Below are 55647 nucleotides of genomic sequence, written 5' to 3'. Positions count from 1 at the left end.
GGCCTCGAAGAGTACTCCCACACGCTCAAGAGCCTCGACGACGCCCGTGGGATTCACGAAGCGATTCGGAGCGCCGCCCAGGAAGCGACCCAAAGCGAGCCCGCCCAGATTCTCGTCGGCGGAGCCGGACTGTCGGGAATCCAGACCGCAGGCGAGATCGCCGAGTACCGCGACCTCCACCGCGCGCCGCTCGACATCAAACTGGTCGAAGGCCTCGACGAGGTCTTTCCCGGCCAGGACCCCGAGGTCCAGGGCGCACTCAGAAAACGCCTGCTCGACCGCGATATCGAGATTCTCACCGGCGAGTTCATCTCGGAAGTCGACGAGGAGACGGTCTATCTCGGCGAAGACAGCGAACTCGACTACGACGTGCTGATCTGGACCGGCGGTATTACCGGTCAACGAGAGATCGCCGACGCAGATGTCGACAAAGACGAGCGGTCGAACCGCGTGTTTGCCGAGTCGGACTTCCAGACGAGTGACGAGCGCGTGTTCGCGATCGGTGACGCTGCCCTCGTCGATCAGGGCAACGACGACGTCGCCCCGCCGACTGCCCAGGCAGCCTGGACGGCCGCCGAGGTCGCAGGCGAGAACCTCGCCCGCGCTGTTCGCGGTGCACCACTGAAATCCTGGAAGCACAAAGACAAGGGAACAGTCATTTCGGTTGGCGACGAGGCGGTTGCCCACGACGTGATGGGTGTTCCGATCAACACGTTCGGCGGTCCGGCTGCCAAAGCCTTGAAAAAGGGGATCGCCTGCAACTGGATCGCGGACATCACGTCGGTCAAGCGCGCCGCGAGCGCGTGGAGCGACATGTAGAAGCGGGGAATAGACACATTCGGTAGTTTTTCGCGTTGCGACGCTCTGTTTGCGAGTTACCAAAGAAGCGAGCTGAGCGGGTCGACTAGTGGGCTGGCTCTTCGGCGGGCGCGAGCATATCGTCGATCTGCAGAATGAGAATGTTGTTCGTGTCGTCTTTCGCATCGAGCGTGCCGGTGATACGGAGCTTCGACAGCGGCGTCGGGCCCACAATGACTTCGTCACCCTCGTGGAAGTTTCGTACGGAGCCTTGGAGGTGGATCTCGGCTCGACAGAGTTCGGGGTGGTGGACGCTCGAAAGATCGATGCTTTCGACGTTTGCGTTCTCGACGACCTCGTCGTTGTGGAACAGCGGAACGGATGCTGCATCGTCCATCTCGTCGACGTCAAGCGCCTCGTACGCATTGGCGGTCGGTTTATAACCGCCTTTCGGGCCCGGAACCCCTTCGACGAGCTGGAGGGCTTTGAGACTCTGCATTTGGTTGCGAATCGTTCCTGGATTACGGTTTACTTCTTCGGCGATGTCTTCGCCTTTGACGGCGTCTTCGGTTTGGCGATGGATGTTCGTCAGCGCAGTCAGGATCGTTTTCTGACTCGGTGTGAGTTCGATTGATGACATATGAACTGCTAAGAGCGGATCGTTCATAAATCCGATGGAAAACTAGTAACAATTCGGTGCCAAACATGCCGTAGAACAGGGGTGTTCACTCGTTGCACCCGCGTTTGTACTGGGTGAGTTCGGACAGCCGAGCTATCGAGAACATCCCGATGGCTTGCGAGACCGAAATCTGGTACCGAGCGGTTTGGACGGGGTGAGTTGCCCCCACTGATAAATAGTCTCCGTCCAACGAGGACGATATGGCTCGAACGGTACGTGTTATCGGTGCACCAACCGACTACGGGGCGAACAGACGCGGCGTCGACATGGGGCCGTCGGCGATTCGGTACGCTGGACTGGCCGACCAGCTCGGATCTGCCGGTGTCGAGACCGTCGACGCGGGCGATATTCGAGCCCCGCACGCCGAAGAGTGTGACCGCAAAACACGGTCGGTTCGCCCAGGAGGCACCAACTTCTTCGAGCAAACCAAAGCCGTCTGCCGACAGCTCTCTGAAACCGTCGAATCAGCCCTCTCGGCCGACGAGCTTCCGGTGGTTCTCGGCGGCGATCACTCGGTTGCGATCGGCTCAGTGAGTGGATCGTCGACCGCGGGGCCGCTTGGGGCAATCTGGTTCGACGCACACGCGGATCTGAACACACCGTCGACGTCGACATCGGGCAACATTCACGGCATGCCGTTGGCGGCGATTCTCGGTATCGACGAGTTCGCCGACCACCCGTGGGCGAGAGCGCCGAACCTCCGCGAAGAGAACGTCGCACTGGTCGGGCTTCGGAGCCTCGATGCGGCCGAAAAGCAGCTGATCGAAGCGCGCGATCTCACGGTGTTCACCATGTCGGAGATCGACAGCCGCGGGTGTACGGCCGTCGTCGAAGACGCCATCGAGGTCGCGACCGACGGCGTCGACAGTATCCACGTGAGTCTCGATCTCGACTGGCTCGATCCGACCGAGGCCCCAGGTGTCGGCACGCCAGTTCGCGGCGGCGTCACCTACCGTGAAGCCCACTCGGCGATGGAACAGGTCGCTGCGAACACGACCGTCCGGTCGCTGGATCTCGTTGAGGTCAATCCGACGCTGGATCAGTACAACGAAACGGCCGAACTCGCGACGGAACTCGCTGCGAGCGCGCTCGGAAAACGGATTCTCTGAGCTGGTTATAAATAGCTTACCGAGACATCGAGTAGGCAGTGACTACTGTACACTACCGAACCGGTAGCCTGTCGACTAACTCCGCCCCACGGGTGATCATTCCGCCGCGACCTTCGCCCGCGGTGATGTTTCGAAACACGGCTTCGGGCTCTTTGTTCCAGATCCACTGCCACCGAGTGCGCGCCAGGAGCGCGAATTTGCGTGCGGCACTGAGTTGGGGCGTCTCCGAGAGCACGTCGTACTCGCGGTTGCGAATAAGTCGGTGGTGGTCGACGTAGAGCACGGCCGAAAGCAGCACCGCGAGCTGGCAGTCTTCGGGGAGATACTTGATGCCAGCGACGCCGGTGTGATACAGCCCTTCGGCCCGGCTCAGTTCGTCTTCCATCACGGCGGCCATCTTCGCGTCCATCTCGAAGTTCATCAGCTGGTCTTCGGTCACACCGTGGCGTTCGAGCGTCGACTGCGGCAGGTAGATCCGGTCGCGCTCGACAATGTCCTCTCGAACGTCCCGAAGGAAGTTCGTCAGCTGGAACGCCTCTCCGAGCGCGGTCGCGTGGGTGAGCGCCTGCGATGGGTTCTCCGGTTCCATCACCGCGGTCATCATCCGGCCGACCGCCGAGGCCGATCCATCCATGTAGGCTTCGAGTTCGGCGTACGTTTCGTAGCGGTCGGTTTCGATGTCCGAAACCATCGCGTCGATGAACGTGTCGACATCCGCATCGTCGATGTCGTGGGTTTCGCGAAGCTCGGCGAACGCCGCCAGCACAGGGTCGTCCGTGTCACGCTCGCCCAGTGCAGCGGCTCGGATCCGTTCGAGCTCGGCGCGTTGTTCGGCTGGCGAGCTCTCGCCCGCATCGTCGACTACCTCGTCAGCGACACGGAAAAACGCGTATAACACGTAGGTCGGTTCCCTGATCCGTTTTGGCAACAGTTGAGTGGCGACGTGGAACGTTTTTCCGGTGCGCTGTTGAATCGCTTTACTCCGGGCGATCTGTTCGTCTCCTACCATGGCTCTCCGAGAGCCGTAGGTCGTCTCGTCGGCCGATTCCGGCGGCACAGCATATAGCGTATATATGCACGCAATCGACATAACAGTTCGTACATGAAGGACGTACCACTGACGTTTGTGTAGAATTCAACCCGTCAGTAGAACGTATCCGAGCAGTCGTAGACCACGCCGTGAGTCGGACAGACGTACTTGCAGTGGCGGTGGTTCATCGACGCCCCACAGATCGGACAGGGTCGACCGGGCGGTACCTCTTCGTCCATACCATACCGACGCTGAGGGTCCACATTACTGTTCGCGTTCGTGACCGAACTCACCGGTCGTCGACTCGTGGGAGATAGATCCCCGCCGACGGCCGTAGCAGGCCGGTGTCGAACCGTTTGGCCCGAAGAATCACCACACCGAAGCCGACTGCGACCGCGACAGCCAGCCAGTTGCCGAACCAGACGTTAATGCCGCCCCAGAGAATGACGAAACTCACGACGTCGTCGAGCATGAACGCACACTGGTCAAGTCGGACCTGGAGAACCGCTCGGTCGAACGTCGCATCGAACACTCCGACCGCGACAGTCGCGCTCAACACCCATCCCGCGAAGTTCGACAGCGGCACGCCGTAGAACACGCCACCGTCGTCGTACTGCCAAAACCCCAACCCAACCGCCGCCGGATCGAGCACCACGTCCATCGCCACGACAGCGGGAATCACGACCGCGAGTCGAACCAGCCGCGAGTCGACGCGCTCGCCGAGCGACAACAGCGACAGCACGTAGGCGTTCATCACGATCGGAAGGAAAAAGACGGGCAGGGCAGCCGGGATCTCGCCGATCATCGGCCCGAGGCTGATTCCGTACTCGAACGCGCCGTAGGGCCACCCGGTCGACACGCCCAGATACTCGATCAGGTAGGTGTAGCCGACGACGAGGCCCAGCCCAGCGAACGCCCGCCGGTCGACCGCTGGCAGCACGCCAACGAACAGTGGTGCGGACATCACGACCGTCCCGAACAGGATCAGTGGCGGATTGAACCGAAGCAGTTCCGGAATGAACGACCAGCCTTCGGCGCTTCCCAGCAGCATGACCGCACCGACCAGTGGGAAGAAGACGGCGATCGTAAACCGGTTGCCGTCGACGAACGCGTCCAGCCAGGCGACGGTATCGGGCATCGTTCGTGGAAGTCCCGAGAGCGCAGACTGCAGGCTATCTGCTTCTCGAATCCTGGTGTGTTGGCTCGGTTCGGTTTCTGTCACGGACTCGCTCACGGAAGCACCTCCCAGACGGGAACGAGTTCCCACAGCGCGCCGAGCGTAATCAGCGTCCCGACCGCGGTGTTGAGTGCAGGAAACCACCAGTAGGCACGCCCTACCGCGACCGATCCGACTGCAACCCAGGCGACAAAACACGGGTAGACCGCCAGCAGTGCGCCGAGTCGAAGGTCGACCAGTCCGAACGCGAGCGCCGCCGCGAGCCAACAGCCCGCGACGTAGCCGTAGGTCTGGCGGTCGCCGAGGGCGGTCGCTGTCGTCCGAATCCCCGCGGCTCGATCCGGTTCGATGTCCGGAATCGCCGAAAACGTGTGCATGCCCATCGTCCAGAGCCACGCCCCGGCGACGGCGAGAACAGGCGGCTGTCGACCCGCGACCACCACGTAGGCGGCGATCCCTGGTAGTATATAAAGGCCGTTCGAGATTGAGTCCAGAAACGGCGTTGTTTTGAACCGCAGCGGCGGTGCGCTGTACTCGACGGCGAGCAGCAGAAAGCCGACGAGCCACGGCCATGCTGACGGTGGTGTCATGGCAATCGTTCCAACGCCGAGCAGACCACAGACGACCACTGCCGCAGTCACCAGCCGGTCGCCCTGCCATCGGACTTCCTTGTTGTCTTTTTTCGGGTTCTCGGTGTCGACTTCGGCGTCGAAGATGTCGTTGACCCCGTACAGCAGGACGTTGGCGGGAAGCAGGAAGTAGGCGAAAAGCGCGAGGCTGGTCGGCAAGAACAGTTCGTCGACCGTGTTGGCACCAACTGCAACGCCGACCACAATCGGGCCAGCGAGATAGAACCAGAACCGTGGTCGCGAGAGCACCAGCAGGTAGCCGAGGCGGTCGGCCAGTCCGATACTGTCTGAGCCAGCGGTCACGGTCGACATCACTCTCCCATCGCGTCGGCCGTTAGTTGCCCACTAATCAGACACATCGGGACGCCAATACCGGGCGTGGTGTACGACCCCGTAAAGTAGAGACCGTCTACTTTCGAGGATTTCCTGGAGGGACGGAACAGCGACGTTTGGCGGAGCGTGTGGGCCATCCCGAGCGCAGTGCCCTGCATCGAGTTGTAGCGGTCGGAAAAATCGTCGACACAGAATACCTCTTCGGCGACGATTCGGTCCCGAAGGTCGACGCCGGTATTCTCGGCGATATCGTCGAGCACCAGATCGCGGTAGGTCTCGCGTAACTCGGGGGAGTCGTCGAGTCCAGCGGCGATGGGTACGAGCGCGAAGAGGTTGCTGTGGCCCTTCGGGGCGACACTGTCGTCGGTTTTCGAGGGGACACAGAGGTAGTAGGCCGGATCGTCGGGCCACGCGGGATCGTCAAAGATCGTCTCGAAGTGGTCGCTCCAATTCGTGGGGAGGACGAGCGTATGGTGGGCCAGTTCGTCGACGTCACCTTCGACGCCCAGATACAACAAGAACGCAGAGGGTGCGTAGGTTCGGGAGTCCCAGTAGTCGGCGCTGTACTGGCGTTTTTCGGGCGGCAAGAGCTCCTGTTCGGTGTGGGCGTAGTCAGCGTTCGAGACCACACGGTCGCACAGGTACTCCTCGCCGTGGGCCGTGCGGACGGCAAAGGCTCCCTTTCGTCCGGCGATTTCGGTTACGGGTTGGTCGGTGACAAAGTCGACGCCCAACTCCTCGGCGAGTTCGACGATGCCGTCGACTACACTCCCCATCCCGCCGTCGGGGTAGTAGACACCCATGTTGAAGTCGACGTGGCTCATCAGGTTGTAGAGCGCGGGCGTGTTCGTGGGTGCCCCACCCAAAAAGACGAGCGTGTACTGCATGATCTGCTGGAGCTTTGGGTGCTCGAAGTAGCCCTCGACGTGGCCTTGCATTTTGCCGAGCAGGGACAGGCCCCACGAGTAGCGCAGCACGTCGAGGTCAATGTAGTCACGGAGTCGAGGACGGTCGGTGTAGACGAAATGTTCCATGCCGACCTCGTAGGTGTACTGGGATTTATCGAGGTATCGGCCGAGAGCCTCGCCCGCGCCGGGTTCGTAGCTCTCGAACAGTTCTTTGTTGGCCTCCACGTCGGGAAGCAGATCGACCTGGTCGCCGTCTTTGAAGAAAATTCGATAGTGGGGATCGAGCCGCGACAGTGAATAGTAGTCCTCCGGTCGTTTGCCGAAGTGACCGAAAAATCGCTCGAAGACATCGGGCATCAGATACCACGAGGGGCCCATATCGAAGGTGAAGCCGTCGACTTCGAGGCGGCTCGCGCGGCCGCCCAGTTGCTCGTTTTTCTCGACGACGGTCACGTTCGCGCCCGCGTCGGCGAGATAACACGCCGTCGACAAGCCACCGAAGCCGCTGCCGATGACGACGATATCCTCGCCTTGGACTGCCGAGAGATCGCCGACATACCGTCCTTCGTCGCCGCCGTGTCTGTCGCTGTCCTCGTTCGAGACGGTGACCATTTATACGTCAAATAGGCCGGACGTACGTATAAAAGAACGGACTTCAGCCCCGAGGGGCCGCCGTAGTTTTAGGGTCGATCCGGCCAATGTCGACGCATGGATGACCAGACGGTACTGATCACTGGTGGGACTCGTGGTATTGGACGCGCAGTCGCCGAGCAGTTCGCCGCGGCTGGCGCGCAGGTCGTGCTCTGTGGCCGGGACCTCGCGGGCGTCAACCGTACCGTTACTCGATTGAACAACGCGATCGGTAGTGAGCGAGTCTCCGGAATTCGTGCGGATGTTCGAGATACCAGTGACATCAGAAAATTGGTCGACCACGCGGTCGATCGCGGCGGCGAGGTCGACGTTCTCATCGCGAATGCCGCAGTCAATCACGGCACGCCCGGCGAGATGCCGCTCGACGAGGAGTCCGACAGCGTCTATTACGACACGATGGAGACGAACGTACGAGGGGTGTTTTCAACCGTCAAATACGTCGTGCCATCTCTCGCACCCGAAGGTCGTGTTCTGATTCCGTCAGGGAGTATCGCCCACACCGCAAAGCCCGGAATGGGTGTGTATGCCGTCTCGAAAGCCGCTGTCGAGGGGCTGGCCCGTGGCTTTGGGGCCGACCTTGAGCAGCCCGTTTGCGTCGTCGACCCCGGTCTCGTCGCGACCGACCTCACTGGCATCCAGAAAGCCCGCGATCCGAGCGACATCGCCCCGATGTACCAGTGGGTGGCCACCGAGGCCGACCCAGCCGAGATCGACGGCGAGCGTGTCGATCTAAAAACCTGGAAACGGTCGACGCGGTAGAGACCGACTACAAGGAAAAACAGTCACGACTCCGATCGGGTCCATCGTTTTATTGAGTCTGCCAGCGAATATGGTATTGAGTGCCACAGGCACGTGATTCCCCATGAATGACGCCGACGACTACTACCGAACACTCGTTGAAGACAGGAAGCGTCGCTCCCGGAGGCGACAACCTGTAGACTCGGTCGACCGCGCGGCCGCGGCTATCGGCGAACCGCTATCGCCGGCGGACGTCGACCACGTCTGAGCCACTTCTTTATATACTGCGTTCGACTCGCGTGAATCGCTCGGCTGGGTCGACAGCCATTTCACGAGCCACTTCCGGGGTGAAGTTCCAGACGGAATCGAGGAAGTTGACCCGATAGCTGGCCGGGCCGTTGCGGTCGAGCTCTGCGGCACGTTCGCCGACGAGCCCGAACGCGAGCGTGGCGTGGAGCCCGGCGGTCAGTGGGTCGGTGAGGCTACCGCTAAAAGTTGCAATCGTGCTGCCGAGCATACAGCCCGTCCCGACGACCTCGCCCATCATCTCGTGGCCGGAGTCGACGCGGTAGGCAGTCGCAGCATTTGCCACGATGTCGGTTACACCCGAGGCGACGACAACGGCGTCGGTCGCATCCGCGAGTGCCATCGCCGTGGCGTCGATCTTGTCGTAGTCGCCGACCGACTCGACGCCCTTGACTTCGGCCTCGGCTCCCGCCAGCGCGCTGATCTCGCCGTAGTTGCCTTTGATCGCCGTAAAATCAACTTCGGAAAGCAGGCTCTCGACGACCTCGGTTCGGGTGGGTGTCGCCCCGACGCCGACCGGATCCAGGACGACCGGAACGCCGAGTTCGTTGGCCGCACGGCCCGCGTTGTGGAGTGCCTCGATGTTCGTCTCGCTCATCCGGCCTGTGTTGAGCAAGAGCCCGCCAGCCAGTTGCACCATTTCGGGTGCCTCGTCGGGCGCGTCGGACATCACCGGCAGAGCGCCCCAGTGGAGTGTGATCTGTGCGAGATCGTTTTTCGTCACCTCGTTGGTGAGGTGCTGGATCAGCGGTTCGACCTCGCGGATACGCGACAGCGACTCGGACAGCGCATCTCTCGACAGCTGGGGTTCACTAGTCATCGTTGGCCTCCACAGCGTCGACGGCCTCGGCGTCGACTGCTGCTCGAAGTTCGCGGGCGGCGGCCGCCGGATCGTCGGCAGCGGTGATCGCACTGATGACGGCGACCGAACTCGCACCGGCCTGGATCGTTGCCGCCGCATTCTCAGCAGTTATCCCACCGATTGCGACAACTGGAATCTTTACCGTCTGGATGATCTTGGCGAGTTCGTCGAGTCCGAGTCCGTCGTCGGCGGTCGGGGCTTCGGGTTTCGAGGTCGTCCCGTAGATCGCACCAACGCCGAGATAGTCCGCGCCGGTGATCGCTGCAAGTCTGGCCTCCGAGACTGTCGACACGGAGGCACCGATAATCGCCTCGTCGCCCAGTTGCTCGCGGGCCACCGAAATGGGGAGATCCGACTGGCCGAGGTGGACGCCGTCGGCACCGATGGCGTTGGCAATGTCGACCCGGTCGTTGACGATCAGGTCGACGCCCGACTCGGCGGTCAACTCGCGGAGTTCGATGCCGAGATCGTAGCGCGAGCGAGCGCCGGTTCCCTTCTCGCGGAGTTGGACCGCGTCGATACCTCCCTCGATGGCTTGCTCGACGATTTCGAGGGTCGATCGACCCGCCGAGAGCGACTCCTGGGAGACGAGATACGTTCGCCACTGGTCCGGATTCATGTGTGGTACAATACAGCGATCACGCAAGCAGGTTACGGTATCGGCTCGTACGTCTCGCCGACGGCGATGCACAGTGACCGTGGCTTGATTCGGAGCGCAAATCGCTGACAGCGGATTATTTCGCCATCGAGACTGAACGCTACTGGCTCGTCGTCCGGCACAGTGATGTCGACCGCCGAGACGGTGTACCGATTGGTCCACGGCGTCTTCTGATTAAACAGTCGTTCGGCTGCAGCCGTTTGCAACAAGCCGACCGCGCCGGTATCGGTCACGAGCGTCACGTCGAAGCGCCCGTCCTCCATATGGCCTTGCTCGCTGCCACTTGGTGGAAACCGTCGACCGTTGCCCACAAGCACCCCAACGGCGTTTCCCGTCCAGACCGGCGTTCGATCCGGCGGGTCGTACATCGAGACGTCGACACGGAGGCTCTCGAAGCTCCGAACCGTCCGAAGCGTCGAGATCAGATACGCTGTGGCTCCAAAGCGGCGTTTGAGTGCCGAACTCGTCGCCGCGCTCGCCTCGGCGGTCAGTCCGCCGACACAGGAGTTGACAAATGGGCGACTGTTGGCGAATGCGAGGTCGACCCAGCGGCGCTCTCCCTTGTCGAGAACGGCGAAAGCATGGTCGATGTCGGTAATGCCGATGTTGTGGGCGAAGTTGTTGCCCGTTCCGCAGGGGACGACGCCGACGGTGACACGGTCGAGTGCGTCGACGGCCTCGATTCCACGAATGACCTGGTTGAGCGTGCCGTCCCCACCGGCAGCGACAACGAGCGTCGCGCCCGCTTCAGCGGCCGCGGCCGCCAGCGTCGCGTCGTGGCCCGGATGCTGGGTTTCGCGAACCGTAAAGCCGTAGTCGGCCGCTAGCGACCGTACCGCCGCGCCGTGGTCCGCGCTGCCACTGACGGTGTTACAAACGACAACGCGGTCGACAGTTTGCGAACTAGTGAGATCGTTATTGGTCGTGCTGGAGTGGCCAGTGGGTGCCATCGAGAGTGTGGAGTCGACCGACGGCGGCGAGCCTCAAGACAGTTTTCGCTCTTGTACCTGACCAATCAGTCTCGATACCCGATTCAGACGACTCAACGGCCCGCCTGAGTCTCGTTTCAGTGGATCTATCCACATATCGGAAACCAGAGATAAGTGACTGCCACACGTTGTAACGCAACGATTATGGCAGATTCAGATACGAGTCCCCGAAACATCACGACCGATCACGACACAATCAGAGAGTGGGTCGAAGCCCGCGACGGCCAGCCCGCCCACATCACAGACTCGGTCGAAGACACCGCCAGCAGCCTGTATATCGTTCGCGAGGACGAGGAGATGGCGGATCTCGAACCGGTATCGTGGAACGAGTTCTTCGAGACGTTCGAGGACGAACGGCTGGCGTTCGTCTATCAGGACCGCGACGTCGGCGAGACCGACGAGTGGATCTACGATCTGGTCGACCGCGAGGAGGTCGCCGAACGTGCGAGTCTCGAAGGGTCCGACGTCGAGGAAGCGCTGCTCGAAGGCGAGATTGTCCAAAGCGAGATCACCGAAACGAAAGTCATCGAGAAGACGGTCGTCGAAACCGACCAAATCGAAAGCCAGATCGTCGACAGCGAGATCATCGAGAGTAACGTGGTCGACCGCGAGACGATCGACCGCGAACTCATCGGCGCGGAGTTCACCGACGCGCCGAGCCACCTCACCGCGACGCTCGGCCCGGAACACAGCGAACATGCCGTTGGCTCCGAGGTCGACGAGGTCGATCGGTCGGATCGGACGGCGGTCGAAACCGGTATGGATGCTGACACCACTGACACCACCACAGCTGGGACGCAGACCGAATCAGAGACAACGGAGAAAGACCAGACTGCCATGCGGGGTGAGCCGATGGGAGGCGAAGAGATGCTTGGCCAGCACGTGGGCGGCGATGAAACGAGTAGCCAAGAGATGGGAGATGAAAAAATGGGTGACGAGCAACCCGTAGACGAGTCGACGCCTGGTCTGGACATCGAGGACCACGTCGTTCTCGACGTGCAGGATACAGTTCGGACGACGACCGAGATTTTCGACCGCAAAACCGTCGAAAGCCGCGTCGTCGAACAGGAGATCACCGAGGCCGACACCGTCGAGAGCGATGCAGTCGACATCGAGGGTGTCGAGGCGAGCATTCTCGAAAGCGACCTCATCGAAGGCGAGATCGTCGACGAGCAGTCGACCGAGGGCGAGACGGTCGAGACCGAAACCGAGACCGGGAGTCTGCCGAGCGGGGCGATCACCAGCGAGCGAACCGAGGGCGATGCGATCCACAGCCAGTTCGTCGAGCGCCGACTTGTCGAAACCGAGTCGACCGAACACCACCAGGTGACGTGTGGAATCGACGATCACAGACTGGTCGACACGGTCGACAGCCGAGCGACGGTCGTCGAGCGAGCGATCGTCGACCGCGAAACCGACGAGGAAGTCATGCTTCGGGAGACCGACGCAGACAGGTCGACGGCCGATGCGGACCGCTCGACAGCCGACGACCAACAGCGAGCCGCCGAAGCGACCGCGGTCGGAACCGACCAGGGAATGGCCGGTGCTGACGCCGAAACCCAGGCCCAACCGGGCGGCGAAACCGGTGCGAGTCGCTCGGCCGAGTCGACCGACCAACCCAGCGATCCATCGGAAAAACGGGCAGTCACCGAAGACGAGATCGGCAAGACGGTTATGTCGGGCGACAAGGAAATCGGGATGGTCAGCGACGTCGACACCGAAACCCAGACACTCTACGTCGATCCCGAACCGAGCCTTACCGACAAAATCAAAGCTGCCCTCGATATGGGCGACTCCGACGATGATAGCTACCCAGTCGAAGAAGACCAGATCGAAGCCGTCGACGACGATACCGTTCGAATCGTCGAACTGTAACGTCGTTCATCGCTGACTAGATAATATATTTTATACGAATGCGATCCGAGACGGGTGTCCGTCGGGAGCGTCGGCTAGCGGCCCAACCCAAATCAACGAGCGTGATACTTATAATTCGATGGCTATTTTGCTTAAATATTGTCGAGAACCTATGGGTGAGTAACTACTAAATATCCACCCGCCAATCTTGCTGTATGAGTGAGAGGGCGTTAGTTGTCGACGACTCGTCGTTTCAACGAACGATCGTTTCGAACACGATCGACGACTGGTTCGATATCGTCGCTACTGCTGAAAACGGGAACGAAGCGATCGCGGAGTTCAAAAAGGAACACCCGGACGTCGTCACGATGGACATTATGATGCCGGAGATGGACGGTATTACCGCCGTTGAGCGGATCAAAGAGATCTCGCCGGAGACGATCATCGTGATGGTCACGAGCGTCAAACAGAAAGAAAAGATGCGCGAAGCCGCCCGTGCGGGAGCCGATGGCTACGTCACCAAACCGGTCAACACGAAAAAACTCCGCGACGAGTTCGCCGAGGTGCTCGACTGGCCCGCCGTCAGATAGCGCCAGGATGGATTATCTGATCGTCGACAGCATCGCAGCGAGCCCTTGGGCCCCTTTCGTCACACCGAACTTGGCCAACGACCCTCCTTTGATTGCACCGAACTTCGCGTAGGAGGCCGTCGTGACCGCCCCGACCTTGGCGTAGTAGCCGCTTTTCCGGCCAGCACCGATACAGTAGTGGCGCGCGGCCATCGGGATCGGCGCGCGTCGACCCTGCACCGCCGTCGACCCTTCACGGATCGCTGCCAGCACGTCCGCTGCGGTTACCGACTCGCGGTCGACGGCATCGAGCGTGATTTCGGTGTACGCGCGACCGACGTACGGGAGCGTGTGAGCGTCGCTGGCGGCCACCGCGGGATAGCCGAACGCGTCGGCAAACCGGCGGGCGCGACGGTTTTTGTATCCCGTGAAGAGCCACGCGTTGAAGGACTCGATCGCGTCGACGTCCGGAATGTGTTTTTTGCGAACGCCGTGGCGCGTTCGCTGAAACGGGTGAGGAACGATCGCGACGCCGCCGTGGTCGCGGATCCACGCGACGGTCTCGTCGTACGGCGCGCGCCGCGGCGGCATCTCTTCGACACCGATCACCAAGAGGTGGCCGTGGGCCGTCGACACCTCAACGCCCGGAATCCCGACGAGTCCGTACTCCGGCGCCAACTCCGCAGCCTGCAGCGATTCGTCGATGGTGTCGTGGTCGGTAATGACGACGCCGTCTAGGCCGATGTCAGCGGCGTGTTCCAGAATCAGATCGACTGGCTCGCTCCCGTCGTAGGAGCCCTCCGAGTGTACGTGCAGGTCGATCTGGAGGGTGGTGCCCATTGTCGACTCCCTCTACGAGCGTCAACGTAAAAAGAAATTCGCCGGATATTGCACGAGTCCGTCCCTCCATATGACCTGTAAAGACCCATACAACTCAGTTGCCAGCGAGTATCACGGCACGCTCACCGATCAGTGGTGAGATCGTCCGCACGGTCGACGCCGCTCCAGAACGCCTCGTGTGCTCGTCCGTCTCCGCTCAGCCAGTCGCCAGCGACGAACAACCCGTACTCGGCCAGTGGATCGAGCGCTGCGGCGTCGACACCCGCATCAGGTAGCGCGTACCGCCAGCCCTGGTCGTCGACCCAGTCGGGTTCGGCGAGCCGATCGTCCTTCAGCAGTTCGGCAGCCATCGCGGCCACCTCCTCGCTGGCCGATTCGAGGGGGTCGTCGTAGTGGGCGGTCGACCAGTCGGGGGCCATCTGGACGACGAGCAAGCTCTCGCCGTCGGGGACGTGGCCTGTCTTGCACTCCTCGCGGGCGAGCCAACCGATTGCGTGATCGCGGTCGGTGTTGACCAACGCATAGTAGGGTCGGTCAACGTTGAAGGGGTAGTGGAGGACCAGGGTTCGGATAGTTCGGAAGGGAACCCCGTCGACGGCGCTAGCTGCCTCGGTGAGCACGGTCTCGTCAGCGTCGTCGAGAGTCACCGACGCCAGCAGGTCGGCCGTCTGTGGCGCAGGTGGCGTGAGTACGACTGACTCGAAGGGGCCGTGGTCGACGCCCTCGGTATCGGTCAGCGTCCAGCCCTCAGCGTTGTTAGAAAGGGAATCGATGCGGGTTTCCTTTTTTATTGTGACGGTACTTTGGTCGGCCAGACGTTTGGCGAACTGCGTGATTCCCTCGGTCCACGTCCACTTGTGAGCCTGCTGTCGGTCGCCGGGCGAGATCTCGCCCGCCGAATCGAACGTCCAGACCGGTTCGTCGATGTCGACCAGTCCCTCCTCACCGAGTTGTCGGACTAACTCGTCGGTTCGGCCGTCGCTATCCTTGATGTAGTTCGCGCCGTGGTCGTACCGACACCCGTTGCGTCGACGGGTCGCCGCGCGGCCGCCGACGCCGCGGCTCTTTTCGAGAATCGTCACGTCGACCGTGTTTCCGAGCTCGTATCCAACGCCGATACCCGCGAGTCCTGCGCCCACGACACAGATTTTTTCGGCCGCCGGTTCCGTACTCATACTGTACCTGACGGGGTCGACCGGCTAAAACCTTGGTCGGATGCGTTTTGAGGCTCGCGTTCGTTAAGGTCGATATGTACGATGCGGTGATATTCGATAACGACGGGGTGTTGGTCACCCGAACGCCGTACGACGCCCTCGTCGAGGCTACGTGGGCGGCGTTCGACGACGCCGGCGTCGTGAGTCCCGACCCCGCGGTCGTCGAGTCGATGGTGATCGACGTCACGCCCAAACGTGTCGAACGAGTCGCCAAGCGGTTCGGCCTCGATGCCGAAGCGTTCTGGGAGCGCCGGGACCGACTGTCGAGCGATCGCCAGCGGATCGAAGCCCGTGCTGGCCGCAAGACACCCTACGAGGACGTAAGCGCGCTCGACCGGCTGTCGATTCCACTGGGAATCGTGAGCTCGAACCAACAGTCGACGGTCGACTTTCTGTTGGACTACTTCGGTCTCGGATCGTACTTTGCAGTCGCCGTGGGTCGCCAGCCGACGCTCACCAGCCTCGACCGAAAGAAGCCCGATCCGTTTTATCTCAACAGCGCAATCGAGGCGCTCGATGCCGACTCGCCGCTGTTCGTTGGCGACAACGATTCGGACCTCAAGGCCGCCGAAAACGCTGGCATCGACTCGGCGTTCATCCGTCGACCACACCGCCGTACCCATCAGCCTACCCCGACGCCGACCCACATCGTCGACGACCTCCACGACATCGTCGGACTCTGTCGGTCGGCGACGGTCTAAATTCGACTGTATTCGACCTCCACTCGTAATCGATGGGGCCGACAGCGACCAACCCCCGCAATACTGATTAGCACGGTTTGTGTACGAATAATCATGCAGTTTACACGCGAGGAGTCACGCAACCGACTCGAAGAGACGGTCGAATCGGGCGAGCCGATCATCGGAGCCGGAGCCGGCACTGGCATTTCGGCCAAGTTCGCCGAACGCGGCGGCGTCGACCTGCTGATCATTTATAACTCGGGGCGCTATCGAATGAACGGCCGCGGCTCGCTGGCTGGCCTTCTGCCGTACGGCGATGCCAACGAGATCGTCGTCGAGATGGGCCACGAGGTGCTACCGGTTGTCGAGGACACACCCGTACTCGCTGGGGTCAACGGCACCGACCCCTTCCGCCAGATGGATGTGTTCATCGAAGACCTCCGTCGACGGGGCTTTTCTGGCGTACAGAACTTTCCAACGGTCGGCCTCATCGACGAGGACAGTAGCTTTCGCCAAAACCTCGAAGAGACCGGGATGGGCTACGACAGAGAGGTGGAAATGATCCGCGAAGCGGCCGATCAAGGCATGCTGACATGTCCCTACGTCTTTTCCGAAGCACAGGCCCGCGCGATGACCGAGGCGGGCGCGGACGTGATCGTCTCGCACATGGGGTTGACCACCTCGGGTGACATCGGCGCGGAGACCGCGCTCGATCTCGATGCCGCCGCCGAGCGCGTACAGACTCACCACGACGCCGCCAAAGCGGTCGACGATGACGTGCTCGTGATCTGCCACGGCGGGCCGATCGCCTGGCCCGACGACGCCGAGTACGTCCTTAACAACACCGAGGGCGTCGTCGGCTTTTTCGGTGCCTCCAGCATCGAACGACTGCCGACCGAGGGTGCCATCGAGAACCAGGCTCGCGACTTCAAGGAGATCGAGTTCTGATGGCCGTCGTCATTATCGGGACGCTGGATACGAAAGCCGAAGAGATCGGCTTCGCTCGCGACATAATCGAGGCGCAGGGCGTCGATACACACGTCGTCGACACGGGCGTCGTCGGTGAACCTGGATTCGAGCCCGATACCACTGCAAGCGAGGTTGCCGAGGCCGCCGGAACCACGCTCGATGGGCTGCGCGAGTCGGGCGACCGCGGCGAGGCGATGGCTGCAATGGGTGAGGGAGCCGCCGCCATCGCCCAACGAATGCATGAGGATGGAGAGTTAGAGGGGATCATGGGTCTCGGCGGTTCGGGCAACACGTCGATCGCGACAGCCGCGATGCGCGCACTACCGGTCGGCGTGCCGAAACTCATGGTGTCGACGGTGGCCTCGGGCGACGTCCAGGCGTACGTCGACATCAAGGACGTAATGATGCTGTACTCGGTCGCCGACATCGAGGGGCTCAACCAGCTTTCGCGGCAGGTGATCGCCAACGCCGCGATGGCGATGGTCGGTATGGTGACCACCGATCCGGACGTCGAGGTCGACGAGAAACCCACTATCGGAATCACGATGTTCGGCGTGACCACACCCTGCGCGAAAACGGCGCGTGCGTACCTCGAAGACCGGGGCTACGAAACCATCGTCTTCCACGCCACGGGAACGGGCGGCCGAGCGATGGAGAATCTGATCGAAGAGGGCGTGATCGATGGCGTTCTCGACATTACGACGACCGAGTGGGCCGACGAGTTGGTCGGCGGCGTACTCAACGCCGGGCCGGAACGACTCGATGCGGCGGGCGAACGTGGGACACCTCAAGTGGTGTCGACTGGGGCGCTCGACATGGTCAACTTCGGCCCCCGAGAGTCGGTTCCAGACGAGTTCGATGGGCGGCTGTTCCACGTCCACAACCCCCAAGTGACGTTAATGCGAACAACGCCGGATGAAAACGCCGAACTCGGCCGGATCATTGGCGGAAAGTTGAATGCCGCAACAGGGTCGACTGCACTCGTCTTGCCGCTCGGAGGGGTCTCGATGCTCGATGTTGAAGGCGAGGAGTTCTACGACCGCGAGGCCGATGCCGCACTGTTCGACGCACTTCGCGAGACCATCGACGACGATGTCGACCTGATCGAGCGGGACGAACCAATCAACGACGAGGCGTTTGCCGAGACACTCGCGAGCACGCTTGATGAGTATATGCGTGCCCAAGGGACGAGCCCGAACGCCTGACTGGTGGTCGACCGAACTGCGACAAACCTGCGAACAGCCCACGGCCGAACCGCTCTATTCTTCTTTTCAAATATATCCTATTTATATATCGCATTTCGTTAAAGTGTAGATTATTTTATATGTGTGATACTCGTTTACCGCTTTGTTGCATATGGTTAGACACAACCGACGAGCGGTACTGAAAGCAGCAGGTGGATTCGTCGTTATCGGAAGCCTCGCAGGCTGTATGGGTGGCGAGGGCGAGACAGGCGATGACGAAGGCGATGAAAGCGAAGACGACGGTAACGGGTCAGACAGCGAGCGAGAGGCGGCAATGGTCCGCGCAGCGCATCTCTCGCCGGATGCGCCAGCCGTTGACGTCTACGTCGACGATGATGACGAGCCGGCGGCCGAGGACGTTTCGTTCGGTGATGTCAGCGAGTATCTCGAAGTAGATCCTGGAACCTACGACGTCCGAATCACCGAAGCACGCACCGACGAGTCGGTGTACGAGGAGTCCATCGACGTCGAGGACGGGTCCTACACATTCGCAGCGGTCGGCGAACTCGGTGAGCAGAATCAGCCGCTCGATGCCGAGGTGTTCGAAGACGACCTGAGCGATCCCGGCGATAACGCCCGGATTCGCGGACTCCACGCCGCACCCGACGCCCCGGCAGTCGACGTCGTCGATGGGGAGTCCGGTGACCCGCTGTTCGAAGAACTCGAATTCGGCGAGGCGCAGTCCGCAGAGATCCCGTCAGGCGACTACACGCTCGAAGTCCTGCCCGCCGGCGACGAGGACGCTGACCCGGTCGAGACGTTCGACGTGACCGTCGAAGGCGGTGTCGTCTACAGCGCCTTCGCGGTCGGCTATCTCGAACCCGACGACGCCCCGGTCGACGAGCCGTTTGATCTCCTCCTCGTCGAGGATTCGACTGGAACCGAAGACGAAAGCGAGGAAAGCTAATAACAGGTCTAATCCGCCCTACCGCCCGTTCAGAGCTGTTCAAGATCGGTCGACTCGAGCGTTTTGATTCGCGTTGCAAGCGCCCAAAACAGCGGGATGAGGGTGAGCACGACCGCACCCCACGCCGCCAGGCGAAACGCGGTCGCACCGCCAGCGAACGCGGTTTCGTAGGCCACAGGAATCGACGTATGGTGTGGGTCGCCAACGATCGGAATAAAGTAGTCGACCGTCAGATCGATCGTATACCACAGCGTGGCGACACCGACCGCCGAAAGCGGGAACGACGAGATGCGGTGGAGCACTAGCGCCTGGACGACCATTGCCAGATGACTCACCAAGAGGAACGCGTACATCACGGGCGCGGTAAAGGTCAGAAAGGCGTCGGCAAAGACGACGAGCACCCACGGCGTCCAGAGGCCGAGTTTGATGTTGCCGAAAAACGCCAGCGCCGTCAGATAGTCGTTCTGTCGACCCAGCGTCCAGAGTGCGAACGCCCCGGCGATAAACAGGGTCGCCATCGGACTGTCGGGAACGAACACCCACATCTCGGGCGGCGTCTCGGCGAACTGTGGGAAGTAGTACCAAAAGCCGAAGGCGGTGCCTGCGAGGTTGATCGCGACGACGAGCCAGACCAGCCGAAGCCCCAGCGATTCGATCGCTGCCGGTATAGGAGCGAGCCAACGTGGCAGGTGGCTCCGTGAGGGCGGCTGTCGACCGGTCGAAATCCGAGTCATACAGCCAGTTCGTCTTTGTTCCGAATAAGTTACATGGGATAGCGAGCCAGCAAATCGGCTGTCAATCGGGTAACGATTTAACCCAGTTGCGTCCGTGGTCGACGTATGAACGCGATGACGACACTGGAGGGAGCCTAATGGCCGAGTTCGTCCGCCGGGACGAGGCAGCCTCCTCGGAGAGCGAATCACAACACGAGCGGGGTCGACCGAGCAGCGCCTCACAAATCGGACCGAGCAGTGCAGCGCACCCGTCGGTGAGCGGTCGACGAAAGCCGGTCAACCGGAGCCAACAGTCGCTTCGTCGACCCTCGCGCGAAACGTATTCGACCCGGACTGTCGAATTCGACAGCGATGGCGAGCGGTGTGTCGGGACGCTCTATCTGCCGGATCGACCCGAGCGCCCGCCGGTCGTCGTGATGGCTCCGGGGCTCGGCCTGTGGCGAACGTTCGGCCTGCCGGCGGTCGCCGAGCGGTTCGCCGAGGCGGGCTACGCCGCCTTCACGTTCGATTTTCGCCACCTCGGCGACAGCGACGGCGAGCCTCGGGGGGTTGTCAGTCCCACCAAACAGATCGCCGACTACGAGGCTGCGGTTGACGCACTGCGAGAGCTCGACGATGTCGACGGCAATCGACTCGTGCTTTGGGGTCATTCGCTGTCGGGTGGCCACGTGCTGTCGGTTGCCGCCGAGACGTTTCGAGTGGCCGGTGCGATCGCGGTTTGTCCGCTCGTCGACGGTCGCTCGCAGACGCTCGGGTTGCTCGGCCAGCCGAAACAGCTTCTCAAATCGCTGGCAGCAGGGGTCCACGACGGTCTCGGCCACCGGGTTGGATTCGGAACCGAGGTTCGAATCGTCGACGACGAAGACGGCTTCGGCGTGATCACCGCCCCCGGTGCCAAACGCGCGCTGTTCGACCTCTTCGACCGACAGGCCGACTGGCAGAACCGGGTTCCCGCCCGGGTGTTCCTCTCGCTTGCGCGGTATCGACCGGTGACGCGCGCCGACGAGATCAGGTGTCCGACGCTCGTGATCGGTGGCCGCGAGGATCAGATCGTCCCGAGCGATGGTCCGGCGGCCGCCGCCGAGAAAATCGCCGACTCGACGTATCTCGAACTGCCAGTCGACCACCTGAGCGTGTTCGGCGACGACTTCGAGCGCACGGTCGACCACCAGTTGGCGTTTCTGCGGACCGTCGTGGGCCACCGGTAAGCGCCGCGGAGACCGATAGCCCTTAGCGACCGCCGCTACCACTCACGTCCATGAGCGCAGACGCCGATGCAGACGACGATTCGGATGCGAGGGGCGGTCCAGACGCCGTCGACCACGAGCAAGCCGTCGAACTCGCCGACGGGGTCGAAAACGGCGAGAAACGACTTCACGAACTCGAAACACACACTGACCCCGACACGGCCGCTGCTGCCCGGCGGCTACTCGTCGAACGACAGTCGGGCGCGGATCTCTCATCGACCGGCTCCTACGGGTTTCCTGCCGGGGTCGCCGAACCGAACATCGAGAACATGATCGGCACAGTCCAGGTGCCGGTGGGTGTCGTCGGCCCCGTCCAGATCAACGGCGGCGCGCTCGTCGACGAGCGGTATCTCCCGCTGGCGACGACCGAAGGCGCGCTTCTTGCGTCCGTGAACCGTGGCTGTTCGGTCATCAACCGCGCCGGCGGTGCGACCGCGCGGGTTACCAAATCGGGGATGACCCGCGCGCCCGTCTTCCGCGTCAGGGACGTGGCCGAAGCCCTCGCGCTGGTTGAGTGGGTTCGCGAGAACGGCGACGAACTCCGCGAGGCCGCCGAGTCGACGACGAACCACGGCGAACTCCAGGAGGTCACCCCCTACGTCGTCGGCAACAACGTCTATCTGCGCTTCCGCTACGACACGAAAGACGCGATGGGAATGAACATGGTCACCATCGCCACCAAAGCGGCCTGCGAGTTGGTCGAGGCCGAGACCACCGCCTCGCTCGTCGCGCTCTCGGGCAACCTCTGTACGGACAAAAAGCCCGCTGCGATCAACGCCGTCGAGGGCCGCGGTCGCTCAGTGACTGCTGATGTGGTGATTCCGCGAGACGTCGTCGACGCCAAACTCCACACGACGCCCGAAGCAATCGTCGAAATCAACACCCGCAAGAACCTGATCGGATCGGCAAAGGCCGGCTCATTCGGATTCAACGCGCACGTCGCCAACCCCGTCGCGGCGATGTTCCTCGCGACCGGCCAAGACGAAGCCCAGGTCGTCGAAGGAGCCAACGCCATTACGACCGCAGAGGTGACCGATGACGGCGATCTTTATATATCGGTCTCGCTGGCGAGCCTCGAAATCGGCACCGTCGGCGGCGGCACCAAACTCCCCACGCAGTCTGAAGCACTCGATATTCTCGGCGTTCGTGGCGGCGGCGATCCCGCGGGCAGCAACGCCGACGCGCTGGCCGAGGCCATCGCGGTCGGGTCGCTGGCTGGCGAACTCTCCTTGCTGGCCGCGCTCGGCTCGCAACACCTGTCGAGCGCCCACGAGTCGCTGGGTCGGTAGTCGACGTCTACGATCCAGTAGCCAGTTTATAATAGCCGGTACCGCCCGCCGGTTTCGGAGACCTCGCCCTGTCGTCGGAGTCGTCTCAGCAGGTCACTGGCCTTCTCGGCCGGGACGCCTCGCTCTGTGGCGTAGTCGACGATCTCGGCTTCGGTTGGTCGACCGTCGCCCGCCTCGCGGACGGCCTCACGGACGATTTTATCGCGGGATTTCGATCCACGCGAGGCAGTATCGCCCGCGGCGGCGACCTCGTCGGGGTCGAGCCCGGCGGCATCGAGATACTCGCCGTCTGGGACAACCGGCTCGTCGACCTGGCGTTCGAGGTCGGCGACGTGGTCGACGGTGGCGAACGTCGCCGACTGGCCCTGTTTTTTCGCCAACAGCGCCGAACGGGCCTGCCGTGCGGCGTTTCGGTCGTCGGACTCGAAAAACCGTTTCAACTTTTTCGTCTGGTGGGTCGTCTGGCACCGAGGACACTGTGCAGTGGTCGAACTCCGTGGGTCCGACAGGAGCCAGAACATCGAACAGTTGGTACAGCCAACGACCGCATACATGACAGGAGATAGCGTCGACCGCTATTTATATACTCGGGTGAGGTGCAAACCCGGTCAGGATACCAGTGAGTGAGAGTCGACGGGCGACCAGTCACCTGGACCTTCAGTCGCAGTATGCAGTGCCTACTGACTGTCAGCGAGATCCTACCGAACTGCCTTGAGGAGTGACCACGAAACCGTAGAGATGGGTGGCAACCGCGTTAGCGTCGATCGACTAACCCGGCTGACTCCCGTACGGCTGGTAAGTAGTATCATTGCACTCGCCCGCGAACGGAACATCACGTTCGTCGCCGCCGGTGTCGCCTACTATGCGCTTGCCTCGCTTGTTCCTATGTTGTTGTTGGCGTTTGCGGTCACGACAGCGGTTGGGCTCGAACTCGTGTTGGAGCAACTGTTGGGAGTCGTCGAGAACCTGCTGACCAACACCGGCCAGGAGCTTCTGGTCGACGCGCTCGCCGACACGACCGGTCGAACCGGCGCTGGTGTCGTCGGGACACTCGGGTTCGTCTGGGGGACGCTCAAGCTCTCGCGAGGGCTTTCGCGGGCGTTCGGCGAGCTTTACGACTACGAGTCGGCCATCGCGTGGCGGAAACAGCTCACCAACACAGCCATCGTCTTCGGATCGCTGCTGGTTGCGGTGGTCGTGCTCGTTGGCTTCGATCTCGCGATCACGTTCGGACCGTTTCCCGAGTCGATCGTTGGCCCGCTCGAACAGGTGACGCTGTTCGTCGCCCTGGTCGTGGCGCTGCTCCCGCTATACGCGCTGTTGCCACCGGGTCGACTCCGTCTCAGAGAGGTATTGCCGGGTGCGCTCGTGGCGGCAGCCGGCTGGGTACTGCTACGGCTCGGGTTCGAACTGTACGCCACCTACGCCGCGGAGTACCAGCTGTACGGCATCCTCGGGGCGCTGCTCATTTTTATAACGTGGCTCTATATCGGCGCGCTAATAGTCCTCATGGGGGCCGTTATCAATGCGGTGGTGATGGAATCGAAACGGTAGCGCATGGTCTCAAAAAAACCATACTGATCGAGATGAGTACTGGAGGTCGTCAGGCAAGCCTACATTCGTTGGATTCCGATGATGAGCTATGCATCACGCACGTCGACGGTATCTGCGTTCTATTGGTGCCGTTGGATCCGTACTCATAGCCGGTCTCGCTGGCTGTACCGGCAACAGCCCTAGTAAGCTACCACGCCCTGAAGGGCGTGGCATTCAGCGTGGACTCCCGTTCTAACCGCTAAGGGCGGTAGGCGAATACTCGCCATTCACGTTCAACGTCCCGCTGTTTAAGCGCACGCCTACGGGTGCGCCTCCACGCCCAGACTTTTGCTGGTCGCGGAGATACTTCAAGCCGATATTCTTCGCGGCGTTGTAATCCGCGTGAACATCATACCCGCACTTCAAACACTCGAACTCGTCCTGCCCGTTGTTGTGCGGGCGATTATCCTCGTGAGTGAAACCACACCTCGAGCAACGCTGACTCGTGTACGCCGGGTTGATCTGCTTCACCACAAGCCCTTCAGACTCGGCCTTGTATGTAACGTACTCGAACAAGCGGTGGAACGCCCACTTGTGAACCGCATTCGCGTGCGGCAAGCGTTCGCGGATGCCTTTCAGTTGCTCGAACACGATATGCGTACAGTCGTTCTCCAGAGCTTCGTCTACGAGTTCGTTCGAAATCGTGTGCAGCAGTTGCTCGAAGCGTCCAGTCTGCTTGCGACCGACTCGTTGGACATTGATATGCGCCCAGCGAGTTCCAGTCTGTTGGAGGCCGCCTCGACGTTTCTGGTACTCTCGATGCCAGTGGTTGAGTTCGCCGCCGCTCCAGAAGCGTCCGGTTGAGGTGGTTGCGATGTTTGTGATGCCGAGGTCAACACCAAGGACGGAGACGTGCTTGGCATCGCCTGTGTCGGTATCATCGTTCTCCATGGCGGGCTTTGTCCGAACGTGGAGGTAGAAACAATCCTCAACCGTGTCGTAGTGGAGCGTAGCTCCCTTCACGTCGTAGTCATCGTTGAACAAATACCCCGAGTGTGGCGTGTCACGCTGTTCGTCGGGAAGAACGAACTCCGCAGTCACTCGTCCATCTATTGTGGCGAGTGTGGCGTGATCGTCGTTGACGGTGACGGTTCGTGCATCGTAGCTGGCGAACCGCGAGGTGAACACGGGTTTCGAGGCTTTCTTGCCTTCTTTCCAGCGTTCGATAACACCTTTGACGGCTTCTGCGGCGCGGTTTCGTGCGGCTTGCACGAGGTTGGCCGGGAGTGGTGAGCCGTCTTGAACGTCATAGTACGTGAGGTCGTGGAGTTTTTGCTTGCTGGTAATTTTCCAGTCTGGTTCCCACGCTACGTCTACGACGTGGTTGGCGGCGTCAAGGAAGTGATCAGTTGTCTGGTGGAGGAGGTCAGCGGCACTCTCGTCCACATTGAGCTTGATGGGGACAGTTCGGGTGCCTGAATCTTCCACCATCTGTACTTCATACGTAGCACTGCGTATTTAAACTGGTTTGGATTGGCGTGGGGGAGTCAGCCTGCTATCGAACGCGCTGTGTGTCCGGTTTGTCGGCTTCCTCCCGCGCCTGAAGTCGCGGGTTTCCGCCTTGCAGTCATTATGAGACGCCGCCATCGGAGACGGATGATTCCAATGAGACGCCGCCATCGGAGTCGAACGATTCTGATGAGACTCGCCCGGAAGGGACGGGTGGTCCCGGCGTCAGTCTCGTCTCGACTGACGAGGGTCCCGACCTCCCGATAGAAGTCGCAGTTGAGGTCGTTCGAGATACCGCCACCGAAGAGCACCCGCCGCGGCTCCGAACGACGCTCACCAACACCAGCGACGAACCGATCCGTGTGGGTGAGGGACGAGCAGTCCACTTCGAGTACGTCAGAGACGACGACGGGGTGGTTATACTCCTGCCGGGCGAGACCGACAGCGAGTATCCCGCGGAAGCCGACTGCTGGCGGCTAACCGAAGAGATCGCCATTACCGAGGAGTACCGCACGTTCGAGATCGAACCCGGTGCCGACAGTAGTCGACGCGTAGACCTGTATGCCACGCCCGATGCCGACGGCTGTCTCCCGGTTGGGGAGTATTGCTTCGAAACGTCGATATCGATTCTCTCGGACGAATCCGAGCCGGAATCATCTGACGAGTGGGGGTTCGAAGTCTCGTTGGAGTAGCGACGTCGTACTACGAAGCGAGTCGGACGGCTCAGCCTTTTTTCGACCTGCTCACGAAGCGTCGAGTCGCTCGCGCGCTGCCGCCACGAGCAACGGCAGATGTACGGTCGCATCGCCAACAACGGTCACGTTGCGTGCCTCTTTCGTCAGTTTCCCCCACGACCGCGCTTCGTCGAGCGTCGCTCCCGTGAGACCACCAGTCGTCGACGGATCCATCGTGATCTGTACCGCGTAATCGTACGCCCCGGGCGTCACGAGCATCGTCTGAAGCGTGAAGTTCTTCGGCACGCCGCCGCCGATGAGCAGACAGCCCGCGGTGTCGGCCTCGTAGGCGAGATCAGTAAGGGGTGTCATATCCGACAGCGCATCGAGCGTGAGGTCCGAGATCTGCGAATACATCCAGGCTTGCAGGCCAAACACGGAGTCCTGAACGGCCGGACAGTAGATCGGTACGTCGTTCTCGTACGCTGCAGCAGCGATCCCAGCGTCTTCGTCGATATCCTCTTTCTCGTTACGTTTGGCGTTCGCCTTTCCGAGTTCCGCACAGAGTTCGGCGATACCGACGGACTCCTGTTCGGCGAGCGGCGGAAACACGTTCTCACGGAGATGCGACTCTAAGAGCGAAAAGTACTCCTGGGGGAGGTAGACGTTATAAATCCGGTCGACCTGTTCGTCGCGGAGCTGTTCGTCGAACTCGCGTTCGTCGAGGTCCGGGTGCTCGTGGTCGCCATGGTGGTGTTTGCCACCGATGGCTTCGATGGCGTCGTGCGTCAGGTTCGCGCCTGTTGTCACGAGCACGTCGACGTGGCCGTCGCGAATCAGATCCACGACGATCTGGCGCATACCGGTGGGAACCATCGCGCCAGCGAGTGACATGAAGACGGTACAGTCGTCGTCGGCCAGCATCTCGGAATACACGTCGACGGCCTCGTGGACACCCGCCGCCCCGATTCCGGCGTGGCCGTACTGGTCGGTCAGTTCGCCGACAGACATGCCGGCCCAGACCTGGGTGTGGCCGATCGGGTCGTGATCGAATGTGGTGCGCTCTGGGTTCTGCTGTGTCGTGGATTCCTCAGCCTCGCTCTCGGAGTCGTGATCGCCTGTCATTGCCACATCTGGGTCGGCCACCGGTTTGAACCGTCCGATTCACCCAGCCACAACGGCCGTGATCCCATTTCACTCGCAGACGCAACAGCGATTCTCACAGGCGAGCGTGACGCGGTATCTACCTCACGTGGCCAACTGCGCGTTGTTCGGATCGTCTCTGATACCGTTCACACAGTGGTCACAAATAGACAACGGCTATGCGGGAAACACAACTTATAATCAACCGCTCACGAATAAGTAGGTGTTTCGTATGGTATTGAGCGACAGTACAGTAGGAGGCGTCTATTTCGCCGCCACTGTGGTCGCACTCTGCGCCGGGTTCGTGCTTTGGCGACACCGCGAAAAGACGGCCGCCCTCCCGTTGAGCATTGCTGGATTTTCGGCAGCCGTCTGGTCGTTCGGCCTTTTCGCGTCGACGCTCCCGTGGGAGCCGATCGCACTCGCTGGGATTCGGGGGCTGTATCTCGGCGTCGGCATCGGGCTGGCGGCGGTGTTCGTGTTCGCACTCGAATACACGGGCCGCGGACGGTACCTCACGCCGACCCTTCTGGGACTGCTGTCGATTCATCCGCTCGTCCTCATGGTGCTCGTGATAGTCAATCCAGGTGACCTCTTTTTCGCCGGGCTCGATCCAACGGCCGCGATCGGGGTCGACCAGGAGTGGGGCCCGGCGTTCTGGCTCCACTCGACGTACAGCTATCTGCTGGTGTTGGTCACCTCGCTGCTCATCGTCGAACTGCTCGTCAGGACGAACCAGGCGCTCTACCGCGGCCAGGCGATCCTGCTGGCGGCCGGTGTATTCGCCCCGTTGCCGCTGAACGCCGTCTTTCTGTCAGGGCTCGTCGAGTTCGATACCACGCCGCTTGGGTTCGTGTTTATGTGTACGTTCTTCGCGGCCGCGATCGTCGAATACCGATTCGTCGATCTCTCGCCAGTCGCCCGCGAGAAGGTGATCGACACCGTTCGCGACGGGATGGTCGTCGTCGACACCAACGACCGAATCATCGATATTAATCCGGCGGCCGCCCGGATGATGAACGTCGACGAGTCGATTGTCGGCCACAATGTGACCGAAGCGCTCGACCTTCCCGAGTCGAAAGACTCCTATGCGGTGTTGACCGCGACCCCCGAGACCACCGAACAGACGGTCGAACTCGGAGACGTCTACTACCACATCGAGTCGACACCGATTTTCGACGGCCGGGATCGTCACGTCGGCTGCTTGTTTCTGCTGCAGGACGTCACCGACCAGAAGCGCTACGAGCGCGAACTCGAACAGCAGATCGAAAAACTCGACGAATTCGCCAGTATCGTCAGCCACGACCTCCGGAATCCGATCAACATCGCCAACGGCTACATCGAACAGACGCGAATCACGGGAGACCTCGACCACCTCGCCGAGATCGAGCGGGCCACCGAGCGCATGGAGGCTATCATCGACGACGTACTGGAGTTAGCCCGCGAACGAACGGCGGTGACCGAACCTGAGGCGATTTCGGTCGAGACCATCGCTCGAGAGGCCTGGAGCCATACCGAAACAAACGGTGCCGCGCTATCGGTCGACGAAGACACACAGATTGTCGCCGATCCCGACCGGCTCATGCGACTGTTCGAGAACCTGTTCCGGAACGCAGTCGATCATGGCACTGGCGAACAGGCAGGTCAAACCGGCGATCCAGGGTCGCTACAAATCAGTGTCGGGCTTGCCGATGAGACGCCGACGAAGGCGACAGTGTATGTTGCTGATGACGGAGTCGGTATTCCAGCCGCCGAACAGGACGAAGTGCTCAAAGACGGGTATACGACAGACGCCGACGGCACTGGGCTGGGGCTGGCGATCGTCACACAGATTGCCGACGCACACGGCTGGACGGTGTCGGTGACCGACAGCGACACCGGCGGTGCGCGCTTCGAGATCGGCACCATCAGCAAACAGTGGTAGCGACGACGCTCGCCTCAAAAGCCATGTACCAGGAGAGTCACCAGTACGTATGTATCTCGCCGACGAGACGTGGCCGGAACTGGGGACGTATTTCGACGAGCAGTCGCTGGCGCTCGTCCCGCTGGGGTCGACCGAACAACACGGCCCACACCTCCCCGAGGGAACGGACCACATGATCGCCGAAGGGTTCGCCAGCGCCGCCGCCGAGCGAACAGGCTATCTCCGAACGCCAACGATCAACATCGGCGTCAGCCCCCATCACCGCCAGTTCCACGGCACGATGTGGGTCGAGCCCCCAGTGTTTCGGGACTACGTCGAATCGTTTACGCGGAACCTCGCCTATCACGGCGTCGACCGCGTGATTTTTGTCAACGCTCACGGCGGCAACGTCCAGCACCTCCGGGAGGTCGGCCGTCGACTCCGCGATGACGAGGTTATCTATGCTATCGAGTGGATGTGGAACGACAGCATTCCGGATCTCGTCGAAGAGGTGTTCGCACAGCCAGGCCCACACGGAGGGCCAAAGGAAACATCGATGATTCAGTACCTCCGCCCGGAGTTAGTCCACGAGGACCGACTCGAAGACGCCCGCGACGGTGGGATGACGAGCTTCGATCCCCAATCGGTCCAAAAACACGGCTCACGGACGTTCTACGACGCCATCGACAACACCGCAAACGGTGTGCTCGGCGACCAGACCGATGCCAGCGCCGCAAAGGGCAAACAGCTGTTCGAGGCTGCCAGCGATCAGCTGGTCGAGCTCTGTGAGTGGCTGGCAGCCCAACCGTTCGAGGACCTCATGCCGAAAGGTCACGTCTGAACGAGGCCACAGACACTGAACAAGGCCAGCTACAGAGTTATTTATAACCAGTCGACTCAGTCGGTCAGCCGTGCGAGCGTTTCGGCTTTCTTCTTGATTGCTGTCGCAACGTCGACGATGGCGGTTTCCTCTGGGTTCGAGCGCAGTTGTTCGGCCAGCGCGATGATCTCGGCGAGATCCTCGCGGCGCTCGAACTCGCCGGTCACATCGGTATAAATGGCGAACCCGTGGTTCTCGTCGTACGGAATCCCACGGTAGAGGAACGTCCGTTCGCCATCGGTGGCCGATCGCTCGACGAACGCGACGTTGGATCGGCCATCCGACGTGCGTTGGTCGAACTGTTTGGCTTCTTCGTGCTTGTTCTCGGGGACGATCAGCTCGTTGAGTTCGAGACCGATCACACGCTTCATATCGGGGCTGAAAATGTCCCGAAACGCGTGGTTGGCGTCGACGATCACCGGCTTGCCGTCGACGATCTCGAACTCGACGATCGCGTCGTCGATCTGGTGAAACACCCGCTCGAACTGTGTCGGTGTGTGTGGTGTGTTGGCACTCATACAGCCAGCACCCCGGTCGACCCCGTCATAGAGGTCGTGAACGGTGTCGACCGACTCCGTCCAAAGCGGGCTATCCGAGCCACCAAGGCCGTTTGCGAGAGTGTACGTATATAGCAAACCATAGTGTTTGTCTTTGAGAGTTTTCAGAGATTTTCGCGTTACTCACTCGTTAGTAAACATTCTATGCGTAAAACAGTTTATTCATGGATTTTATAGACAGATACGTGTCGAAGTACCGCGTTCCGCTTTGACCCCTTCGAACTGTAACTCGGTAGGTCACTCACCAACCTCGCTGGCGGCTCCGCGGTTCGTCGACGGGTTTCGTACCGCTTGCCTGACTACCTCGACAACAAAGCTTACAGTGTGGGCTTCGGTGTCTCCCGACATGATACACTCACTCGACGGACAGACGGCAGTTGTAACCGGTGCAAGCGCGGGAATCGGCGCGTCGACCTGCCGCGAGCTTGCAGCGGCCGGTGCGAACGTGGTGCTTGCAGCCCGCAACGAGGATCGACTGACTGAGCTCGCTGCAGCCCTCGAATCCGAACACGGCGTCGAGACACTGGTCGTACCGACGGATGTCCGAAAGGAGTACGCCGTCGACGCGCTCGTCACCGAAACCGTCGAGCGGTTCAGCGGCATCGATATCGTCATAAACAACGCGGGGCTGGCTCGCGGAAGCGACGTTACCGAGCTGTCGACCGACGAGTACGACACGATGCAGGAGACCAACGTCGACGGCGTGTTTTACCTGACACGTGCGGCGATTCCGCACGTCCGCGAGCGCGGGGGCCACCTCGTCTTCCTCGGGAGTTTTGCAGGGCAGTACCCCCGCTCGTTCAATCCGGTGTATGCGGCCTCGAAGTGGTGGGTCCGCGGCTTTGCCAAAAGCGTCGCCGCCCAGGTCGGCGACGACGGCGTGGGTGTCACCGTGATCAACCCCTCGGAGGTTCGCTCGGAGTTCGAGTCGACTGACGGCCGGACGTTCGCAGAGGTGTTTGAGAAGGGTGAGGTAACCGAACCCGAAGAGATCGCCGAAGCGATCGTGTTCGCCGCCTCACGCGAGCGGTCGAGCCTGAGCGAGATCGATATCAACCGCCGAAACAAGTTCGCAGACAGCTTCTAAAAGGGCGGTCACGACACGGCAGACCCGCTGTGCACCGTCTGCAAGTGGTCAGCCGTAGACCTGATAGACGGCATCAGCAAGCTGATTCACGCGGGCGGCGTGTTCATACGATTCTTCTCGGATCCCGTTGCAGACGTAGGCGAACGTGAGATCGGCCGTCGGGTCGACCCAGCCGACGATACTCCCGAGCCCAACATGGCCGAACGTCTCGGGCGACGAGAGCGTTCCGAACAGATCCGAAACGGTGCCGCCGCGCCAGTAGCCCATCGCGTAGCGCATCGGCCGCGAGAGCGTTCCATCGTCGACCGTCTCGATCTGGAGTTCGGTCGCCTCGTCGACCGTCTCGGGCTCCAAAAGTCGGGTGCCGTCCAGTGTACCGCCGTTGGCCATGCAGGCGAAGAATCGACCCATATCCCGGGCAGTGCTGATCCCGTTCGCGGCCGGGATCACCGCCTGCAACACGCCCGGATCGTTGCCGAGCCCTGCGGCAGCCTCCGGCGAGAGGTCGACCAACCCTTCTGCGGGGTCCGCACACCGATCGAAAATGTCGAAGCCTGCAATATCTGCGACCGTTTCGGGTTGGCCGTCACGGACGCCGACGCTCGTCTGATCCATCCCCAGTGGCTCGAATACGTTTGCTTGGGCGTACTTCTCGATCCGCGTGCCTGTGACCTGCCGGACGAGTTCGCCGACGAGCCACCCGTAGGTGACCGTGTGGTAGGCCGCAGTGGTGCCCGGCTCGTCTTCGAGTTCCTGCGTCTCCATCGTCTCCACAATCTGCTCCCAATCACCCCACGCCGCCGGATTCCCATCCAACTCGCTGGTCGGCATCCCTGTCTGGTGGCTGAGGACGTGGCGAACAGTCACTGCTTTTTTGGCCTCGTCGCCGCGGGCGAACGACGGCCAGTGGTCGACGACCGGGTCGCCGTAGTCGACGTGGCCGCCTTCGACGAGCTGGTGGACGCAGGTGCCGACCAAGGGTTTGGTACAGGACCAGATCAGGTGTCTCGTATCAGGAGTCGTTTGGTCGCCATCCGGGCCGGTCGTCCCGCCCGCGAGGTCGACGACGCGTTCGGTCCCCTCATACACGACGAGCTGTGCGCCGTGGTGGAGACCGACCGCTAGCTGGCGGTCGAACAGTGCGCGAATCCCATCGGCTCCCTGAGTATTAGTAACGGATACCATGTCAAATAATCACTCACGATACAGAAAACGTTTGTTACCATCCCACGGTTGGATATAAATAGGCCAGCCGCTCGGACTGCCACATCTATTGGTTGTGCGCCCGAACTCGGTGTATGGACGTACCACTGTACGACACGCTGGATGGACAGGTCGCACTGGTAACCGGCGCAACCCGGGGCATCGGCAAGCGAATCGCCGACGGACTCGTCGACCACGGCGCAACCGTCTATGCGGGAGCCCGCGATACTGATGACATTGCGGCCGCCGACCGCCGGGCTATCGAACTTGACGTGACCCGTGCGGCCCAGCGCGAGGCCGCAATCGACCGAATCGCGAGCGAGGCCGGTCGACTGGACGTGCTCGTCAACAACGCAGGCGTGATGGACAGCCGCGGGCCGCTGGATTCGATGTCGACCGACACCATCGACCGAACGCTTGAAACGAACCTCCACGGACCGATCCACCTCACGAAGCAGGCGCTTGCGCTCCTGTTAGAGAATCCGGGTGGTCGGGTCGTCAACATGTCGTCGGGGCTCGGCGCGATCACCGAGCCGCAGGGCGGTGGGATGCCGGCGTATCGCATCTCGAAAACCGGTTTAAACGGGTTGACGTGCTACCTTCACGGCGAGTACAGCGATTCGGGACTGTTGGCCAACTCGGTGTGTCCGGGCTACGTCCAGACGGATATGGCCGACGGCAACGCGCCACGATCTCCTGAAAAAGGAGCCGAAACCCCGGTCTGGCTCGCCCGATTCGAACCGGATGCACCCAGCGGACAGTTCTGGCGTGACAAAACGCAGAAAGACTGGTAAACACCCGGCTGGCGGAATGCCAGCGCCCCAAGCGAACCAGAGACACCAATCGGGCCACATATTGCTTATGTTATTTGGTCACATACATACAGACGATGTCACAGCAGATTCAACAGGAACTCGACGTCGACCAGTTCACGCTCGGGCTGGTCGGTCCCGATCAGGAGTGGGCGGGCACGGTTGCCGACGGTGGCACGGTTCGAACCCATACGCCAGCCGGCTGTTGGGGGCCGATGATTACCCCCTCGTTTCGCGGTGGCCACGAGGTCACCCGACCGATCCGTGTCGAAAACGCCGAGGTCGGTGACGCGCTCGTCGTCCGAATCAAAGACGTCCAGGTGACGAGCGTCGCTACCAGCACTGGCAGCATGGCCGAACGAAGCGAGGCGTTCGGCGACGACCCCTTCATCGACCACCGGTGTCCCGACTGCGGCACCAAGTGGCCCGAGACGGTCGTCGACGGCACCGGCGAAGAGGCAATTCGGTGTGCGGAGTGCGGCGCGAACGCCTCCTCGTTCGGTTTTGAGTATGGGTATACGGTCGTTTTCGACGAGGGTCGAACCGTTGGGCTGACTGTCGGCCCGGAGGGTGCCGACAAACTCGCCGAAAACGCCGACGAGAACATGGCACTGCCCGAGAACTCCCGCCAGCATCCGATTTTGCTTTATAAGCCCGACGAGATTCCGGGTACGCTCGGCCACCTCGCACCGTTCATTGGAAACATCGGGACCACACCGGCAGTCGAACTGCCGGATTCGCACAACGCAGGTGACTTCGGCCAGTTCCTCATCGGTGCCGCCCACGACTGGGGAATCGCCGACGAGAGCGAGTTGGACGCACGGACTGACGGCCACATGGATTCGAACGACGTGCGGCCGGGTGCAACGCTCATCTGTCCGGTCCGCGTCGACGGCGGTGGCCTGTACGTCGGCGACCTGCACGCCAATCAGGGCGATGGCGAGCTATCGCTACACACGACAGACGTGAGCGGAACGACCGAACTCGAAGTCGAGGTAATCAAAAACGTCGAGATGGACGGGCCGCTGCTATTGCCGAACGAGTCCGACCTCCCGGAGATTGCGAAACCGTACACCGACGACGAACGCGAAGCGGGCAACGCGCTCGCGGCCGAGTACGGCGTCGACACCGTCGCGGATGCGATGCCGCTGCAGATCATCGGCTCGGGGGCGACGATCAACGCCGCGACCGACAACGCCTTCGACCGCGCTGGTTCACTGTTCGGCATGACCGAAGGCGAGGTGCGAGCGCGCTGTACGTTCACGGGCGGCGTCGAAATCGCTCGCCTGCCGGGGGTCGTTCAGCTATCGATGTTGGTGCCGACCGAAATTCTCGAAGACGTGGGGCTGGCTAAAGTCGTCCGTGAGCAGTACGGGCTCTGAGGATCACCATCGGCCAGCCCGAACTACCCTCCTTTGGCCGCCGGAATCAGTGAGAGCTCGGCCGTCGACGGACACGGCGTTTCTAGCTCGACACGCTCGCCGTCGACAAGAATTCGAACGCTCGCCTGGAGTCGTCCGTCTGCATCGAACAGATGGGCAGTGGCCCGTGGATACTGGTCGACGAACCGATCGAGAACGTCTTGAACTGAGTTGGGGTTGTCGTCAGCTGCACACTCGATCGAAACCGTTTTTGATCCAGTCACCCCCCGAAGTGGCCCATAGACGGTGAGATTCATACCTACTATTCGGTACTGTTCCACATGGCTGTTGTGTCTCTGACGTTCAACAGTAAGCTGATTAGTCACTGAACCTATCAGAAGCTAATCTGAAAGCAAGTTCTATACCCCCCGGGCTTGAATGGCGTTTTAATGCCAGATAGCCGCCGTATTAACAGGAATTGGGTGACATTGTAGCATCATGAGTGCCGCCACAGATAGATTTGAGCGCGTGGCCGAACTGATCTCACGCAACCGCCTTCGAATCGCGTTTATTCTGTTGATCGCGTTGTCGGGTGTCGTCGTCGCCAGCGGCTCGAACCAGGAGCTCTCGACTGCGACTGAGGCAGACGTGCCGACTGCACCCGAAACCGAGAATCACACCGTGATCACGGAGTCCGGGCGGTCGGGCACGATCACCGTCTACGACCCCGACGGTGAGGTCGCCTACTACAACAACACCCGGACCAAGTACTTCGACGCCGACCCCGTCGAGGGTGAAGACGACGTGATCGAGTACACAGCCACCGATACGGTCGGCGAGGAGGGCGACACCTGCACCGATCCACCATGTGCCCGCAACGCCATCGAGCAGGTGAACGTCACGACCGGCGAGGTCGACGTGATCTACGAACGGTACGACTACAAGGAGACCGCCGGAGAATGGCACGATTCGACGCGGATCAACGACACTCACGTCGCGGTCGCCGACATCGTCGAGGATCAGGTGTTCGTCGTCGACACCGAAACCGAGGTCGTCGAGTGGCTTTGGGACGCCCAAAGCGAGTTCCCGGTCGACGAAGGCGGGCCGTACCCCGAAGACTGGGCCCACATCAACGACATCGAGTACATCGAAGAAGGCGAGATGGAGGGCAACTTCATGGTCAGCCTCCGCAACCAGGATCAGGTCGTCTTCCTCGACCGCGAGGAGGGGATCGTCGACGATTGGACGCTCGGTTCGGAGAACGAGTACGACACTCAGTACGAACAACACAACCCCGACTTCATCCCCGAATCCCAAGGCGGGCCAGCGATCGTCGTCGCCGACTCCGAGAACGCGCGCGTTCAGGAGTTCCAGCGCGAGGACGGCGAGTGGGAACGGAGCTGGGAATGGTCCGACGACCGAATCCAGTGGCCGCGGGATGCCGACCGATTGCCCAACGGAAACACGCTGATCACCGACACCCACGGCAAGCGCGTGATTGAGGTCGACCAGGAGGGCGAGATCGTCTGGCAGGCCAACTCGACGCTGCCCTACGAGTCCGAGCGCCTCGAAACCGGCCCCGAAAGCGAGGGGGGCCAGAGCGCAGCGGAACTCGGCCTTGAGTCTCGAACGGATGAGGACTCCGGCACCGACGACGAGTCGGCGGGCGTCCTCTCGGGATTCAATCCGTTCAGCGCAATCGGCGGCTTGATCGCCTCGGTGCTTCCCCACCGCATCTACAACGGCATCCTGTACGCCTCGCCGCCGTGGATGGGCAACACCGAGTTTGCGGCCGTCGCCGTCATGCTTATCACGGGACTGGTCTGGACCGGCCTCGAAGCCCGGTGGCAGCTCTACGACCGCAAGATCAGGTTCCGGCTGCCGTTCTACCGTCGACGGGAGTAGTCGGTCGTTTTATAAAACAAGGGGCTTGGGGTCGCAATATGCGGGTACTTCTCGGCCAGTAACGGTCGACGTATCCATACGGATTAGAAAGAGCGCTCATACTCTCTACTGTGGCAGGATTTTGATGTATTGAAGTCAGAGTGCTTTATTTAGAGGATTAGTCTTGCAAGTACGTCTGCAACCTCTCTCAAATGTGGTAGGAACCGACTGCTGAATACAACGCGCGTATCTTGCTCTACGATTCGGTCATTTCGAAATTGCTGTGATCGGCCAATAGAGGGTAATGATCTAACGCCGTGAACCGTTGTTTATGACCTCCACGTCAAGATCCGAGTGCAAGAGTTCAAGCGTAAGTTCAGCAGTTGGTCTTGCCCCTGACCAACAAACTAATATTCCTGACTTTGCCACGCTTCAGAAGATCTATCATAGAAGTGCCATTAAGCCTGCCGGCTACGTATGCAGGAATCATGAAACGGACCTTAGTTCCGTTGGATGGATCTTCGGAATCTGAAGCTGCCCTCAGGGAAGCGTTCGATCTCTTCCCGGAAGCGAAGATACACGCATTTCACGTCGTTCAGGTCACGGAGTTCCCACAGGACCCAAACAAATCGGCGTACGAACTCGCCGTAGAGAAAGGGAGAGAAATACTCACCCGGGCCGACGAAATCGCGGGCAAACACAATCGGGAGATCGAAACGGCAATGAAGGAAGGCCACGCCGCGAAAACGATCGTAAGATATGCCGAAGAGAACGAGATCGATCACATCGTTATGGGGAGTACGGGTTGGTCGGGAGCAGTCAGGGTATTGCTTGGGAGCGTCGCCGAGTCCGTTGCACGCCGGGCACCATGTTCCGTCGTGATTATACGAGAAAATCAGCGATGAGCGCCGGTCTACCGAAGAGCAACGATCTAAGTCGTTCGGCTTTTTGACCGCACTTTTGCTGCATTCAACCTCTCTATCTTTCTTCAAGGCGAGAATCCCGGCGTTTACGCCGGGCGTGAAGCCGACAAATCCTATACAAATCACAGTCAGTTGCAGGCCGAATACCCCACGACTGCGAACTTTTATTCGAATTGGGTGCGTAAAAATTAGTACGGCCAAATGAAGTACAACCTCGAAACCGGGTCGCACACGGTCTACGCGCTCCAATATCACTTCGTGACCGTCACGAAGTACAGCGCAGACCTTCTCACCGACGAGATAGCCGAACGGGTCGGTGAGATTGCCAGCGACATCTCTGAGGACTTCGGCGTGAACATCCAGAACGTCAACGGCGGGAGCGACCACGTTCACATCCTGTTCACTGCGAAGCCAACGACTGACCTCACCAAGTTCATCAACTCACTCAAGGGCGTCACGTCTCGCAAAATCCGTGATGAGAATCCCGAAGTTCGGCAGGCACTCGACAAGGCGTTTTGGCAACCCGGATACTTTCTCGCCACCACCGGACAAGTGAGCATTGACGTACTGATGGAATACGTGGAGGATCAGTAGCAATGTCTACGACCGTCACGAAAACGTTGCAGGCGACGTTCGCGCCCCCTACCGCTCACAAGCAGGCGAAACTGAACGACTTGCTCGAAACCTACCGTGACGGTCTGCAAGAGGCGTTCGACGCCGGGGCAAGTACCATGTCTGCGGTGAGCGACATCGTAACGCCCTACGAGCTGCCGTATCAGGCCAAAGCTGCCCTCTGCAACTACGTCCCGAAACTCCGCAAGACGTACAACGCCAAGGAGTTAGACGACGAACACCCGATACGGCTCACCAACCAAGCCGCGAAGTTCGACCACTCTGAAGACCGCGACTACGAGTTTACGTGGTGGGTTCCACGGGCGGGCCGAGGGACGAACTTCTGGATGCCGCTCCGCATCAACCCCGAACAGGAAGACCTCTGGCACGATCTCGTATCGGAGGATGCGAAGGCGGGTGAGATACGGCTTCAGCAGCATCAGAAGAACTGGGTACTACACGTCTCCGTCGAGTACCCAGTCGAAGAACCAGCGACAGACGGTGACGCCACGCACATCGGCTTAGACATCGGAGAAACCGCCCTGATCACGGGCTGTGCCCTCAACGACGGTTCTCCGACTGATCCGTTCGTGTGTAGCGGGAGCAGAGCGAAACATCTCCGCAAAGAGATGCACACAACCCTGAAACGACTCCAAGAGCGTGAGGCATCCGAGTGGCGGATTGAAGACCGCTTCTCGTACTACCAGAACGCGCTCACCGACATCGTGGAGAAGGCGTCTCGGCAGGCTGTCGAGTACGTCACACAGTACGAGAATCCGGTGTTGGTGATGGAGGACTTGACATACATTCGGGAACAGCTCGACTACGGGAAGTACATGAACCGTCGGCTTCACTCGTGGGCATTCGCCCGACTCCAAGGACGCATCGAGGACAAGGCGATGGAGGCAGGTATCCCGGTCGAGTACGTGAATCCGGCGTACACGTCGCAGACGTGCCACTCGTGCCACCACATTGGTCGGCGGGGCTCCCAAGCCGAGTTCCGGTGTCCGAATGACGACTGCCACGTTTCGACGTTTCAGGCCGACATCAACGCTTCCGCGAATATCGCACGACGGATCAACCCGTGGGGAGAGAGCGTCCCGCTTGACAAGGCTGGACGCGATGACTCGCCTCGGGATGGGAGCGGTTGTGACACCGCCACGACTCACCGTGAACAGAACGTACCAGCGCAGATGACGCTCACGGCCTACGAAGAGTCGAAACCCTCTGCTAGCGACGACTAACTGGTATTCCCCATGCGTGGGAAGCCTCGCCGTTTACGGCGAGGAGGATGTCACTCAGCAGAATCAACTCAAAAGTACCTCTATTTGATAGGGAATCTGCTGCAAGACACGCGCTCACAGGCTCGCAGGCTATTTCTACCAACTTCTGAAGAATAATCGTCGCACAACGACAGATGGTTTCGGTACCCTCTCTCAGAAAACCAGGAAATGCCCGCCCAGCAGGTAGAGCCCAGCGAGAATCGACTGGAACGACGTCGACCCGAGCGCCGACAGCGCGATAAATTTCCGGCCGTCCATATCCGAGAGACCAGCCGGGACCGTCAGTAGCCCACGGACGACAAGCATGGTGTTGCTGACCGCGACCGCGATCGGTCCCCAGCGGTCGAACCAGCCGTCGAAGCGTTCGAGCCGCGACTCGGTCAGCGGGAACCACCGCTTTTCGAACAGGTACTCCCGACCGGTTCGACGCACGAGCAGAAACAGGACGGTCTGGCCAATCGTCGTTCCGACGACCGCGATGGTGACGACCACGACCACATCAGGAATCGACGAACCGAGCATCGCAAGCCCGAGCGGAACGACCAGTTCACTTGGGAGAAACCGGAGCATCATCACACCCTCTAACAAACAGATGCCCAACAGAACCACGTACCCGAGTTCGGAGGTCATCATCGAGGCGAGCCAGTCGGGCGCGTAGTCGACTTGGAGCAGGACCATTGTTCACACCATCTGCCGACTCGATTGTAAGGTTTACTTGTTTCGCCGCAGGCACCGACGCTCAGGCGAGTTCCTGCGCACCGAATACAGACACCGAAACGCCACCGATCGCGACCGGAATCCAGTAGACAGCTCCGCGAAACAGCAGGACGGCGGCCGTGACGGTGGCAGCGTCGACACCGGTGGTCGGCACGAGAAGCCCGACAAAAGCGGCCTCGATACCACCGAGCCCACCGGGAAGCGGGGCGGCCCCGGCGAGGTTGGCCAACGGAATCGCGAACAAGACGACCGCCACTGGAACGCTCGTCCCCAGCGCGGCGAACGTGACCAGCAGGGCTACCGTCTGAAACAGCCAGCCACACAGCGAGAGGCCGACAACGCCGAGCAGTCGCCACCGGTCGGTCGAGACGAGTTCGATGTTTTCGAAAAACCGCTCCAGTCTGGCGGTGAGTCCCCGTTCGAGCGTGGCAATGTCGAACCGGCCGAGGTCGATTCGGTCGACCACGCGGGCGACGACACCTGGGAGGCGCTCGATCACGATGGCTCGCAGTCGCCAGACAACCCAGAGCACGACGAGAATCGAGCTAATGAGGACGACCGCGGAGCCGACCGCCGTCTCAACTCGACCGTCGACCGAGGCTGTCGTCGCATACAGGCCCACACCGAGGAAGATCAGCGAAACCGAGGGGACGACGTTGAGCAGGTCGACCGTCGCGATGCCGACGAGCCCGGTCTCGTAGCGCGAACCTGACACCTTCGAGATGAGCAGTGCCGCCACCGGCTCGCCACCGGCTTGGCCGAACGGCGTGATGTTGTTGGAGAACACCGCACCCGCGTAGACGAAAAACGTCGTGAGAAACGGAAGTTCGATCCCGAGGCCCGACAGCACGACTTTCAGCATCAGGCTCCACGAAACAAGCCAACATAGCACGAACGCGACCGCGAGTGCGACCAGCCACGGATCGGCCGATCGAAGCACGTCGACGACTCGGCCGACGTCGACGAACACGAAGAGGGCCGCGAACACGGCGAGCGTGCCGAGACTTCCGAGAATCAACGTGCGCCGGCTGGGCCCATCCATGCCGAACGTGGGGGAGCCGTGACACAAGAAACGTCTGGTTGTTCTTTGCAGAAGGCAATCGATTTATTTGGATGGACCCGGCATTCGCCACCAATGGACAATCGTCGGCCGTCGAACGTGCTAGTTGTCGTGTTGGATACCGTTCGGAAGGATCGCCTCGGCCCCTACGGCTACGATCGGTCGACCACGCCGACGTTGGACACCTTCGCCGAGGAGTCGACCGTTTTCGAGTCGGCGGTCGCGCCCGCACCGTGGACGCTGCCGGTCCACGCCTCGCTGTTCACCGGCCAGTATCCCAGCGAGCACGGAGCCGATCAGGCCAGCCCGTATCTCGACGACGTCTCGACGCTCGCCGAGTGTCTGTCGACCGCGGGCTACGATACGGGCTGTTTCTCCTCGAACGCCTGGATTACCTCCTACACTGGCCTTACGGCGGGCTTCGACGAACAGGATTCCTTCTTTGAGGCTTTGCCCGACACGCTGCTTTCGGGACCGCTGGCGACGTTGTGGCAGCGAATCAACGACTCGCCGCGACTCCGTGATCTCGCCTCGAAACTCGTTCGGCTCGGCGCGGTCACCCACTCCGCGCTCGCCAGCGGCGAGGGAGCCGACTCGAAAACGCCGCGGGTGATCGATCGCACGAAATCGTTCATCGAATCGAGCGACAGCGACCGTGGCTGGTTCGGCTTTATCAATCTAATGGACGCCCACCTGCCGTACTACCCGCCAGACGAATATCGCGAGCAGTTCGCACCGGGCGTCGACCCCCACGAGGTCTGCCAGAACTCCAAGGAGTACAACTCGGGTGCAACGGAAATCGACGACAAGGAGTGGACAGCCATCCGCGGGCTGTACGACGCCGAGATCGCCCATATGGACGCCGAGATGGGTCGACTGTTCGAGTGGCTGCGGTCGACCGACCGCTGGGACGACACGACCGTAATCGTCTGTGCAGACCACGGCGAACTCCACGGCGAACACGACCTCTACGGCCACGAGTTCGGCCTCTACGACCAACTCATCAACGTCCCGCTGCTGATAAACCATCCCGACAGCACCGCCGAGCGCCGCGAAGATCTCGTCGAACTGCTCGACTGTTACCACACGATCCTCGATGCGGCCGGCGTCGAGCCAACTGATCTCGATGGCGTTCGAAAAAACGGCGAGAGAGGGCCGGTCGGTTACGATCCGACGCGTTCGCTGCTCGCCGAGGAGTACCGCGCCTTCGAGTCGGCGGTCGACCCCGACCCCGGCCAGCGGGCGGTTCTCGGTCAGCAAGAAGGAGATTCAAACGACTACGCGTTCGTCGAGTACGCCCAGCCGGTTATCGAACTCCACCACCTCGAACAGAAGGCCGCGGCCGCAGGCATCGATCTGTCGACGGACCACCGGGCCTACTCTCGATTCCGTGCGGCCCGGAGCACCGACGCGAAGTACATCCGCGCCGACCGTATTCCCGACGAGGGGTTCCGACTCGACAACGACCCGGGCGAAGGGACGCCGCTCGACCCAGCGGTTGACGACCGAGTCGCCGAAACCGAGGCCGCCCTGTCGCGGTTCGAGGCCGAACTCGGGGGTGCGTGGGACGAAGCCGACGCGAGTGAAAAATCGGCTGTCGACTCGGTTGTGGACTCCGGCCCCCTCGACGACGCCGACGACGAGATGCGCGACCGGTTGCGCGATCTCGGCTATCTGGAATGATTTTGATCGGACGTGACAGCAGAATTGGAAACTAACGACCAGTACACATAGGTAGCCGCATGCAGAATTATCAGTAACGGATGAACGAGCAGCGGTTTGTAGAGTCTGAGTGGGACTACTGCGTCGTGTTGGACGCCTGCCGGTACGACGTGTTCAGCGAAGTGTACGACGACTACCTCGACGGCACGCTCGAACGCCGACGGAGTCGAGGGTCGTCGACGCCCGAGTGGGCCTATCGCACGTTCACCGGCGACCACGACATCGCCTACTTTTCGGGCAATCCATTTATAAACGATCTGGGTATTCCACTGTCCGAACTCAAGTGGGGTGCGAGTTGCGAGTATCCCTGGACCGCAAACGAGCACATTAGCGAAATCGTCGACGTCTGGCGCGAGGGCTGGGACGAGGACCTCGGGACGGTGCCACCCCAAAGTTTGGCCGCCTCGTTCGACGCCCACCAATCGCTGGTCGAGCGCGCCGACCGGACTGTATTGCATTACATGCAGCCGCACGCCCCGTATCTCTCTCGGGCCAGCGGCGGTAAACTCACCCAGATCCAGAAAGGCATTCGAGAGCAAGCCGACGCTGACGGCGAGAAAAGTAGCCTTTTGGCCCCGATCACCGACACTGTCCGACCACGGGTCGAACGCCTTCTCGACGGCATCGAACTCGCCCAGAAGGTCGGCCTCTGGCTCGAACTCGACCCGGCGGGGCTGCTGCGAAACGGCACCCGCGAGACCGCGCTCGACCTGTACGAACAGAACCTCCGACTCGCGCTCGAATCGGTCGCCGAACTGACCGCCCGCCTCGATGGCCGCGTGGTCGTCACTGCCGACCACGGCGAGGCCTTCGGCGAGGAGGGCGTCTGGGAGCACCACATCGAGACCCATATTCCGGCGCTCATGGAGGTGCCGTGGCTCGTTCTCGACTAGCGTCGACCGCGATGCAGGGCAGCGAGCAACTATCTGTCAGTCACGTCTGTGAGTTCGAATCAATCATCACCGGCGGCATCCGCGAGTCGGTCAGACACCAGCGCAAGATGCTCGAGCGCCTCGATATCGAGTACACAACCGACCACGACCTCAGCGCGGACGTGTTGCACTGCAACCTCATGGGACCGAAATCGGTCTGGTACGCCCGTCGAGCCAGGTCTCGCGGGATTCCGGTGGTCGTCAACACCCATCTGACCGCCGAGGATTTCGGCGACAGTTTTCGGTTCTCTAACGCGCTCGCCGGTCCGCTCCGGCGCTACCTCCGGTGGGCCTACGGGCTCGCCGACGTGTTGGTGTGCCCCTCAACGTACAACCGACGGCTGATCAGCCGCTACACCGACACCCCAACGAAAGTCATTTCGAACGGCGTCGACCGCGAGAAACTCCGCGGCTTCGAGTCGCTTGCGGCCGACTACCGCGAACGGTTCGACCTCACGCCGCCGGTGGCGTTTCAGGTCGGCCACGTCTTCGAGCGCAAGGGCCTCGAAACGTTCGTCGAAACCGCCCGGCGGTGTCCCGGCTTCGACTTCGCGTGGTTCGGACCCATCGACCGCTCGCTCAAGGGACGGTCGACCACGCGTCTGATCGACTCGGCACCCGAAAACTGCACCTTTACCGGATTCGTCGACGACATCCGCGGGGCGTATGCGGCGGGTGACGTCTTCTTTTTCCCGACGCACGAGGAAAACGAGGGGATCGCCCTGCTCGAAGCGATGGCCGCTGGCAAACCGCCGGTGGTGAGAGATATTGAGACATTCTCGTGGCTCGAAGACGGCCACGACTGTTTGAAAGTCTCGAAAAGTGATCTCTCGGCGTTCGTCGACACGCTTGGGCAACTCGAAAACACAGACGTTCGGCGTCGGATCGGATCGAACGCGGAGACGCGAATCAGTAACTTCGATCTCGATTCGGTTGCCAAACAGTACGAATCGCTGTACACAGAACTAGAGTAGCTCGGTTGTGATCAGACAGCCAGCGACCCTCTCCGGTGGCGATTACCGCGACAGTCGCACGCAGAGTCTGGATCCGCAAACGCAGATGGGCGTAGTATCCCAACGGCATTCACGTACCGACTACGGATCGATCACGTGGGCCGAATCAGGATCGAACCTGAGATCGACCGCACCGTCTGGTGGCTCAGTTGCTGATTTGACGACGATCGTCTGTCCGTTCCACGTGCAGTAGACCCGATAGGCGTCTCCGAGGAACTCGACGGTTTCAACCGTCGCTAACAGCCGAACCGCTGTCGACGAAGGGAGACCCGCAGCCGATGAAGATCGACCCGCAGCCAACGAAGCCTGCTCTTGAGCCGACGACTGTTCGGGTTGGGTTGAGTGCCGTTCTGAGTTGATCGAGAACTGTTCAGGTCGGATCGACAGTGTGAGTTCAGTTCCGTCGGCGGGGTCGACCTCGGTCGGTAATGCGAGCTGTTTCCCTCGAATAGCCAACTGTGAGCCGTTTTCGGTGACCGTTCCGCGAAGGAGGCTGTTATCGCCGATGAACTCGGCGACCGCATCGGTTGCCGGGGCACGATACACGGTTTCAGGCGCGTCGACCTGTTCGATCCGACCAGCTCGCATCACCGCGATTCGGTCGCTGATCGCCAGCGCTTCGGCCTGGTCGTGGGTGACGTAGACGGTCGTGACCCCGAGTTCGCGCTGGATGGTTTTGAGCTGTACCCGAAGTCGACGGCGAAGCTGGGCGTCCAGCGCCGACAGGGGCTCGTCCAACAGCAACACGTCCGGTTTCGGAGCTAGCGCCCGCCCGAGAGCGACGCGCTGTTGTTGGCCGCCCGAGAGCTGGTCGGGGTTGCGATCGCCATACGTATCGAGGTCGACGAGCTCGAGAATCTCGGCGATACGCTCGTCGATGCCCTGGTCATCCGGGAGGTCGTGAAACTTGAGGCCGTACCCGATGTTTTCGGCGACGCTCATGTGGGAAAACAGCGCGTAGTTCTGAAAGACGATGCCGACGTTGCGCGCCTCTGGCGGCTGATCGGTGACGATCGTTCCACCGAGCGACACCGTCCCCGTCGACGGGGTTTCGAGACCGGCGATCGACCGCAGTAGCGTTGTTTTGCCGCAGCCAGATGGGCCGACGAGCGTGAAGAACTCGCCGTCGCGAATCGACAGCGAGACGTCTTCGAGTGCGTTCACGCCGCCGAAGTCGACCGAGAGCGATTGCACTTCGACTTCGGGCGTCGTCATGGCTGCCACCGCCGACCCGCGCGATCGATAATCACGAAACTCACCGCGGTCACCGCCAACAGCACGGTTCCCATCGCCGTCGCTGGCCCGAGGTTTGGCCCTACCGACCGCGTGCCGATGGAGCGTTCAAGCGCGACTGGCATCGTTGCGCTGTCGACGCCCTCCGAGAGTAACACTGTCGAGTCGAACTCGCCGACACTGATCGCGAACGCGAACGCCGCGCCCGCGAGAATCGCTGGCGCGATTAACGGCAGTTCGATGTCACGCAGAGCGTCCGTCCGGCTCGCACCGTGCGCCCGAGCGGCGTCGACGAGCTGGCTGTCTAGGCTCCCCAATGCGGGAGTGACTGAGCGTGAGACGAACGGATAGGCTGCGACAGCGTGGGCCGCGACAATGGCGATCGGTCCGGTTACCGTGATTCGATGGCCGAAGACGGTCGTCCCAAAAACGAGCGTCTGGAGCATCCCCAATCCGAGCACGACGCCACTGACTGCCAGCGGCGCGGTCAACAGCGCCTCGGCCAGCCGCGAGCCGCGACGCTCCTGGGTGGCCACCAGCGAGACGACAATGCCCATCGGCAGCGCCACCAGCAAGGCGGTTGCACCGAACGTCAGCGAGTTCGTGATCGCCGACAGCGGGCGCGTCGTCCCCGCCGCAGCGGTCGACTGCTGGGAGGCCAAGAACTCGTAGTACACCAGCGTGAACTGCCCATCGGGCGTTGTCAGGCTCTCGATCACCAGACTCGCCAAGGGCCCAACGAAGAGGACGACTGCACCAACACAGTAGAGAAGGATGCCGAGCCGCCTCGGGTCGACCAGCGAGCGTGGGCCGTCGAACAACGGAATGCGACGCTGGCGGTGTGGGGATTCGCTCGTCCGAATCTGTGTCGCCTCGTAGCGCAGATAGATGTAGATCAGCCCGAGCGAGAGTGCCGCCTCGATCGCCCCGAGCGTCGCGGCTTCGGTCAACGCGAGCTCTTGGACGCGTGCAAACAGCCACACCTCGATGGTCGCGAGCTGCAGCCCGCCAAGGGTGAGCACGATCGGAAACGACATGAACGTGAATATGAACGTGAGCACCGAGGCGGTGAGCACAGCCGGAAGAAGCTGAGGGTGCGTCACATCGTACAAGGCCCTCGCCCGCGAGGCCCCGAGCGTTCGGGCGGTCTCGATCCGTCGAGTGTCGACCGACTCCCAGGCGGCGGTCACCAGCCGCGTGACCAGCGGGGCATTATAAAACGCGTGTGCCATGATGACGAGTTCGAGCGTGTACGTCAGTTCGACGGGGCCAGCCCCGACAACCCCCAGCAGGTCGTTGACGACGCCGGTCCGACCGAACATCGCCAGAAAGCCGACCGCGACCATGATCGACGGCAGTACGAACGGCAAGATAGTTACCGAGCGGACGAACCGTCGACCGGGAAACTCGAATCTGGCGAGCAGATACGCCCCAGGTAGGCCGACCGCGACGCTCACGACTGTCGACAACAGCGCTTGGTAGATCGTAAACCCAAACAGGCCGAACTCGACCGCCGGCGCTCCGGCGGCGAGCCAACCAGTGAACTGTCGCGGGAGGCTCGTCGGCTGCGCGAAAAGCGTGTGGGCCGCACCAGTATAAAACGGGTCGCCGAGTACTGAGACGAGTGGTGAGAGCGTGAGTCGACCGCCCGAGTAGATGGCGCTGGCGAGAACGTCGCTCACCGGGTAATAGAAGACGACGACGAGTGCAGTGAGCGTGGCGGCGATACCGGCCGGGAGTGCCCAGTTCCACCCCCAATTCCAATCCCAGCGCCCGATCGACATGGTCAGTTGCTCACGTACTGGCGGGCCCAGTCGTCGACCCAGTCGCCGACCTGTCCCGAAAGCTCGTCATACGAGAACGTCACCGACTCCGGCGGTTCGAGCGCGAACTCGCCGAAATCGCCGCCGGGCTCGACGCCTTCAACGGCGGGGAACTGGACGTTTCTGACGGCGATTTCCGACTGTGATTCGTCGGTCAACATGAACGACATAAATTGGCTGGCCAACTCGCTGTGGTCGCTGTCGGCGAACTGGGCCATGCCTTCGGGATTCGCGTACCCTTGATCGTTGAGAAAGCCGACCTGGTGGCGTGACATATCGACGTCGTCGCCGTTGTAGTAGACCTGGTCGGTCGAGTACGAGACCACCATCGGCGCCTCTTGGTCAGAATACGCCTGATAGGCCGACTCCCAGTCCGAGCTGATCTGGACGCCGTTGTCGTCCAACTCGTCCCAGTATTCCAGATACGAGTCAGTGCCCAACTCGTGAATGGTCCACAGGAGGAAGGCCCGACCAGGGTCGGACTGTTGGGCGTTCTGTGTAATCAGCGCGTCTTCGAACCCGTCGTCCAACAGTTGATCGAACGTGGTCGGTTCGTCGACCTCGTCTTCGTCGTACACCAGGCTGATATAGCCCGTATCGTACGGAATCGCCCGGTTTTCGGGGTCGAACTCCAGATCGGATTTGATCGACTCGGCACCGTCGACGTCCTCACGACTCGATGCGAACAGCGGCTCGTCGAGTTGCTCGTCGGCGCGAACCAGATCGCTGGTGTTGAGCCCGACAAAGAGATCCGCATTGATGGGTGCGTCCTCGTTTTTGCGCTGGATGAACTCGTTGAGCCCGTTTTCGGGCGTCTCGAACGAGACGGTCGTGTCGGGATACTCGGATTCGAAAGCGGATTTGAGCCACTCGCCGGCGGTGTCCTCACCGGTAAACGAAGAGTAGGTCGCGACTGTGAGTTCTTGATCAGAGTCGTCTTCGGCCGACCCCAGACAGCCTGCCAGCCCCGAGAGGCCAGCGGCCCCGATACCGGCGTGTGTCAGAAACGTTCGTCTGTTCATACGCCAGTGGTTTCACTGGGTAATACTTGAACCACACGCTATCCGTACCAAGCAAGTATTTGATGGTTCAGTTGGTCGATGCGATACGGTTGCTGTCTGCTGCCAGTCAGTCGGACGGCAGATGTTGGCTACTCAGTCGACCAGTCGACGGAGCGCGACGATCGATGCGGCACCGAGTCCGACGAGGGCCGTCCCGACACCGAATCCGGGCGTCGAGTCCGCACCACCTGTACCGTTGTCGCCGGCTCCGTCTTCGTCGTCATTGGCGAACTCGCCGATCTCTCCGGCTCCGATCTGTTCGAGATTCAGCGAGACGAAGTCCGTCGTACAGGCATCCTGCGTATTTACCACGAACAGCTTTCCGTCATGGATGGTGTCGTTTCCTTCTTCGGCGTAGAGAATCGCCGACGTCGACGTTCGGTCCTCCTCGATTCGGTCGATAAGACGGGTTTCGTAGGCGACGATCTCGACGTCGGGACCCAGAAATTCGCAGTCGTCGACGCCCAGTTCGATCTCCGTGTCGGCTTCTATACGGACGATTTGCACGAACAGTCCAGTGTAGTCGTCGCCGTCGAGCGTCGGCACCGTAGAGGAGATGGCGGCGTCGGTGTACAGGGGGCCGGGCTCGTCATCGTTCTCATCGTCGTTCTGTGCAATCGCGACACCGGGGCCAACGACGGTTGCGGCGGCTCCAGCGCCACCAGCGAGGACTGCCCGCCGTGAAAGCGACTGGCCACCCGATGGTGGCCGGTGGTCGGCGGTAGCGTCCATGGTTCGTATTCTCTCGGGGTGCGCTAAAATGCGGTGGCCGTCGACGCACACATGCGAGAGGTCGACTCGATACACCTCAGGGGCTGAGAGATCGCAGATCAGAATCCGGCAGCTCAGCGGTGGGGGTTCGACTAATCGGAGCAGGATCGTTGGAGCGGCGGTAGACAGTCCAAAACACCACGACGCCGACCACGACGAACGCGAGGTTGGCTCCGACGTCTTTCGCACCTACGAGATCCAGCGTGTAGACCGCGTCGACTGGGGCAAACGGTCGGACGCCCATCGGCGTGATCAGGTCGCCAACCAGATGACCGACAACAGTGCCCGCACCGAGCATAAAGCCGAGTACCGCACGTCTGACGGTATCTTCGAACGCTTCGAGAGGGTCTCTACGTTTGGCCGTGGTGACGAAAGCAACACAGACACCGAGACACACTGCAGCCAGCACTGAGTGTGTGATTCCGCGATGGGTGACCCAGGGCAGAAAGACATCGAAATCGGGAAGCATCGTAACGACAAGGGCGATTCCAACCCAATAGGGAACCTCAACTCTACGGCCTGATGTCACGAGGACATTTGCGAGCGGTGCACACAGAAGTAACGTAATTCCGAAGTGTCCTATGAACATCACTGTCAGTACAGCAATACGCTGAGGCTATTACTGTTTTGTTTGTGTACATACTAATTTTGTTGGTAGGTTACTACCATCGACAGCATTCATGGATATGAAAGACAGTTTGTTACATCCATCTATATTATAAGTAATAACTAACTATTTATAAATAGACCAGTAAAATTTCGACAGCCCCGAAGCTTCGAATCCGAATTCTATATTTATATTAAAAATGTCATTACTTTTGGCCAGTAGTTTTTCTGACTTATTGTAACCAGCAGACTTCGTAGGGGAGTACGCAGGCTTCGGCATCGAACAATCAAGCAACAACGATTGAACGAACCACCTTTCGATCAAGTAGAAACAGATTCACTACTATCAGGCCAACTGGCTCTCCAGACGTTTGCCCGGCTACCAATACGTTCGAGATCAAGCAACACCAGCTTTCCTGGATCAAGGCTTGCCAACTCCTCGCGGAGGCTGTTGTCCTCGTATTCGACAACTTGGAACACCCGGTTAGCCGATGGGGCTAACAGATTAATTGCATTCTTTGTATTCATACTCCTTAGCACACGAAACTCCCGAGTTTTGTCTACGGTATGCTTCATTAACATACACTATATCAGTTGATCATGAAAAATCTTTGCACTCGGAGGAACCACAGAACATCTGTTTTGGAGCCGAGAGGAACACTCCATAGAAAACTGTTGCATCCGGCACTGAAAGACAATGTACGAAACGGTTTGTCGACGTGATCGGTTATTCGGTATCGACTTCTGCACGGTCGAACCCCTGTACACGGTCGACCGTGTCGTTCATTCTAACCGATAGAAACGCTTACCATCGGTGGTGGACGTGCTCGCGCACGTGGTCGTCGTACACAGCTTCGACCGCTTCGTGGGCTTCGACGCCAAGCGGGTCGCCCTCGGAAACCGTGGCGTTCGCGCGGATGTGTTTGGGCGTCGTCGACCCCGGAATGACGGTCGAGACGGCCTCGTGGTCGAGAATCCACCGGAGCGAGAATTGCGCCAGCGAGAGCTCAGATGGGACGTGTTCGCCCAGGGCGTCGACGGCCTGGAGGCCGACCTCGTAGGGAACGCCCGCGAACGTCTCGCCGACGTCGAAGGCTTCGCCCTCGCGGTTGTAGTTGCGATGGTCGTTTTCAGGAAACTCGGTCTCTCGCGAGAGCGCGCCAGTCAGTAGCCCAGAGGCGAGCGGAACCCGAACGATGACGCCGACGTCTCGCGCGGCGGCCTCCTCGAAAAACAGTTCGGCAGGTCGCTGCCGGAAGGGATTGAAAATGATCTGTACCGATTCGACGCCGGGATACGTGATCGCCTTTAGTCCCTCTTCGACGCGTTCGACGCTGACGCCGTAGCCGTCGATCCGCCCTTCATCGACAAGCGTTTCGAGCGCCTCGAACACCGCGGGACGATAGTAAACGTCAGTCGGCGGGCAGTGCAGTTGTACCAGATCAAGCGTCTCAACACCCAGGTTCTCCCGCGAGCGGTCGACGAACTGCCGAAGAGTTGTTTCGGTGTATCCCTCGGTCGTGTGCGGATCGAGCCGTCGGCCCGCCTTCGTCGCGACAGTGACTGCATCGCGGTCGATATCCGCACCCAATACGTCGCCGAGAATTCGCTCGGACCGGCCATCACCGTAGACATCGGCGGTGTCGAAGAAATCGATACCGCTCTCGCGAGCGGTTTCGACCGCCCGACGGGCCTCGTCGACCGACACGTCGCCCCAATCGCCGCCGATCTGCCACGAACCGTACCCGATCTCGCTCACCGAGTCGACTGCACCGAGCGCTCTGTGATGCATGCGTACAAGTTCACGACATGTTATCAAAGAGGTTTCGCGACCCAGTATCCACCAGCAGCCCTCGCAGTACTACACGAGTTCCTTGGGTAAGGCAAAATTCGCGAAGTTCGTGTTCAATCACTTGTTTTCGAGGGCGTCGAGAATACACGCTGAGGCGATCACCGCCTCTTTCGGGACGTCACTCGCGTCGTCGATGGTGACCGTGTAGCTGTCCCGCAGCGAGAACTGGCCGTCGATATCGCCAACGTGGTCGCCCTCCGCGTCGAAGATCTCGTACTTGTTGGGCGCGAGGTTCGCAACGGAGACGAGATGGCGAAGCGCCGAGAGGAATTTACTCTTCGACTGGATGGTCGCCAGCGCCTTGCCCGACTCGGGATCCCGGATCGTCCAGTGCTCGGTGAAAAACGAGAGGTCCTCGTCGAGGACGACGACCTCCTCGCCGGTGGCTGCGTCAGTGATCGTGTAGGTGCCCGCGATGTCGAGAATGCCACCCGCTTTCACTGTGAACGCGTCCTCACCGTCACCAGTGACGAACGGGAACTCTTCTCTCATCTTGAACAGCTTCTGCTTGCCACTGAGCACGACGGCCCCGGTACTGTCTTTGACAGTGTACTTGTTGCGTAACGCTGACTGTGTTACGTCGTAGCGATCATCGGTGAGGTCGACCGTTGAGATGTCGTACTGACCCGACATGGGGTCGAATTGAGAGGGAGAACTCATATGATACTATGTTGGTACGTTCTTCAAAAATCCTGTTGTTCATTCGTAGTTCTGCAGTGGAAAACCAACGAGATTGCCGAACGAGATACAGCCTGATGGGCGATGTCAGCGATCGTTCCTGAAAGCGATCACACACCATACAGTAGGCCAACTCACAATGCGTTGCGGCAATGTGGGGAGTCGATACCCTCGGGCTCGATTGTCTCGGTGAAGAGTTGACTCTGGTATCTGCGTATGTACAGATCGGCCTGAAAATCGGGGGGAGATTCGACATGGTGACCGAGGCCGTCGCGGATGAGTAGATCGAACTCGTTGACACCCGCCGCAACAGTCAGACACGATGTAGAGGAGAATCGCGGATTGATCTCGATCGTCCGTGGTACGCCGTCTTCGTCGACGATCTGCTGGATATTCAGCGGCCCGGCAGGTTGGAGCGTCCCGAAGATCCGCTCACAGGCGGTCGCGACCGATGGTGCTCGACGCGTCGCGCCTATGACCGTAGAGCCGTCTTTTTTGATCGCCTCCTTCGGAACCACACCGAGCAGCCGCTGGCTCCGTCAAGACCGTCCCAAACTGCCGACCGAATAGCCGTGATACTCGTGGGTGTGACGGTCGATTTTACGACTACGAGATGTCGCTCGTTGACCCCGATAGCCGAGAGTGACTCGCCGAGCGCCGCTGCTGCAGCCAAAATCCCATTGAGATCGATGCTGCCGTCCTGACGTGGTGGTGTCCCGACAGCGAGGAAGGTTACGTCGGTCTCGAGGACACCGTCGTACGAAGTCGTGGCATGAAGCCGATCTCCGGCGTGGGTCGACACGAGCGTCTCGAGTCCAGGTTCGGACACCGGTGGTGTGCCGTCGGCTAACTGGTCGACGATTTCGTCGCCAATATCGATCGCCGTTACCTCGTGGCCGACGTCGGCGAGACACGCTGAAAGCGTCGTTCCAACGTACCCACAGCCGATGACAGTGATGTTCACACAGCGTTGTGAACACGGACACCGGTTGTTATGCCCTCTCTATTAAAAGGATACAGACCGACGAGAAAGCTCCGACCTGACAAACTTTCTTATAAGTACGAGCGAAGTGACCAGCCCGATACACGAGGTGGGCGGTCACACGTAAAGGGTGCAACGTCGAACGAGTAGGTATGTACCGCGTCCTCCTTCCCGTCAACGAGAACGAATCCCGAGCGCGAGCCCAGGTAGAGGCTGTGTTGGAACTCCCTGTGGACGCTGGCAACCTCAGCGTCGATGTCCTGCACGTCCACGAAGACACATCGGCGACCGATCCCCAGTGGGCCGCCGGTGAGGGGTTCGCCGAGAGCTTTGCCGAAGAGATGGCCGAAAAGACTCGCGATACCGACCGGATCCCCGCGTCGGTCGAAACCGCTGTCGAACGCCTCGAATCGAGCGGCCACGCGTACAGCGTGCACGAGCGGGGCGGTGAGCCAGCCGTGGTGATCCTCGAATTCGCGGCCGAACACGACAGCGATACGATTATCCTCGGTGTCAGCGGACGATCGCCGGTCGGCAAGGTGCTGTTCGGCAGTGTCGCCCAGGCAGTGATCTTAGACAGTGATCGGCCGGTAACGGTCGTGCCAGCGCACGCCTCGAAGTCGTAGTGGAATCGGCATCGATTCGGAGATGGCCCCTCCTCGTAGAGATACGCGCCCGTTCGCCTATGCATCTATAAGTGACTCTGAAATAATACTTAGGGCTAGCAGTTTGAGTTCTACGCTATGGGAAACCGCTCGCGTCGACAACAGGTGTGGGAGTACTGTTGGGAACTCGACCGACACACTCGGAACGCCCTCCGGATGCGGCCGACCGCGCTCTTAGACTACTCGAAGCTGACACCGGAGGAGCTGGAACTGGCCGAGCGGCTCGCAACTGACGGCGGTCGAAATGAGCAAGAACAGGCAGCCGGTGCTGGCGGGAACGGCAACGGGGGCGGTGGCGCGGGCGACGGCAACGGGAGCGGCGACGATGGATCGGCGTTCGATGTCGGCGGCCAGTATACCAGCCGACAGAAGGTCGGCCTCATCATGGGTCCGGTGCTGTTCGCGGCGATCATGCTCGCACCCACTCCTGAGGGACTCTCAGCGGGCGGCCAGGCGGTCGGCGCGACCACCGCCTGGGTGGCGGCGTGGTGGATCGGCGAGGCGATCCCGATCCCGGCGACCTCCCTGTTGCCAATCGTGTTGTTTCCCCTTACCGGCGCGCTCGATGTCGACGCGACCACTGCGCCGTACGCCAACGACCTGATCTTCCTTTTTATGGGTGGCTTTTTTATACAGAATCGAGGAGAATACCTGACCCTTTAGGGTCAGGATGAATCCGACAATTCCTACACAATCCACCGGCAATGGCAGGGTCGGGTATTCCACCGTTCTTAAACCGAACCTTTACAAGAGA

The 55647-nt window shown here is 60.9% G+C and carries 58 protein-coding genes (1 of these 58 only partly in view); 28 read left to right on the top strand and 30 right to left on the bottom strand.

The genetic code is table 11. The annotated features are described in order from the left end of the window. Window positions 1–819: the 3' portion of an NAD(P)/FAD-dependent oxidoreductase gene (locus O2S87_RS06520; RefSeq protein ID WP_475407990.1), read on the top strand. Its footprint begins 348 nt before the window's first position; the window shows 819 of its 1167 coding nt (coding positions 349–1167); its start codon lies beyond the left edge, outside the window; its stop codon occupies window positions 817–819. A gap of 85 nt (window positions 820–904) precedes the next feature. On the opposite strand, the gene O2S87_RS06515 is transcribed toward O2S87_RS06520, so the two are convergent. Then, complete coding sequence (locus O2S87_RS06515; RefSeq protein WP_475407989.1) at window positions 905–1438, bottom strand: Rrf2 family transcriptional regulator; 534 nt, start codon at window positions 1436–1438, stop codon at window positions 905–907. A gap of 239 nt (window positions 1439–1677) precedes the next feature. On the opposite strand from O2S87_RS06515, the gene rocF reads away from it, so the two are divergent. Next, entirely contained in the window at window positions 1678–2586 is a 909-nt protein-coding gene (gene rocF / locus O2S87_RS06510; RefSeq protein WP_475407988.1) for an arginase, read from the top strand. A 52-nt stretch (window positions 2587–2638) separates the two neighbouring features. Here rocF and O2S87_RS06505 read toward each other — a convergent pair whose 3' ends face one another. From O2S87_RS06505 to O2S87_RS06485, 5 genes are all read right to left on the bottom strand, one after another. Next, window positions 2639–3595 carry a phytoene/squalene synthase family protein gene (locus tag O2S87_RS06505; RefSeq protein ID WP_475408001.1) on the bottom strand — a complete coding sequence of 319 codons (957 nt, stop codon included), beginning with the start codon at window positions 3593–3595 and terminating at the stop codon, window positions 2639–2641. Window positions 3596–3729: 134 nt separating this feature from the next. Further along, window positions 3730–3855, bottom strand: coding sequence for an HVO_2523 family zinc finger protein (locus O2S87_RS06500; protein ID WP_475407987.1), 126 nt, complete (start codon window positions 3853–3855; stop codon window positions 3730–3732). Between the two features lie 50 nt (window positions 3856–3905). Beyond that, on the bottom strand, window positions 3906–4754 hold the full coding sequence (cruF, locus tag O2S87_RS06495) for a bisanhydrobacterioruberin hydratase (protein ID WP_475408000.1): 849 nt from the start codon (window positions 4752–4754) through the stop codon (window positions 3906–3908). A 92-nt stretch (window positions 4755–4846) separates the two neighbouring features. Beyond that, window positions 4847–5734 (bottom strand): prenyltransferase, encoded by an 888-nt coding sequence (locus O2S87_RS06490; RefSeq protein WP_475407986.1) that lies wholly within the window; start codon window positions 5732–5734, stop codon window positions 4847–4849. Continuing rightward, a complete protein-coding gene (locus O2S87_RS06485) occupies window positions 5734–7275 on the bottom strand; it encodes a phytoene desaturase family protein (RefSeq protein ID WP_475407985.1) in 1542 nt (513 codons plus the stop codon). The genes O2S87_RS06490 and O2S87_RS06485 overlap by 1 nt, the downstream gene beginning before the upstream one ends. A gap of 96 nt (window positions 7276–7371) precedes the next feature. Between O2S87_RS06485 and O2S87_RS06480 the strand changes: the two genes are divergently transcribed. After that, window positions 7372–8073, top strand: a complete 702-nt coding sequence (locus O2S87_RS06480; protein ID WP_475407984.1) for an SDR family NAD(P)-dependent oxidoreductase — start codon at window positions 7372–7374, stop codon at window positions 8071–8073. A 103-nt stretch (window positions 8074–8176) separates the two neighbouring features. Beyond that, window positions 8177–8320 (top strand): hypothetical protein, encoded by a 144-nt coding sequence (locus tag O2S87_RS06475; RefSeq protein WP_475407983.1) that lies wholly within the window; start codon window positions 8177–8179, stop codon window positions 8318–8320. A gap of 9 nt (window positions 8321–8329) precedes the next feature. On the opposite strand, the gene thiM is transcribed toward O2S87_RS06475, so the two are convergent. From thiM to O2S87_RS06460, 3 genes are read right to left on the bottom strand one after another with little or no spacing between them, the layout of a single operon-like run. Next, a complete protein-coding gene (thiM, locus tag O2S87_RS06470; RefSeq protein ID WP_475407982.1) occupies window positions 8330–9178 on the bottom strand; it encodes a hydroxyethylthiazole kinase in 849 nt (282 codons plus the stop codon). Continuing rightward, a complete protein-coding gene (gene thiE / locus O2S87_RS06465; protein WP_475407981.1) occupies window positions 9171–9839 on the bottom strand; it encodes a thiamine phosphate synthase in 669 nt (222 codons plus the stop codon). The genes thiM and thiE overlap by 8 nt, the downstream gene beginning before the upstream one ends. A gap of 32 nt (window positions 9840–9871) precedes the next feature. Next, window positions 9872–10828, bottom strand: a complete 957-nt coding sequence (locus O2S87_RS06460) for a diacylglycerol/lipid kinase family protein (protein ID WP_475407980.1) — start codon at window positions 10826–10828, stop codon at window positions 9872–9874. 183 nt (window positions 10829–11011) lie between these two features. On the opposite strand from O2S87_RS06460, the gene O2S87_RS06455 reads away from it, so the two are divergent. Both O2S87_RS06455 and O2S87_RS06450 read left to right on the top strand, forming a co-directional pair. Continuing rightward, window positions 11012–12742 carry a hypothetical protein gene (locus tag O2S87_RS06455; RefSeq protein ID WP_475407979.1) on the top strand — a complete coding sequence of 577 codons (1731 nt, stop codon included), beginning with the start codon at window positions 11012–11014 and terminating at the stop codon, window positions 12740–12742. A gap of 194 nt (window positions 12743–12936) precedes the next feature. Next, window positions 12937–13311, top strand: a complete 375-nt coding sequence (locus O2S87_RS06450; protein WP_475407978.1) for a response regulator transcription factor — start codon at window positions 12937–12939, stop codon at window positions 13309–13311. A 12-nt stretch (window positions 13312–13323) separates the two neighbouring features. Here the strand turns inward: O2S87_RS06450 and O2S87_RS06445 are convergent, their stop codons facing one another. Continuing rightward, entirely contained in the window at window positions 13324–14130 is an 807-nt protein-coding gene (locus O2S87_RS06445; RefSeq protein ID WP_475407977.1) for a CehA/McbA family metallohydrolase, read from the bottom strand. A 122-nt stretch (window positions 14131–14252) separates the two neighbouring features. Continuing rightward, window positions 14253–15305 carry an NAD(P)/FAD-dependent oxidoreductase gene (locus tag O2S87_RS06440; RefSeq protein WP_475407976.1) on the bottom strand — a complete coding sequence of 351 codons (1053 nt, stop codon included), beginning with the start codon at window positions 15303–15305 and terminating at the stop codon, window positions 14253–14255. A 74-nt stretch (window positions 15306–15379) separates the two neighbouring features. On the opposite strand from O2S87_RS06440, the gene O2S87_RS06435 reads away from it, so the two are divergent. The 4 genes from O2S87_RS06435 (at window position 15380) to O2S87_RS06420 (ending at window position 19144) form a co-directional block, all read left to right on the top strand. After that, window positions 15380–16045, top strand: a complete 666-nt coding sequence (locus O2S87_RS06435) for an HAD family hydrolase (RefSeq protein ID WP_475407975.1) — start codon at window positions 15380–15382, stop codon at window positions 16043–16045. Window positions 16046–16138: 93 nt separating this feature from the next. Next, window positions 16139–16972, top strand: coding sequence for a phosphoenolpyruvate hydrolase family protein (locus tag O2S87_RS06430; RefSeq protein WP_475407974.1), 834 nt, complete (start codon window positions 16139–16141; stop codon window positions 16970–16972). Further along, entirely contained in the window at window positions 16972–18198 is a 1227-nt protein-coding gene (locus O2S87_RS06425; RefSeq protein WP_475407973.1) for a Tm-1-like ATP-binding domain-containing protein, read from the top strand. Before O2S87_RS06430 ends, O2S87_RS06425 begins: the two co-directional genes overlap by 1 nt. A gap of 151 nt (window positions 18199–18349) precedes the next feature. After that, on the top strand, window positions 18350–19144 hold the full coding sequence (locus O2S87_RS06420; protein ID WP_475407972.1) for a DUF4397 domain-containing protein: 795 nt from the start codon (window positions 18350–18352) through the stop codon (window positions 19142–19144). 29 nt (window positions 19145–19173) lie between these two features. Here the strand turns inward: O2S87_RS06420 and O2S87_RS06415 are convergent, their stop codons facing one another. Further along, window positions 19174–19878 (bottom strand): DUF1405 domain-containing protein, encoded by a 705-nt coding sequence (locus tag O2S87_RS06415; protein ID WP_475407971.1) that lies wholly within the window; start codon window positions 19876–19878, stop codon window positions 19174–19176. A gap of 137 nt (window positions 19879–20015) precedes the next feature. Between O2S87_RS06415 and O2S87_RS06410 the strand changes: the two genes are divergently transcribed. Together O2S87_RS06410 and hmgA are read left to right on the top strand one after the other, a co-directional pair. Then, complete coding sequence (locus tag O2S87_RS06410) at window positions 20016–21086, top strand: alpha/beta hydrolase (RefSeq protein ID WP_475407970.1); 1071 nt, start codon at window positions 20016–20018, stop codon at window positions 21084–21086. 50 nt (window positions 21087–21136) lie between these two features. Further along, complete coding sequence (hmgA, locus tag O2S87_RS06405; RefSeq protein ID WP_475407969.1) at window positions 21137–22414, top strand: hydroxymethylglutaryl-CoA reductase (NADPH); 1278 nt, start codon at window positions 21137–21139, stop codon at window positions 22412–22414. Window positions 22415–22440: 26 nt separating this feature from the next. Here hmgA and O2S87_RS06400 read toward each other — a convergent pair whose 3' ends face one another. Further along, the gene (locus O2S87_RS06400) at window positions 22441–22968 is read right to left on the bottom strand and encodes a DUF5817 domain-containing protein (RefSeq protein ID WP_475407968.1); all 528 of its coding nucleotides are present in this window, start codon (window positions 22966–22968) and stop codon (window positions 22441–22443) included. Window positions 22969–23152: 184 nt separating this feature from the next. Between O2S87_RS06400 and O2S87_RS06395 the strand changes: the two genes are divergently transcribed. Next, the gene (locus tag O2S87_RS06395; protein WP_475407967.1) at window positions 23153–23968 is read left to right on the top strand and encodes a YihY/virulence factor BrkB family protein; all 816 of its coding nucleotides are present in this window, start codon (window positions 23153–23155) and stop codon (window positions 23966–23968) included. 231 nt (window positions 23969–24199) lie between these two features. Here O2S87_RS06395 and O2S87_RS06390 read toward each other — a convergent pair whose 3' ends face one another. Next, a complete protein-coding gene (locus O2S87_RS06390) occupies window positions 24200–25438 on the bottom strand; it encodes an RNA-guided endonuclease InsQ/TnpB family protein (protein WP_475407966.1) in 1239 nt (412 codons plus the stop codon). Window positions 25439–25818: 380 nt separating this feature from the next. On the opposite strand from O2S87_RS06390, the gene O2S87_RS06385 reads away from it, so the two are divergent. Then, a complete protein-coding gene (locus tag O2S87_RS06385) occupies window positions 25819–26148 on the top strand; it encodes a hypothetical protein (RefSeq protein ID WP_475407965.1) in 330 nt (109 codons plus the stop codon). 51 nt (window positions 26149–26199) lie between these two features. Here the strand turns inward: O2S87_RS06385 and O2S87_RS06380 are convergent, their stop codons facing one another. Further along, window positions 26200–27255 carry a deoxyhypusine synthase gene (locus O2S87_RS06380; RefSeq protein WP_475407964.1) on the bottom strand — a complete coding sequence of 352 codons (1056 nt, stop codon included), beginning with the start codon at window positions 27253–27255 and terminating at the stop codon, window positions 26200–26202. A gap of 250 nt (window positions 27256–27505) precedes the next feature. Between O2S87_RS06380 and O2S87_RS06375 the strand changes: the two genes are divergently transcribed. Together O2S87_RS06375 and O2S87_RS06370 are read left to right on the top strand one after the other, a co-directional pair. Beyond that, a complete protein-coding gene (locus tag O2S87_RS06375; RefSeq protein WP_475407963.1) occupies window positions 27506–29197 on the top strand; it encodes a sensor histidine kinase in 1692 nt (563 codons plus the stop codon). Window positions 29198–29246: 49 nt separating this feature from the next. Further along, complete coding sequence (locus O2S87_RS06370; RefSeq protein WP_475407962.1) at window positions 29247–30017, top strand: creatininase family protein; 771 nt, start codon at window positions 29247–29249, stop codon at window positions 30015–30017. A gap of 56 nt (window positions 30018–30073) precedes the next feature. Here O2S87_RS06370 and O2S87_RS06365 read toward each other — a convergent pair whose 3' ends face one another. Further along, window positions 30074–30691 carry a PAS domain-containing protein gene (locus tag O2S87_RS06365; protein WP_475407961.1) on the bottom strand — a complete coding sequence of 206 codons (618 nt, stop codon included), beginning with the start codon at window positions 30689–30691 and terminating at the stop codon, window positions 30074–30076. A 268-nt stretch (window positions 30692–30959) separates the two neighbouring features. Between O2S87_RS06365 and O2S87_RS06360 the strand changes: the two genes are divergently transcribed. Next, window positions 30960–31700 carry an SDR family oxidoreductase gene (locus O2S87_RS06360; protein WP_475407960.1) on the top strand — a complete coding sequence of 247 codons (741 nt, stop codon included), beginning with the start codon at window positions 30960–30962 and terminating at the stop codon, window positions 31698–31700. Window positions 31701–31748: 48 nt separating this feature from the next. Here the strand turns inward: O2S87_RS06360 and O2S87_RS06355 are convergent, their stop codons facing one another. After that, complete coding sequence (locus tag O2S87_RS06355; protein ID WP_475407959.1) at window positions 31749–32885, bottom strand: serine hydrolase domain-containing protein; 1137 nt, start codon at window positions 32883–32885, stop codon at window positions 31749–31751. A gap of 113 nt (window positions 32886–32998) precedes the next feature. On the opposite strand from O2S87_RS06355, the gene O2S87_RS06350 reads away from it, so the two are divergent. After that, window positions 32999–33697, top strand: coding sequence for an SDR family NAD(P)-dependent oxidoreductase (locus tag O2S87_RS06350; protein WP_475407958.1), 699 nt, complete (start codon window positions 32999–33001; stop codon window positions 33695–33697). Between the two features lie 95 nt (window positions 33698–33792). Beyond that, entirely contained in the window at window positions 33793–35097 is a 1305-nt protein-coding gene (locus tag O2S87_RS06345; RefSeq protein ID WP_475407957.1) for an acetamidase/formamidase family protein, read from the top strand. Window positions 35098–35120: 23 nt separating this feature from the next. Here O2S87_RS06345 and O2S87_RS06340 read toward each other — a convergent pair whose 3' ends face one another. Further along, entirely contained in the window at window positions 35121–35393 is a 273-nt protein-coding gene (locus O2S87_RS06340; RefSeq protein WP_475407956.1) for a ubiquitin-like small modifier protein 1, read from the bottom strand. Between the two features lie 181 nt (window positions 35394–35574). Between O2S87_RS06340 and O2S87_RS06335 the strand changes: the two genes are divergently transcribed. The 4 genes from O2S87_RS06335 (at window position 35575) to O2S87_RS06320 (ending at window position 39739) form a co-directional block, all read left to right on the top strand. Next, window positions 35575–36981, top strand: a complete 1407-nt coding sequence (locus tag O2S87_RS06335) for an arylsulfotransferase family protein (RefSeq protein WP_475407955.1) — start codon at window positions 35575–35577, stop codon at window positions 36979–36981. A gap of 467 nt (window positions 36982–37448) precedes the next feature. Further along, window positions 37449–37865, top strand: coding sequence for a universal stress protein (locus O2S87_RS06330; RefSeq protein WP_475407954.1), 417 nt, complete (start codon window positions 37449–37451; stop codon window positions 37863–37865). A gap of 219 nt (window positions 37866–38084) precedes the next feature. Then, window positions 38085–38477, top strand: coding sequence for an IS200/IS605 family transposase (gene tnpA / locus O2S87_RS06325; protein WP_475407953.1), 393 nt, complete (start codon window positions 38085–38087; stop codon window positions 38475–38477). A gap of 2 nt (window positions 38478–38479) precedes the next feature. After that, window positions 38480–39739, top strand: coding sequence for an RNA-guided endonuclease TnpB family protein (locus tag O2S87_RS06320; RefSeq protein ID WP_475407952.1), 1260 nt, complete (start codon window positions 38480–38482; stop codon window positions 39737–39739). Between the two features lie 192 nt (window positions 39740–39931). Here O2S87_RS06320 and O2S87_RS06315 read toward each other — a convergent pair whose 3' ends face one another. Further along, window positions 39932–40456 carry a DedA family protein gene (locus O2S87_RS06315; protein WP_475407951.1) on the bottom strand — a complete coding sequence of 175 codons (525 nt, stop codon included), beginning with the start codon at window positions 40454–40456 and terminating at the stop codon, window positions 39932–39934. 61 nt (window positions 40457–40517) lie between these two features. Beyond that, window positions 40518–41537 (bottom strand): lysylphosphatidylglycerol synthase transmembrane domain-containing protein, encoded by a 1020-nt coding sequence (locus O2S87_RS06310; RefSeq protein WP_475407950.1) that lies wholly within the window; start codon window positions 41535–41537, stop codon window positions 40518–40520. A 93-nt stretch (window positions 41538–41630) separates the two neighbouring features. Between O2S87_RS06310 and O2S87_RS06305 the strand changes: the two genes are divergently transcribed. The 3 genes from O2S87_RS06305 (at window position 41631) to O2S87_RS06295 (ending at window position 45183) form a co-directional block, all read left to right on the top strand. Continuing rightward, complete coding sequence (locus O2S87_RS06305) at window positions 41631–43238, top strand: sulfatase (RefSeq protein WP_475407949.1); 1608 nt, start codon at window positions 41631–41633, stop codon at window positions 43236–43238. A gap of 80 nt (window positions 43239–43318) precedes the next feature. Beyond that, window positions 43319–44170, top strand: coding sequence for a hypothetical protein (locus O2S87_RS06300; protein WP_475407948.1), 852 nt, complete (start codon window positions 43319–43321; stop codon window positions 44168–44170). An 11-nt stretch (window positions 44171–44181) separates the two neighbouring features. Next, entirely contained in the window at window positions 44182–45183 is a 1002-nt protein-coding gene (locus tag O2S87_RS06295; protein WP_475407999.1) for a glycosyltransferase family 4 protein, read from the top strand. A gap of 120 nt (window positions 45184–45303) precedes the next feature. Here the strand turns inward: O2S87_RS06295 and O2S87_RS06290 are convergent, their stop codons facing one another. The 10 genes from O2S87_RS06290 to O2S87_RS06245 all read right to left on the bottom strand — a co-directional run bounded on the left by O2S87_RS06290 (window position 45304) and on the right by O2S87_RS06245 (window position 54210). Continuing rightward, window positions 45304–46437 carry an ABC transporter ATP-binding protein gene (locus O2S87_RS06290; RefSeq protein WP_475407947.1) on the bottom strand — a complete coding sequence of 378 codons (1134 nt, stop codon included), beginning with the start codon at window positions 46435–46437 and terminating at the stop codon, window positions 45304–45306. Beyond that, entirely contained in the window at window positions 46434–48239 is a 1806-nt protein-coding gene (locus tag O2S87_RS06285) for an ABC transporter permease (protein ID WP_475407946.1), read from the bottom strand. The genes O2S87_RS06290 and O2S87_RS06285 overlap by 4 nt, the downstream gene beginning before the upstream one ends. Before the next feature lie 2 nt (window positions 48240–48241). Continuing rightward, window positions 48242–49300, bottom strand: a complete 1059-nt coding sequence (locus O2S87_RS06280) for a thiamine ABC transporter substrate-binding protein (protein WP_475407945.1) — start codon at window positions 49298–49300, stop codon at window positions 48242–48244. 132 nt (window positions 49301–49432) lie between these two features. Beyond that, window positions 49433–50071, bottom strand: coding sequence for a PGF-CTERM sorting domain-containing protein (locus O2S87_RS06275; protein ID WP_475407944.1), 639 nt, complete (start codon window positions 50069–50071; stop codon window positions 49433–49435). 76 nt (window positions 50072–50147) lie between these two features. Further along, entirely contained in the window at window positions 50148–50699 is a 552-nt protein-coding gene (locus tag O2S87_RS06270) for a metal-dependent hydrolase (RefSeq protein WP_475407998.1), read from the bottom strand. A 338-nt stretch (window positions 50700–51037) separates the two neighbouring features. Continuing rightward, window positions 51038–51292 (bottom strand): DUF7999 family protein, encoded by a 255-nt coding sequence (locus O2S87_RS06265; RefSeq protein ID WP_475407943.1) that lies wholly within the window; start codon window positions 51290–51292, stop codon window positions 51038–51040. 229 nt (window positions 51293–51521) lie between these two features. Continuing rightward, a complete protein-coding gene (locus O2S87_RS06260) occupies window positions 51522–52508 on the bottom strand; it encodes an aldo/keto reductase (protein ID WP_475407942.1) in 987 nt (328 codons plus the stop codon). Between the two features lie 117 nt (window positions 52509–52625). Beyond that, window positions 52626–53228: an LURP-one-related/scramblase family protein gene (locus O2S87_RS06255; RefSeq protein ID WP_475407941.1), complete on the bottom strand. Its 603-nt coding sequence runs from the start codon at window positions 53226–53228 to the stop codon at window positions 52626–52628. A gap of 152 nt (window positions 53229–53380) precedes the next feature. Beyond that, window positions 53381–53764, bottom strand: a complete 384-nt coding sequence (locus O2S87_RS06250; protein ID WP_475407940.1) for an ATP-grasp domain-containing protein — start codon at window positions 53762–53764, stop codon at window positions 53381–53383. Next, window positions 53719–54210, bottom strand: coding sequence for a hypothetical protein (locus tag O2S87_RS06245; RefSeq protein WP_475407939.1), 492 nt, complete (start codon window positions 54208–54210; stop codon window positions 53719–53721). The genes O2S87_RS06250 and O2S87_RS06245 overlap by 46 nt, the downstream gene beginning before the upstream one ends. 170 nt (window positions 54211–54380) lie before the next feature. Here O2S87_RS06245 and O2S87_RS06240 point away from each other — a divergent pair, with 170 nt between their 5' ends. Beyond that, window positions 54381–54854: a universal stress protein gene (locus O2S87_RS06240; RefSeq protein WP_475407938.1), complete on the top strand. Its 474-nt coding sequence runs from the start codon at window positions 54381–54383 to the stop codon at window positions 54852–54854. A gap of 117 nt (window positions 54855–54971) precedes the next feature. Continuing rightward, window positions 54972–55556, top strand: coding sequence for an anion permease (locus O2S87_RS06235; protein WP_475407937.1), 585 nt, complete (start codon window positions 54972–54974; stop codon window positions 55554–55556). Window positions 55557–55647: the final 91 nt, after the last annotated feature.

It is taken from the genome of Halohasta sp. A2 (genome assembly GCF_056175805.1).
Note: the sequence above shows the minus strand (reverse complement) of the source record. Positions and strands in the feature narration are given on the sequence as shown.

Excerpts from the sequence above, each read along its gene's own strand:
- O2S87_RS06435 (WP_475407975.1), top strand. The coding sequence starts at position 15,380 with ATGTACGATGCGGTGATATTCGATAACGACGGGGTGTTGGTCACCCGA.
- O2S87_RS06290 (WP_475407947.1), bottom strand. The coding sequence starts at position 46,437 with ATGACGACGCCCGAAGTCGAAGTGCAATCGCTCTCGGTCGACTTCGGC.
- O2S87_RS06415 (WP_475407971.1), bottom strand. The coding sequence starts at position 19,878 with ATGACTCGGATTTCGACCGGTCGACAGCCGCCCTCACGGAGCCACCTG.
- O2S87_RS06380 (WP_475407964.1), bottom strand. The coding sequence starts at position 27,255 with ATGACAGGCGATCACGACTCCGAGAGCGAGGCTGAGGAATCCACGACA.
- O2S87_RS06275 (WP_475407944.1), bottom strand. The coding sequence starts at position 50,071 with ATGGACGCTACCGCCGACCACCGGCCACCATCGGGTGGCCAGTCGCTT.
- O2S87_RS06360 (WP_475407960.1), top strand. The coding sequence starts at position 30,960 with ATGATACACTCACTCGACGGACAGACGGCAGTTGTAACCGGTGCAAGC.
- O2S87_RS06280 (WP_475407945.1), bottom strand. The coding sequence starts at position 49,300 with ATGAACAGACGAACGTTTCTGACACACGCCGGTATCGGGGCCGCTGGC.
- O2S87_RS06320 (WP_475407952.1), top strand. The coding sequence starts at position 38,480 with ATGTCTACGACCGTCACGAAAACGTTGCAGGCGACGTTCGCGCCCCCT.
- O2S87_RS06480 (WP_475407984.1), top strand. The coding sequence starts at position 7,372 with ATGGATGACCAGACGGTACTGATCACTGGTGGGACTCGTGGTATTGGA.
- O2S87_RS06255 (WP_475407941.1), bottom strand. The coding sequence starts at position 53,228 with ATGAGTTCTCCCTCTCAATTCGACCCCATGTCGGGTCAGTACGACATC.
- O2S87_RS06305 (WP_475407949.1), top strand. The coding sequence starts at position 41,631 with ATGGACAATCGTCGGCCGTCGAACGTGCTAGTTGTCGTGTTGGATACC.
- O2S87_RS06505 (WP_475408001.1), bottom strand. The coding sequence starts at position 3,595 with ATGGTAGGAGACGAACAGATCGCCCGGAGTAAAGCGATTCAACAGCGC.
- O2S87_RS06500 (WP_475407987.1), bottom strand. The coding sequence starts at position 3,855 with ATGGACGAAGAGGTACCGCCCGGTCGACCCTGTCCGATCTGTGGGGCG.
- O2S87_RS06260 (WP_475407942.1), bottom strand. The coding sequence starts at position 52,508 with ATGCATCACAGAGCGCTCGGTGCAGTCGACTCGGTGAGCGAGATCGGG.
- O2S87_RS06265 (WP_475407943.1), bottom strand. The coding sequence starts at position 51,292 with ATGAAGCATACCGTAGACAAAACTCGGGAGTTTCGTGTGCTAAGGAGT.
- cruF (WP_475408000.1), bottom strand. The coding sequence starts at position 4,754 with ATGCCCGATACCGTCGCCTGGCTGGACGCGTTCGTCGACGGCAACCGG.
- O2S87_RS06370 (WP_475407962.1), top strand. The coding sequence starts at position 29,247 with ATGTATCTCGCCGACGAGACGTGGCCGGAACTGGGGACGTATTTCGAC.
- O2S87_RS06330 (WP_475407954.1), top strand. The coding sequence starts at position 37,449 with ATGAAACGGACCTTAGTTCCGTTGGATGGATCTTCGGAATCTGAAGCT.
- O2S87_RS06475 (WP_475407983.1), top strand. The coding sequence starts at position 8,177 with ATGAATGACGCCGACGACTACTACCGAACACTCGTTGAAGACAGGAAG.
- O2S87_RS06270 (WP_475407998.1), bottom strand. The coding sequence starts at position 50,699 with ATGTTCATAGGACACTTCGGAATTACGTTACTTCTGTGTGCACCGCTC.
- O2S87_RS06345 (WP_475407957.1), top strand. The coding sequence starts at position 33,793 with ATGTCACAGCAGATTCAACAGGAACTCGACGTCGACCAGTTCACGCTC.
- O2S87_RS06455 (WP_475407979.1), top strand. The coding sequence starts at position 11,012 with ATGGCAGATTCAGATACGAGTCCCCGAAACATCACGACCGATCACGAC.
- O2S87_RS06340 (WP_475407956.1), bottom strand. The coding sequence starts at position 35,393 with ATGAATCTCACCGTCTATGGGCCACTTCGGGGGGTGACTGGATCAAAA.
- O2S87_RS06335 (WP_475407955.1), top strand. The coding sequence starts at position 35,575 with ATGAGTGCCGCCACAGATAGATTTGAGCGCGTGGCCGAACTGATCTCA.
- O2S87_RS06300 (WP_475407948.1), top strand. The coding sequence starts at position 43,319 with ATGAACGAGCAGCGGTTTGTAGAGTCTGAGTGGGACTACTGCGTCGTG.
- O2S87_RS06285 (WP_475407946.1), bottom strand. The coding sequence starts at position 48,239 with ATGTCGATCGGGCGCTGGGATTGGAATTGGGGGTGGAACTGGGCACTC.
- O2S87_RS06355 (WP_475407959.1), bottom strand. The coding sequence starts at position 32,885 with ATGGTATCCGTTACTAATACTCAGGGAGCCGATGGGATTCGCGCACTG.
- O2S87_RS06240 (WP_475407938.1), top strand. The coding sequence starts at position 54,381 with ATGTACCGCGTCCTCCTTCCCGTCAACGAGAACGAATCCCGAGCGCGA.
- thiE (WP_475407981.1), bottom strand. The coding sequence starts at position 9,839 with ATGAATCCGGACCAGTGGCGAACGTATCTCGTCTCCCAGGAGTCGCTC.
- O2S87_RS06445 (WP_475407977.1), bottom strand. The coding sequence starts at position 14,130 with ATGGGCACCACCCTCCAGATCGACCTGCACGTACACTCGGAGGGCTCC.
- O2S87_RS06410 (WP_475407970.1), top strand. The coding sequence starts at position 20,016 with ATGGCCGAGTTCGTCCGCCGGGACGAGGCAGCCTCCTCGGAGAGCGAA.
- O2S87_RS06295 (WP_475407999.1), top strand. The coding sequence starts at position 44,182 with ATGCAGGGCAGCGAGCAACTATCTGTCAGTCACGTCTGTGAGTTCGAA.
- O2S87_RS06515 (WP_475407989.1), bottom strand. The coding sequence starts at position 1,438 with ATGTCATCAATCGAACTCACACCGAGTCAGAAAACGATCCTGACTGCG.
- thiM (WP_475407982.1), bottom strand. The coding sequence starts at position 9,178 with ATGACTAGTGAACCCCAGCTGTCGAGAGATGCGCTGTCCGAGTCGCTG.
- O2S87_RS06450 (WP_475407978.1), top strand. The coding sequence starts at position 12,937 with ATGAGTGAGAGGGCGTTAGTTGTCGACGACTCGTCGTTTCAACGAACG.
- O2S87_RS06315 (WP_475407951.1), bottom strand. The coding sequence starts at position 40,456 with ATGGTCCTGCTCCAAGTCGACTACGCGCCCGACTGGCTCGCCTCGATG.
- O2S87_RS06390 (WP_475407966.1), bottom strand. The coding sequence starts at position 25,438 with ATGGTGGAAGATTCAGGCACCCGAACTGTCCCCATCAAGCTCAATGTG.
- tnpA (WP_475407953.1), top strand. The coding sequence starts at position 38,085 with ATGAAGTACAACCTCGAAACCGGGTCGCACACGGTCTACGCGCTCCAA.
- O2S87_RS06400 (WP_475407968.1), bottom strand. The coding sequence starts at position 22,968 with ATGTATGCGGTCGTTGGCTGTACCAACTGTTCGATGTTCTGGCTCCTG.
- O2S87_RS06460 (WP_475407980.1), bottom strand. The coding sequence starts at position 10,828 with ATGGCACCCACTGGCCACTCCAGCACGACCAATAACGATCTCACTAGT.
- O2S87_RS06395 (WP_475407967.1), top strand. The coding sequence starts at position 23,153 with ATGGGTGGCAACCGCGTTAGCGTCGATCGACTAACCCGGCTGACTCCC.
- O2S87_RS06310 (WP_475407950.1), bottom strand. The coding sequence starts at position 41,537 with ATGGATGGGCCCAGCCGGCGCACGTTGATTCTCGGAAGTCTCGGCACG.
- O2S87_RS06490 (WP_475407986.1), bottom strand. The coding sequence starts at position 5,734 with ATGTCGACCGTGACCGCTGGCTCAGACAGTATCGGACTGGCCGACCGC.
- O2S87_RS06235 (WP_475407937.1), top strand. The coding sequence starts at position 54,972 with ATGGGAAACCGCTCGCGTCGACAACAGGTGTGGGAGTACTGTTGGGAA.
- O2S87_RS06420 (WP_475407972.1), top strand. The coding sequence starts at position 18,350 with ATGGTTAGACACAACCGACGAGCGGTACTGAAAGCAGCAGGTGGATTC.
- O2S87_RS06375 (WP_475407963.1), top strand. The coding sequence starts at position 27,506 with ATGGTATTGAGCGACAGTACAGTAGGAGGCGTCTATTTCGCCGCCACT.
- O2S87_RS06425 (WP_475407973.1), top strand. The coding sequence starts at position 16,972 with ATGGCCGTCGTCATTATCGGGACGCTGGATACGAAAGCCGAAGAGATC.
- hmgA (WP_475407969.1), top strand. The coding sequence starts at position 21,137 with ATGAGCGCAGACGCCGATGCAGACGACGATTCGGATGCGAGGGGCGGT.
- O2S87_RS06430 (WP_475407974.1), top strand. The coding sequence starts at position 16,139 with ATGCAGTTTACACGCGAGGAGTCACGCAACCGACTCGAAGAGACGGTC.
- O2S87_RS06440 (WP_475407976.1), bottom strand. The coding sequence starts at position 15,305 with ATGAGTACGGAACCGGCGGCCGAAAAAATCTGTGTCGTGGGCGCAGGA.
- rocF (WP_475407988.1), top strand. The coding sequence starts at position 1,678 with ATGGCTCGAACGGTACGTGTTATCGGTGCACCAACCGACTACGGGGCG.
- O2S87_RS06485 (WP_475407985.1), bottom strand. The coding sequence starts at position 7,275 with ATGGTCACCGTCTCGAACGAGGACAGCGACAGACACGGCGGCGACGAA.
- O2S87_RS06350 (WP_475407958.1), top strand. The coding sequence starts at position 32,999 with ATGGACGTACCACTGTACGACACGCTGGATGGACAGGTCGCACTGGTA.